Origin of the sequence: Flavobacterium sp. DSR3-2, from assembly GCF_049896525.1 — a bacterium.
GTDB lineage: Bacteria > Bacteroidota > Bacteroidia > Flavobacteriales > Flavobacteriaceae > Flavobacterium.
Genome location: NZ_JAFCUM010000004.1, coordinates 57672 through 115342, shown reverse-complemented (window position 1 = coordinate 115342; position 57671 = coordinate 57672). Strand labels below are relative to the sequence as shown.

Here is a 57671-nt window from a genome sequence, read left to right as displayed (position 1 = left end):
AACCTCCTCAAAATTTTTATTCCATTTTACAAAATTTCCAGATTCGTCGTAGAGATAAAAAATTCCTGGAAGATTATTGATGATCGATTCTGATAGTTTTTTCTCTCTTAGAATTATCGATTCGGCAGTTTTGCGTTCCGTAATATCAGTTATGGTGCCAATGTAGCCTACTATTTCGTTTTTTACATTATGTTCAGGTACAGCCTGTCCCATTACCCAGGCAACAGAGCCGTCCTGACGCACAAATCGATATTCTGATAGTGAATTTTGTTGGTTTGTTGTGGCATTTTCCCATCCTTTTAATATTGAATTTTTATCTTCTTCATGAACTGCTTTAAGCCAACCGTTTCCTAAAGCTTCCTGTAAAGACAAACCTGAAATTTGACACCAATGTGGATTTACGTAAGTGGTCAGCCCGTTTACATCGGTTCTAAAAATTCCGACCGCGGATACTTCCGTAAGCATGTGGTAGCGTTGTTCGCTTTCAACTACTGCTTCTTCAGCCTTTTTTCGTAACGCTTCTCTTTCAAAAATTTCTAATGCAAAAGCTACATCCTCAGTTGCTTCTTCTAATAGTGCAATTTCTTCCGCATCGAAAAAGTTTTTTTCATTGGAATAAAAAGAAAATACGCCAATTACCTTTCCGAATTTTTTTATTGGCACTGCAATCGATGACATATAACCGCGTTCCATTGCTTCTTTTCGCCAAGGCTGCATCATTGCATCGTTTTCAACATCATTGCAAACAACCCATCGTCCTTCTCGCATTGCCGTACCACCCGGACCTCTTCCCTCAGGAATGTCCTCAGCGTAAATGGTTTTTATTATGGATAAATAGTCATTGCTTTCACCTCCAATCATTTCAGGAATTAGTTTTTTAGTCCCTTCATTAATAATTCCAATCCATGCCATCCTAAACTTCCCAAAATCTACAGCTATGTTACACGCTTCTCGAAAAAGGGTTTCTTCATCAGTTGTACGAACAATCATTTGGTTAATCTGACTGATGAATAAATAAAGTCGGTTTGCTTTGATGAGTTTTTGATCTGCTGTAATACGTTCGGTAATATCGGTAACAATTCCGTGACAAATCACAGTTCCTTCCGCTTCAATTACCGGTAACGAATTCACGGCATGCCATACTAACCCTTTTTTTGGATGAAAATAACGGTATTCGCATTTGAGAGGAACTAATTTCGATTTTGTTACGGTAATACTTTCCATCACGAAATCCAAATCAGATGGATGAATCAGTTCAAAAATTTTATCTGCATCGTTCTCAATTTCTTTAAAAGTAAAGCCAAAAATTTCCTCAACAGCATTGCTGGCATACGGATAACTTAAGATTCCATCTTTATTTTGACGCATCGAATAGATTAATCCTGGCGAAGCGTCGGCAATTAAAGCAAACTTATTCCTTTCATTTAGTAAAGTTTCATTTGCTTTTTTGCTCTCCGTTATATCTTTTACAAACCCTAGAAAACGATTCTCTGAGATTTTTACTGCCTCAACAGACAGGTTTATAATACTGCCGTTTTTATGAATAGCTTTAAGTTCTCCTTTTAAATTACCGTTTTTTACAAGAATTTTAAATTGTTTTTCGGTATGCTTTAGTGTTTCAGGTAATAATAAATCCCCATATTTTGTGGCTAAAAGCTCTTCTTTTGAGAAACCGGTTATCAAAGTTGCAGCTGGATTCACCTCTAAATAATATCCGCCTTCACCTACAAGAAAAACACCGTCCGGGGCGTTTTCTATATAATTTTTAAATTTAGCGTTACTTTCCTCTTCTATTAATTTAGCATTAAGTACAAGTTCAACCTGTTCTTTAACTTTTAAAGTTTCTTCAATTTGCTTGTTAAAAGTAACATCCTGAATAGTACCCCTAAATGCTATAACTTTGCCATTGGAATCTGACATTGGAAAAACAATAATTTTGAACCACTTTATTCTATTATCTGAAAATAGTGCTGATTGCTCAAACTCAAAAGATTCATTATCAATTATTGCCTTGTCAATTTTATTATGAAATGATATAATGTCCGCTTTTGTGAAACAACTCAGATAATCCTCATGTAAATTTTGTTTAAGGTTTTTTTCAATTTCATAAATACCATCCAAATCCTTAGACCTAATCCTTTTTTTATAGGTAAAATTGAATTCCCAACTTCCTATCTCATCATTTTTTTTCGCGTCGCATAATAATTCACCGTCCGCTTTTAAATTTTCGTGAGTTTCTCTAAAAGAAATAATTTCTCTTCCAGTTGCATAAATATTTTCAGAATAAATTATGTTTGCGGTCCATTGAATACTGACAAAATCCCCATTTTTTTTCAGAAATCTATTTTCATAATTGATGGAAGGTTTTCCTATTGAAAGACTTTTAATTTCTTTTAATGATTTTTCAAGATCATCAGGGTGTAATAAATCAATTAAAGAATTGTTTAATAATTCTTCTTTGGAATATCCTAAAATTTTCAAAAAAGCGGGGTTAATCTCTTTGAAAAAAGCATCGGTTCCAACAATGTAAACTAAATCATTGGATTCTTCTGTCAAAAATTTGAAACTAGATAATGAAGCTTCTTTTTCTACTAATCGCTTTATTTGTAATTCTTGATCTTTTGTTTTTTGGAGTAGATCTTCATAAGATAGTTTGGCTTTCTTCATACTCTTTAGGTTCAGATAAGTAATAAAGGTAGTAAATTATAAGAATATACAAAAAATCTTAAACATTTTAAAGCGCATTGAAAAATTTGACAATACAATTTTCGAGTCTGTCATATAAAGATTCAACAATAAAATCAGTGTCTCCTTGATGCCGTAAACAACAAAAACCGAAACTTTTATTTCGGTTTTTGTTGTTTATTACAAGTTTTAAATTTATCGCTTTTTTTTAAAGTTTTTCTTCACGATTCCAAAAACGATGCTCGCCCATAGCTGCTATAAAAGATTTTGTAAAGTCGCCATCTTCTTTATTTGCATTTAAAACAATTCCTTCTGCATTTTCATCGCCATTCAATACCGATTTGACATTTGTTTCAGTAAAAATCGCAGAATCGTTTGCTCCAATAACTTTACAATGTTTAAAAGCTTCATTGATAAATTCAATTACTTCTGGTCTTGAACTTAAGAACCCCATGTTTTTTCCACCGGGAATATACACCGCATCAAATAAAACTGAGGCAGCAATCAGGAAACTTTGATCTACTTTAACTTCACTTCCGTCGTTAGTTTTTATAACTCCTAAATGTGGTGCTATAATTTTTATAGTCGCTCCTTCTTTGTTTAATGCTGCTTTCATTGCATTAATAGCGGCTGTGTCAACTCCTTCCGAACATAAAAAAGCGACCTGTCGTGTTGCTATCGTTTTAGACAAAGTCTTGTTTTTAAGCATACTCAAAGCATCCGAAGACGTAACGCTTTGGTCTACTTTTTTAGATTCATATTTTTGTTTATCCGCATCAGCACCAACGCCATGATTCATAGGTTTTTCTGGACTTATAGGAACTTTAAGCCCTAAACCTTCGGCTACTTTCGTTGCCAAAATTGTGTCTATTTGTGACAACAATCCTAGCATACGGATTTGTATTGCTTCGGTTTCCAGTTTACCCAATTCAAAACGCAAAGCATTTATAATGTGATTTTTTTCTGTTTGCGTCTGACTGTTAAAAAATAAGGTTGCTTGCCCAAAATGATCCGAAAAACTTTCACTGCGATCCCGTACTTTATGAGCATCTATCCTCTCATTGAAACTGCTAAAACCACCTTCATCAATTTTTGCCTGAAAAGGGCAACCTCCACCAAGTGAATTGGGGTGATAACTAACCCGACCCACATTAATTTCCTGACGCATGTGGCCGTCACGTTGATTATTGTGCATCGGCGCAATAGTTCTATTGATAGGAATTTCATGAAAATTAGGGCTTCCTAAACGGGATAATTGGGTATCCGTGTAAGAAAACAAACGCCCTTGCAACAATGGATCATTTGTAAAATCGATTCCGGGAACGATGTGAGCCGGGTGAAAAGCTACTTGCTCCGTTTCAGCGAAAAAATTGTCAGGATTACGATTCAGCACCATTTTTCCAATTAAGGTAACCGGAACCAATTCTTCAGGAACAAGCTTGGTTGAATCTAATAAATCAAAATCAAATTTATGCTCATCAGCTTCCGGAATCAGCTGTACTCCTAATTCCCATTCCGGATAATTCTCACTTTCGATGGCTTCCCACAAATCCTGACGATGAAAATCAGAATTTTTTCCGGATATTTTTTGAGCTTCATCCCACACGACTGCATGTGTTCCTAATTTGGGTTTCCAATGGAATTTTACAAAATGCGATTCGTTTTTGTCATTTATAAAACGAAAAGTATGCACACCAAAACCTTCCATCATACGCAAACTTCTCGGAATCGCCCTGTCTGACATTACCCACATAATAGTATGCATCGTTTCTGGCATCAGGGAAATAAAATCCCAAAAAGTATCATGAGCAGAGGCCGCTTGCGGCATTTCGTTATTCGGTTCTGGTTTTACGGCATGAATTAAATCCGGAAATTTTATGGCATCCTGAATGAAAAACACAGGCACATTATTTCCAACAAGATCATAATTGCCTTGCTCTGTGTAAAATTTAACTGCAAATCCTCGAATATCTCGTGCTAAATCCGTGGAACCTCTTGAGCCCGCAACGGTAGAAAACCGGGTAAAAACTGGAGTTTTAAGGCCAGGATCCTGAAGAAATCCTGCTTTAGTATATTTCTCCATTGACTCATAGACCTGAAAATAACCATGCGCAGCTGAACCTCTGGCATGAACAATTCTTTCCGGTATTCTTTCATGGTCAAAATGAGTTGTTTTTTCTCTTAAGATAAAATCTTCCAATAACGATGGTCCACGCTCCCCTGCTTTAAGGGAATTGGTATCATCATTAATTTTAAGTCCTTGATCTGTGGTCATCATCTGATCAGTAGCATCGGATTTATTGACTTCTAAATCCTGTTGTTTCCTATTTTCAGAATCCTGCGCATTTTTTTTTACGTTTTCCATTTCAATAGTTTTTTAAGGTTTTTTAATTCTTATAAATTTACACTTTTAAACAATGATTCTTTTACACAATTCCAAGTTAAATTTGTGTTTTTATTAAATTAACAAATTACTAATCAATCATTTACACCTAATTTACAAATTATTCTAAAAACTAACAGTTACAATTCCATGTATATTCTAAAATAAATTTTAATCCAAAGATCACAACCATCTTTAATTTTAAAAGAAATGTAATTCGTGAAAAATTAATTTCCCTGCCTCTTCTTGTTTTCATCGATGAACAAAAAATAATTGTGGTATATATTTTGAATATGAACTAGGAGAAAACAATTTAATTTTTTGAAACCAACTGCCATTACTAATCTATATTACTGATTTACACTAATTAATTATCTATATTTAAAAGTGCTTAAAAAAAATTAACAAAACATTAATTGACATTTGTATATACAACTATAAAATGTGTTACATTTGTACCAACAAATTACATATATACAAATATGAAAATTGAAGAAATTTTAAAATCGACTGTTCAAATGAATAATTCAAAAAAAATTATTCTGAATGTTTTGTATACACAAAATGTAGTAACAGAAAATTTTAACGAAATATTAAAACCTCATGAAATCTCAGGAGAGCAATATAATGTACTCCGAATATTAAGAGGTCAAAAAGGAAATCCGGCGAACATGTGCGTTATTCAAGAACGAATGCTAGCCAAAACAAGTAACACTACTCGATTAGTAGATAAATTACTGTTAAAAGAATTAGTCACCAGAAAAGTATGTCCTGAAAATAGAAGGAAAATAGAAGTGCAAATTACTGAAAAAGGATTACATGTTCTAAAGGAATTAGATCCGAAAGTGATTGCCCACGAAGAATTTTTTTCAAAGAATTTAAGTTCTGAAGAAATTGTTCAATTAAATCAATTATTAGAAAAATATAGAAACCAATAAATAGTCAATATAATATGAATACTTTTTTAGAAAATCAAAATTGGAGATACGCAACGAAAAAATTCGATGCAACAAAAAAAATAACAAATGAAGATTTAAGCACGTTGAAAGAAGCGATTCGCTTAAGCGCTTCATCTTACGGATTACAACCTTACAAAATCATTATTGTTGAAAATCCTGAATTAAGAGCACAACTTCAAGCTGCTGCTTATGGTCAAGCCCAAGTAGTAGATGCTTCCCACTTAATTGTTTTTGCTAATGAAATCAATTTTGGTGAAGAAGGAATTGTAAACTTCTCCAAAAACATGAGTGAAACAAGAGGAATTCCCTTAGAAAGTATTCAAGGATACGTGGAATATATGAAATCTAACATTATAACTCTTTCTGAAGAAACAAGAAACATCTGGTCAGCAAAACAAACTTATTTAGCCCTAGGAAACTTATTAAACGTGGCCGCTGAACTTAAAATAGATACTACGCCAATGGAAGGTTTTGCTCCTGCTCAAGTTAATGAAATATTAGGACTTGACAAATTAGGATTGAACGCTTCCTTACTGGTAACTCTGGGCTACAGACATGATGAGGATGCAACCCAACATTACAAAAAAGTTAGAAAATCAAACGAAGAATTATTTATCACACTATAATTAGTAATCCAATTTAACACTCAAACAAATGAAAAATTTAAAATCTATCGCATTAGCATTAGTAGTAGTTCTATCTGCCATGTCAGTAACCGCTCAAACTAAAAAAATTAACACTTCAGCAAGTACTATAAACTGGGTTGGAAAAAAAGTAACGGGAGCGCATGAAGGAACTATAAACCTGAAAGATGGTGCTTTAGTTTTCAAAGGAAAAAAATTAGTGGGTGGTACATTCAATGTAGACATGAACTCTATCGTAGTTACTGATTTGAAAGCAGGTCAAGGTAAAGAAAAATTAGAAGGTCACTTGAAAGCTGATGATTTTTTTGGAACAGATAAATTTGCCACTGCAACTTTAGTTTTCAAAAAAATAGTTGCTAAAGCAAAAAACTTATATACTGTAACTAGTGATTTAACAATCAAAGGAATTACTAAACCAGTTATTTTCGATCTTGCAACAACTGCAAATACAGCTACTACCAATGTAAAAATTGACAGAACAAAATACGATATTAAATATGGTTCTGGAAGTTTCTTCGACAGCTTAGGAGACAAAGCTATCAATGACGATTTCAATTTAGCAGTAGCTTTGAAATTCTAATTTGATTCTAAAATAAAAATATCAGCTCCAACAAGAAATTGTTGGGGTTTTGTTTTTAAAGGTTTTCAGCTAAAAATATTTATTTAACAAAAAATCTTCCATTTTTAAATTTTTTAACGAATTATATTTTTGAATAATCAAATTTCATTTCTATATTTGCTGTAACAAAATAAAACATGAAAACAATTTTTAACAACGCTTGGTGGTGGAACAATTTACGTCAGTCGTCGTGAACTAAGCTTCTATAGTATTATTAAAACTACATATAAAAAAGGCTTGTCATCACGACAGGCCTTTTTTTTGTGCCCATTTTACCTTTACACACAACATAAAAAACATAGAAATTGAAATCATTTACCTTTAATACCAATTACAAACAAATTTTGGCTGATACAATAACTCCTGTGAGTGTGTATTTCAAAATTAGGGATAAATTTCCAAATAGTCTTCTGCTGGAAAGCAGCGATTATCATGGCAATGACAACAGTTTCTCCTACATCTGCTGCAATCCGATTGCTTCCATCAAAATAGAAAATGAAATCATTTATAAGACTTTCCCCGACGGAAGTGTTGAGAAAATAAATATTGACGCCAGTACCGATATTCCTGACGTGATTCAAGAATTTTCAAGTCAGTTCAAATCGGAGAAAAACAATTTTAAATTCATCAACAATGGACTTTTTGGATATATTTCGTACGATGCTGTTCGGTATTTTGAAAAAGTGAATATTGCCAAAAAAGAAAACAGTAACACCATTCCGGATGTGTACTATGCTGTTTACCAAAATATAATTGCCATTAATCATTTCAAAAATGAAGCCTATATTTTCTGTCACAGTTTAGACGGAAGAAACAACATTTCAGAAATCGAACAATTATTACAATCTCGAAACATTGCTTCTTATAAATTTTCTAAAGAAGGAGAAGGATTTTCCAATCTAACTGACGAAGAATTCAAGCATAATGTGGTTTTGGCCAAAAAACATTGTTTTAGAGGTGATGTATTTCAATTGGTTTTATCCAGAAGATTTACACAAGGTTTCAAAGGCGATGAATTCAATGTTTACAGAGCGTTGAGAAGCATTAATCCTTCGCCATATTTATTCTTTTTTGATTACGGTGATTTTAAAATATTTGGTTCTTCACCCGAAGCCCAAATTATTGTAAAAGACCGTAAAGCTGAAATTCATCCTATTGCAGGAACTTTCAAACGTACGGGTGATGATGAAAAAGATGCTATTCTTGCCAAACAATTATCCGAGGACAAAAAAGAAAATAGTGAACATGTGATGTTAGTGGATTTAGCCAGAAATGATTTGAGTAGAAACGGCCACAATGTAAATGTAGAAAAATACAGAGAAGTACAGTTCTTTTCACACGTAATACACTTGGTTTCAAAAGTAACTGGACATTTACATGAAAAAGCTTCTACGATGCAGGTTGTAGCCGATACTTTTCCCGCAGGAACATTAAGCGGTGCGCCAAAACACAGAGCGATGCAACTGATTGAGGAGTATGAAAAAACAAATAGAAACTTTTACGGCGGTGCCATTGGTTTTATGGATTTTGAAGGTGATTTTAATCACGCGATTATGATTCGGACGTTCCTGAGCAAAAATCACCAGTTACATTCTCAAGCTGGAGCAGGAATTGTCGCTAATTCCGATGAAGAAAGTGAAATGCAGGAAGTATACAATAAATTGAGAGCGTTGAATGCGGCTTTGGATTTAGCGGAAACAATATAAATCCCCTCCCCGACCCTCCCCAAAGGGAAGGGAGCCAAATCTAAAAAATAAGCAACTTATGAAGTTGTAACTAAAAATAACAAATAAAAAACCTATTTACCCCAATAGGTGCTCCCCTCCTTCGGAGGGGTTGGGGGAGGAACATGAAAAAAATACTAGTCATAGACAATTACGATAGCTTCACTTATAATTTAGTGCATTATCTGGAAGATTTAGATTGTGAAGTAACCGTTTACAGAAACGATGAATTTGATATTGACGAAATTGCAGTTTTCGATAAAATTCTTCTTTCTCCGGGACCAGGAATTCCGGATGAAGCAGGATTATTGAAAGACGTAATTCGGAAATACGGACCAACCAAAAGTATTTTTGGTGTTTGTTTGGGTCAACAAGCAATTGGTGAAGTTTACGGCGGAACGCTTTCCAACTTAGATAAAGTTTACCATGGTGTAGCAACAATGGTAAAAACTGTGGTTGATAACGAGCTTTTATTCGAAGGATTAGGAAATGAATTTGAAGTAGGACGCTATCATTCTTGGGTAGTTAACACCAATTTACCTGATATATTGGAAGCAACTTCATTCGACGAAAATGGTCAAGTGATGTCGTTGCGTCACAAAATATACGATGTGCGCGGTGTACAATTTCATCCGGAAAGTGTGTTAACCCCAAATGGGAAAAAGATATTAGAGAATTGGGTGAAGCATTAGTCATAATGTCAAATGTCATAATGTCGATAGACTTTAAGACCTCGGACTTTCAACTTTAAGACATATTTAAAAAATGAAAAATATATTAAACAGATTAATTAATCACGAAATACTTTCAAAAGAGGAAGCAAAAAATGTATTGATTAATATCTCCAACGGAAATTATAACACCAGTCAGATTGCTTCTTTTCTTACCGTATACATGATGCGAAGCGTTAGTATAGAAGAGCTTGAGGGATTTCGTGAAGCGCTGCTGGAATTGTGTATTCGTGTCGATTTATCCGCTTACAATACCATCGATTTGTGTGGAACTGGCGGTGATGGAAAAGATACCTTTAATATTTCAACTTTGGCTTCATTTGTAGCTGCTGGAGCGGGAATTAAAGTAGCCAAACACGGAAATTACGGAGTTTCCTCCATTTCAGGCTCCAGTAATGTGATGGAGAAACTTGGAATCAAATTCAGTAATGACACTGATTTTCTGGAAAAATGTATCGATAAAGCAGGGATTTGTATTTTACACGCTCCATTATTTCACCCAGCTATGAAAAATGTGGGACCAATACGTAAAGAATTGGCAGTAAAAACATTCTTCAATATGTTGGGACCAATGGTAAATCCATCGTTTCCGAAAAACCAATTGGTCGGTGTTTTCAATTTAGAACTGGCCAGAATGTATGCGTATTTGTACCAAAATACAGATACTAATTTCACCATCTTACATTCGCTTGACGGCTATGACGAAGTTTCGTTGACAGGACCTACAAAAACAATCACCAGTTCCATGGAGGGAATGCTAAACCCAGAAGATTTTGGTGTTCGTCTTTTGCTGCAAAGCGAAATAGAAGGCGGAACAACCATCGAGGAATCAGCTCAAATGTTTACTAATATCATTTCTGGAAAAGGAAATGAAGCGCAAAATAATGTGGTTTGTGCCAATGCGGCCATGGCCATTGCAACGGTTACAAAATGTTCTCCCTTAGAAGGATTTCAAATAGCAAAGGAAAGTTTATTATCCGGAAAAGGACTTGTAGCTTTGAAAAAATTGAAAGATTTAAGTAAATAAAATAGTTTAAAATTCAAGATTTAAAGTTGTTGGAATTTCTAATGGCTTTAGAAAACGTTAAATTAAAAAAAATGAACATCCTAGATAAAATCATAGTTGACAAAAAAAGAGAAGTCATTCTCAAGAAATCCATTATTCCCGTTTCGCAATTGGAAGCTTCTGTTTTCTTTGAAAAAAAGACTATTTCTTTGAGCGATAATTTAAAAAACAGCACATCAGGAATTATTGCTGAACACAAACGTCGTTCGCCATCCAAAGCAGAAATAAATTATAATTTTACAGTGGAAGAAGTGACAAAAGGCTATGAAAATGCTGGTGCTTGTGGAATTTCGGTATTGACGGATGGTAAGTATTTCGGTGGTTCGTTGGACGATTTACTTTTGGCAAGAGCCACAGTGAAAATTCCATTATTACGAAAAGAATTCATTGTTGATGAATACCAAATTTTGGAAGCTAAAGCACATGGAGCTGATTTAATTTTACTAATTGCTGCGGTTTTAACAAGGGACGAAATTAAATCTTTATCTGAATTTGCTAAAAGTTTGGGATTGGAAGTTTTACTGGAAATTCACAATCAGGAAGAACTGGAAAAATCGATTATGCCCACATTGGATATGATTGGTGTAAACAACAGAAATCTAAAAACATTCGAAGTGAGTTTGGATTTCAGCAAGCAATTAGCAGATAAAATTCCAAATGACTTTGTAAAAGTTTCTGAAAGTGGGATTTCATCTATTGAAGCGATAAATGAATTAAAACCTTTTGGTTACAAAGGATTTTTAATTGGAGAAAACTTTATGAAAACGGATAATGCCGGTAAAGCAGCAACGGAATTTATTCAACAATTAGCCCCCTAACCCCCGAAGGGGGAACTAGCAACTAATAAATATATTTAGTTATTATGCAATCATCTTCAGTAAACATTTCCACAAAAACTAATCCAGTTTCGGCTCCCTTCCTTTCGGGGAGGGCTGGGGTGGGGATTAAAATCTGCGGCATGAAATATCCCGATAATATAATCGAAATAGGGTCGCTCCTACCCGATTATATGGGATTTATATTCTGGGAGAAATCAGCTCGATATTTTGATGGTGTAATTCCAAATTTACCAAAATCGATTAAAAAAGTAGGTGTTTTTGTCAATGCTACACAAGACGAAATTCTTGAAAAAATTGCAAAATATGATTTGCAAGCCGTTCAACTTCATGGCGACGAATCGGTTGAATTTTGCCAAGAATTAAAAGAGAATGTAAAAAAAATTCAAATTGAAATTATAAAAGTTTTTTCGGTAGACGATTCTTTTGATTTTGAGGTATTGAAACCATTTGAAACCATTTGTGATTATTTTCTTTTTGATACTAAAGGAAAATTACCCGGCGGAAACGGAACCACATTCGACTGGAAAGTATTAGAAAAGTATCCTTCAAGCAAACCGTTCTTCCTAAGTGGCGGAATCGGAATTAATGAAATGGAAGCGGTGAAAGAAATAGCAAAAACCAATTTACCCCTTTACGCGATTGATGTAAACAGTAAATTTGAAATAGAACCCGGATTAAAAAACATACAATTATGTAGAGAAATTGCAATGCAACGTCTCTAACCAAAAAAATAAAAAAATAAAATTATGTCATACAACGTCAACGAAAAAGGCTATTACGGAGAATTTGGAGGTGCGTTCATTCCTGAAATGTTATATCCCAATGTCGAAGAATTACGTCAAAATTATTTAAAAATCACAGCTGAACCAGAATTTCAAGCTGAATTTGACGCTTTGCTAAAAGATTATGCAGGTCGTCCTACGCCTCTTTATTTTGCAAAACGGCTTTCTGAACAATACAACACCAAAATCTATCTGAAAAGAGAAGATTTGTGTCATACTGGTGCGCATAAAATTAACAATACTATCGGACAAATTCTTTTGGCAAAACGTTTAGGCAAAACCAGAATCATTGCCGAAACAGGTGCTGGTCAACATGGCGTAGCTACAGCAACTGTCTGTGCGCTTATGGGATTAGAATGCATCGTTTATATGGGAGAAATCGATATTAAACGTCAGGCGCCAAATGTGGCTCGTATGAAAATGTTAGGTGCTGAAGTTCGTCCCGCGCTTTCAGGTTCAAAAACCTTAAAAGATGCCACAAACGAAGCTATTAGGGACTGGATTAACAATCCCGTTGACACCTATTACATTATCGGCTCTGTCGTGGGACCGCACCCCTATCCGGATATGGTGGCACGTTTTCAAAGTGTTATTTCGAAGGAAATTAAGGAACAATTACTGGAAAAAGAAGGACGTGAAAACCCGGATTATGTAATTGCTTGTGTAGGTGGCGGAAGCAACGCAGCCGGAACTTATTACCATTTTTTAGAAAATGAAGACGTGAATATCATTGCCGTCGAAGCCGCAGGCTTAGGTGTCGATTCTGGCGAAAGTGCCGCAACTTCAGCCTTAGGAAAAGTAGGGGTTATTCACGGAAGTAAAACACTGTTGATGCAAACTACTGATGGCCAAATCACCGAACCGTATTCCATTTCGGCAGGACTTGATTATCCTGGTGTTGGGCCAATGCACGCTAATTTATTCGTTACCGGAAGAGCACAATTCATCTCGATTACGGATGAACAAGCCATGCAATGGGGATTAAAATTATCTAAAATGGAAGGGCTTATTCCCGCCATCGAAAGTGCGCATGCTTTTGCCGTTCTCGACGAAATGAAATTCAAGCCAGAAGATATCGTAGTCATCAATCTTTCCGGTCGTGGCGACAAAGATTTGAATACCTACATCGATTATTTTAAATTATAAGTTATGTTTACCCCGTATTTATTTCAGAGTTTATCCCGTATTAATTTCGGGGTTTATCCCGTATTTATTTCGGGACGTTACCGCGCTTTCACTAGCGTTTCAGCGAGGTCAGGCTTTACGTTGCAATCTTTTTTATCTCGTTAAAAAACGAGATAAAAAAGGATTTCCACTTTAATCCTTAACGCAAACCCTGCAATAAAAAATAACGTTCAATTCACATTTTTCAAAATAGAAACTATGGAAAAATTATTCGCTTACGGCAGTTTACAAAATGAGGACATACAAAAAGATCTTTTTGGACGTATTCTTGAGGGAACTCCTGAAACATTGATTGGTTACATCGTGAAAGAAATCCAAATTGAAGAAGAATTTGGAATAGTCCATTATCCCATTATTACGGAAACCCAAAAATCGGAGGATACCATCAACGGAATGGTCTACAATGTTTCGCCACAAGAACTTCGCCAAACAGATTTATATGAAGGATTGCATTACAGACGCGTTGAAGTACAGTTGCAATCCAACCAAAAAGCGTGGGCATACAGTGCCGCTATCTAAACTTTCAAATTAAAACTAGAAGGCAAAAAAAATTGAAAATAGAATAAAAAACACAACAATGAACAGAATAAATCAGAAATTACAAGAAACTAAAAAGATACTTTCCATCTACTTTTCGGCTGGATATCCTAACTTAAATGATACGGTACAAATCATTCAGGATTTAGAAAAAAGCGGTATCGATATGATTGAAATCGGGTTGCCGTTCAGCGATCCATTGGCCGATGGACCAACGATTCAGGCCAGTTCAACACAAGCATTGCATAACGGAATGACAACACAAGTTTTGTTTGACCAGTTAAAAGATATTCGCAAAACAGTTTCAATTCCTTTAATAATTATGGGTTATTTCAACCCAATGTTACAATACGGAATAGAGAATTTTTGTCAGAAATGTGCAGAGATTGGTATAGACGGATTAATTATTCCTGATCTTCCCGTTGATGTCTATGCCGATGAATACAAAACCACTTTCGAGAAATACGGATTAAAAAATATATTCTTGATTACGCCACAAACATCCGTTGAACGCATCCATTTTATTGACAGCGTATCCGATGGATTTATCTATATGGTAAGTTCCGCGAGTGTTACGGGATCACAAACTGGTTTTGGAAGCGCTCAAGAAGAATATTTCAAACGCATTGCTGACATGAATCTAAAAAATCCACAAGTAATAGGTTTTGGAATCAACAATAAGGAAACATTCAACCAAGCTACACAATTTGCCAAAGGAGCAATTATTGGTAGTGCTTTTATCCAGCATTTAACCGAAAACGGAACTGGAAAAATCAAAGAATTTGTGAAAGCGATTCGATAATAAAAATATCATTTTCTATAAATCAAACGGCGTTTAAAGTTAATTTAGATGCCGTTTTTTTGTGGTTTAAACAATTGTACATCTTGTTATTTATAAGATTACTTTTATATATTAGCGAAATCAATGAGAATGAGGTTTATCAAACCTATCGACCCAAATTTGGGGTGATAGGTAGCAAAACGTCAGACCAATACACTTGTTAGGCGTCATATTTCAATAATACGCATCCAAATAATTGACTATGAAACAATCATTGCTTAAAACGTTAACCATCACTATAAGTCTTGCAATTTATATTTATTCGTTCACTTTTGACGCGTTTTCATATAATTATCAGGGCATGAATAATATGTCATCTTTGGAAGCTTTTTTAATGGGAAGTATCGCGGTACTTGGTGGTGGAACTTATGAATGGCTTATTTGGTTAGCAAACCCACTATGTTTTATCGCAATTTTATGTTTAATGTTTGACAAAAAAATTGCACTTCACTTTGCGTCAGTTTCAATAATACTTTCCCTGTCGTTTTTGTCTTCAAACACAATTTTAGCAGCAGAAAGTGGAACAAGAGGTGCAATCCTTTCCATTAAGTCGGGATACTATATTTGGTTATCGAGCATTGTGATTTTGACTATAGGCTTATATTTCTACTTCAAAAATCATCAAGAAATAAAATATGAAGATTAATATAACGCCTAACACTTGCTTACAAGAGATTTGGGTAATTGGCTTAATTGGAAAATGGTTTTGTGTATGGAATTTTTGTGACAACCGAAAGATAAATCTTTATTTAAACCAAAACCTCTTGTTTCAAGAGACGTTAGCGTAAACCCAGCTCCGCACAGTGTTCTTCTAAAAAAATAAATTTCTCGTTAATGCTGCGCAAATGTCTCTGACTTTGCGCAATTTCCCAAACTTAATAGGAAAACTAAAACGCCATAAAGTCTCTGACTTTCATTAACTTAAATTTAAAAACACAAACAAGTCATTAAAATCGTTATTTTTATATTAAAAATACGTCAAGATGAAAGAAGGTTATGTAGTTCGAGATCAGACTTTACCACATTATATAACGGCAACAGTTGTGGACTGGATAGATATTTTTACTAGGCAAACTTACAGAGACAGTGTAATAGAATCTTTGGATTACTGCATAAAAAACAAAGCAATGATCTTGTATGGCTATGTTATTATGAGCAATCACATTCATTTAATTATTCAATCGGAGGACGGGAAATTATCAGATTTGATAAGAGATTTCAAAAAATTCACTGCGAAAAACATTTTGGATAAAATAGAAGCCGTACCGGAAAGCCGAAAAGAATGGATGCTGGAACGTTTCAAATTGGCAGCAGAAAAGCATACAAGAAACCAAAATTATCAATTTTGGCAATACGGAAATCATGCAGAAGAAATTTATAACGATAAATTCATGTGGTCAAAATTAGATTACATTCATCTGAATCCAGTAAGACCTGGTTTAGTTGAAAAGGCTTCACACTATATTTATTCCAGCGCAAGCAATTACATAAATGATAATGGACTGCTACAAATAGAAAAAGCAGATAATCCTATAATTAACGTTTTAGATTCGAATGCTTTTGTAAAATACATTCAGCAATGAAATAGACACAAGTCTGGAGACTTATTAAGGTTTACAAGATTTAATATTATTTCTAATTAGCTAAAAGTCCCGAACTTTTATGACGCTACCTAATTTAAACAGATATTGAAAATTGCGCAAAGTCAGAGACATTTGCGCAGCATACACAACATATAATTTAGAAAGCAAGATTAAAATAGCATTCAAAAGTCAGAGGCTTTTATGACGCAAATAATTTAAAATAGATACTGAAAATTGCGCAAAGTCAGAGACATTTGCGCAGCATAGACAATATATAATTTAGAAAGCAAGATTAAAAATAGCATTCAAAAGTCAGAGACTTTTATGACAAAAATAATTTAAAACAGATACTAAAAATTGCGCAAAGTCAGAGACATTTGCGCAGCATTCATGACAAACACTTCCACTCCGCAACATATTCTTCTAAAAAATAAATACATTCTATAATGCAGATTTTTCAAAATTTAAAGTTTGTTTTGTACTTTTAGAGCACACGAACTAACCAAAAAAACTCAAAGCAAAATAAATGAAATATCACTTTAGAAAAGCGAAACTGTCTGAAATAACTCCAATATGGGAAATTTTACAACAAGCTATACAACGCAGAAAAGAAGATGGCAGCACGCAATGGCAAGACGGCTATCCAAATCCAAATGTCGTGCAAAAAGATATTGAAAAAGGGGAAGGATTTGTTTTATTAGACGGAGAAACTATCATCGGTTATAGTGCGGTACTAATCAAGGACGAACCTGCCTATGACAAAATTGAAGGAAACTGGCTAACGAACGGTGATTTTATAGTAGTGCATCGCGTCGCCATTTCCGAAAAGTATTTGGGTAAAGGCTTCGCTAAAATCATACTCAAACGCATCGAAGATTTTGCGGTAAGCAACAACATTTACAGCATAAAAGCAGACACCAATTTTGACAACATCGCAATGATGAAAATTTTTGAAGGTTCGGGTTATACGTATTGTGGTGAGGTCTATTTCAGAGGAAGTTCCAGAAAAGCATATGAAAAAGTCTTAATTGAACAGGAGTAATTGTAATTATAAAATTTTAGAATAAAAAAACTGCAAATTCGCTAATAAAAATAGTCAGCTACTGTTTTTATTAGCGAATTTGCAGTTTTTTTTAAAAACAAAATGTCTTAAACTACAGCTTCTTCTTCAGTAATCGCTTCAAATTCCATGTGATCCACTATTTCTACTGCAACTTCCGGTTTAGAACTTTTGAGCGCATTAAATCGTTCTAATTGTTCCAGATCCCCTTCTTCACCGCTGATATAAGGAAAAACATCCATAATTGGAGATTCCGAAATTGCAGGTATGGTGTAGTCTCCCATCGTACCTTTCATTACGCTAATGGTGTTATCATAAGCTTCTTTGACATCATTGGCTTGGACTAATAAATACATATTGGTCTTGCGTTCTTTGCCGCTTTCTTCGTCATAGGCTAATAATGAAACTTTAGATCGAAACCAACGATCTGCATTTTCGAAAGGATGAATTTCAGCATAATTGGCCACTTTTATATTCGTGATTTTAAATTCTTCACTGATATACGCCGACATCTCTTCATTGATTCTGCTTTCTGCCTCTGTGTAAGATAACGCATCTACCAAGTACGGTTCTGTCGTAATCTTTTGTGCCCCAGTTTCATCTGTTTTTCTATATTTTACTTTGCATTCGTACCAAATTGTGCTCATCTCTTTTTTTTTAAGGATGTCAAAGATAGATTTAAAAGGAAAAAAAAATCATAATTCACAAAATAGATATTCACAATCTTAGATACAACTCAATGTCAATACATTTCTCGTTTTAAAATACCATAAACGAAAAACAACTTGCTATTTGATTATTTCACTTCCAGCCTCAAAATCGGTTAGAAGATTTGCCACTGAAAAATTTTCACCTATTGAAAATTCAATACATTATCACTGCGTTGTGTCCAGACATCTCTTCTCATCTCATTAAATACACATAAATAAAAACCTTCTCAAATTATGTTTTGAGACAGATTCTTTTTAATGTTAAAATTAATTCTAACTTTATAAAATTTTGAAGGCTTTTTGTAAGCACTTAAAGTTTTTTATTGAATTGTAATTTAGCATCTAATACAACATTTGGATTTCCTTAATGTCAAATTCTGAAATACTATCATCTTCCAAAAGAACTTCGAGTTTACCAATAGCAGAAACACCTTGAATTATTCCCATAAAATTATTGTCCTTTTGATCCGAAAAAGCCATTGGTAATCCTTTTTTGTACAAATTATTTGTGTATTGATCCCATAAAATAATTGGATGTTGCTGCCATAACGCTATATTTTTTTTTATCGCAGTTCTAATTGAAAGAAGAAGCGCATCTTTTTCGAATTCTTTGCCGCAAATAACAGTCAAAGAGGAGGCTTTTGGCAAATTTTCAAAATTAGTTTGATTCACATTGAGTCCTAAACCAACAATGGAAATGATAGTTCCGTCACTTTTGATACTGTTTTCTATCAAAATGCCACCTATTTTTTTATTATATGACATTATGTCGTTAGGCCATTTAATACTTAGACTGGGAATCATACTGGATTCTAAAACCTTAATTACAGCAAGTGAAACGGCTATATTCAGATCGAAAATCTGACAAATATCGGATAAAAAATCCTTGACCAAAATACTCATTATTAAGTTTTTACTTGGCTCAGAAGCCCAAACAGCACCCATTTGACCTTTGCCTTTCGTTTGAGATTCAGCGGTAACAACCGTGAAGTTTTCAAGCTCTTGTTTGCTCGATAGCCCTTTAAGGAAATCATTAGTTGAATCTATGGCATCGAGTTTGATTACTTTCATATGTGTTTTTTTGTGAAACAGAATTTAATATTGTGTTAAGGTTCAAAAATAATCACAAAAAATGGTAACTTTACAAACTTATATAAAAATAATTCATGGCGAAAAAGACTATAAATAATGACGACCTGTTAGCGAACATCATTAAGGGAATAGAAGAAGTAAAAGGGAATGATATCACTATCCTTGATTTAAGAGAAATAGACACTGCAGTTTGCGACTATTTTATTATTTGCAACGGAAATTCAAATACGCAGGTTAACGCCATAGTAAACTCAATCCAAAAAACAGTTTCTAAAGAATTAAAAGACAAGCCTTGGCATGTTGAAGGAACCGATAATGCAGAATGGGTTTTAATGGATTATGTGAATATTGTAGTGCACGTATTTCAAAAACATATTAGAGAATATTACAACATCGAAAGTTTATGGGGCGATGCTAAAATAACAACCATAGAAAACAAATACTAAAGACATATATCCGTAGTAATGGCTAAAGAAAATAATCCAAATCCGAATAAGTTTAAAGTAAGCCCTTGGCTGATTTACGCTGCAATATTATTAATTTTCTTATTTATAAGTTTTATAACGAATGGTTCAAGTCTAAATGAACCGGGGCAATTGACTTCATCTAAGTTTAACGACTATTTAGAAAAAGGACAAATTGAAAAAGTTATCGTTTACAACAAAACTGAAGCAGAAGTTTTTCTAAACGCCGCAGCTATGAAAGATGCCGCGCACAAGAAAGTTTCTAAAGATGTTTTTGACAGACCTAATAAAGGACCTCATTATACCTTTGACATCGGTAACGATCAAATATTTCAAAACAAACTCGAAAAAGCAGTTGCGGAAGGTAAACTAAAGGATTTTAATTTCTTACCAAAAAACAACTGGTCGGATATTTTAATTAGCTTGTTACCTATTATAATCATTATCGCTGTTTGGATTTTTATCATGAGAAAAATGTCTGGCGGTGGTACTGGCGGTGGTGGACAAATTTTTAATATTGGAAAATCAAAAGCTAAACTTTTTGATGAAAAAACAGATATCAAAACTACTTTTAAAGATGTTGCTGGTTTGGAAGGCGCAAAAGAAGAAATACAAGAAATTGTAGAATTCCTTAAAAACCCTGAAAAATATACTAATCTGGGTGGTAAAATCCCAAAAGGAGCTTTACTGGTCGGACCTCCAGGAACGGGTAAAACATTGTTAGCAAAAGCTGTAGCAGGCGAAGCTCAAGTTCCATTTTTCTCTTTATCAGGATCTGATTTTGTGGAAATGTTTGTTGGTGTTGGAGCTTCACGTGTGCGTGATTTGTTTAAACAAGCCAAAGAAAAATCTCCTGCAATTATTTTTATTGACGAGATTGATGCCGTTGGTAGAGCAAGAGGAAAAAGCAATATGTCAGGCGGAAATGACGAACGTGAAAACACGTTAAATCAATTATTGACAGAAATGGATGGTTTTGGAACTAATTCTAACGTGATCGTTCTGGCTGCAACAAATAGAGCTGATGTATTGGACAAAGCGTTAATGCGTGCAGGTCGTTTTGACAGACAAATTTTTGTAGACTTACCAGATATTCGCGAAAGAGCAGAGATTTTTAAAGTGCATCTTGCTCCTCTGAAAAAAATTGAAGGACTGGATACTGATTTTTTAGCCAAACAAACTCCCGGTTTTTCTGGTGCTGACATTGCAAATGTGTGTAACGAAGCTGCCTTGATAGCTGCCAGAAACAACAAAACTGCCGTAGATAAACAAGATTTTCTTGATGCCGTAGACAGAATTGTTGGTGGTCTTGAAAAGAAAAACAAGATTGTTACACCTGACGAAAAGAAAGCAATTGCAATACATGAAGCAGGTCACGCAACCGTAAGCTGGATGCTGGAGCATGCTGCACCATTAATCAAAGTAACGATTGTTCCTAGAGGTCAAAGCCTAGGTGCTGCTTGGTATTTACCGGAAGAACGTTTAATTGTTCGTCCAGATCAAATGCTAGACGAAATGTGTGCCACAATGGGAGGAAGAGCTGCTGAGAAAGTAACTTTCAACAGAATTTCGACTGGTGCGTTGAGTGATTTAGAAAAAGTGACCAAACAAGCACGTGCAATGGTAACTATTTACGGATTGAATGAAAAAATTGGTAATGTTACCTATTATGATTCGACAGGACAAAGCGAATACAATTTTTCTAAACCATATTCAGAGGAAACAGCCAGAGTTATTGACGAAGAAATTTCGTTACTTATTGAAAGCCAATACCAAAGAGCCATTCAAATATTAGAAGAGAATAAAGACAAACTGAATCAACTGGCAAATATTTTAATTGAAAAAGAAGTGATCTTCAAGGATGATTTAGAAGCTATTTTTGGAAAACGAACTTTTGACAAAAATTTGGAAGAAGTAGTATCTTAGAAAAATACATTATTATTTAATTATTTTTAAAATCTTAATTCAAAAACTACTTTTGAATTAAGATTTTTTTATCTTTGGTGGTCTTCAAATAACAAATTATAGCAGTTTACAGAAATATGAGTCTTTTTAGAAAAATTTTTGGTTCTATTAATCCGCCTTCGGAGGAGGGTAAAGAGAGTGAATTTAGTAAATCTCATGGTGAAAACGCAACTTCAATAGATGAACAATTTATCTTTAATTTTAAAAAAAATGGAGGTAAATTTCTGTATTGTGAAAATACCGATGAAGTAAAAGAACAGTTTGAAAATATATTAGAAGAAAACGACTGGTTTGAGAGTGAAGCTTTATGTTATGACCCTATTCTTTTTACTATGCTCGATGACAATAAACTTGTGTATGACAGACCTTCTAATCCAAAATTTCTTCTTGCTAGTTGTGAAAATTTGATTGCAGATGAAGGTTCTATCTTATTTTCATCTAAACAAATCAAACAACATAAACCAAACGAATTACCAGCGAACATTATTGTTTTATCTAAAACAAGCCAAATCCTAGGCGCCAAAAGTGACGGATTAAGTGCCATAAAAAAGAAATACGAAAGAGATTATCCTACCAACATTACTACAATAAAATATTTCGAGAAAGCCAAAGAAGAAGACTTCACACAATACGGAAGTTCAGCCAAAAATCTTTATTTACTGCTTTTAGAAGATCTTTAAAATGAATGAAACTCTAAAACGAGCTATATCTGGAGCTGTTTATATTATATTATTACTTGCTTCTATTTTATATTCAACGGAAAGCTTTTTTATCCTTTTTGGTATATTTCTTATTATTGCAGTTTATGAATTTTGTAATTTAGTTCAAATACATAAAGTTTTTCCAATTGTTTTTGCGATCACTTTGTACGCTGTAATAACTTTAGTCAGCCATTACAATACAATTACTACGGACACTTTAAATCAAATTCTCGATACTGATTTAGAAATTTTAATTAACATACAACAGCTCGATATTATTTTATTGGTAATCGCTTTAGTAGTCTCCATAAAATGCATCCTTTTTTTATTTTATGATAACATTCAAATAATAAGTACTTCATCAAAATACTTGTATTTGTTAGGCTACATCATTCTACCTTTTGTATTTATCACAAAAATTTCTTTTGGTGTAAATGATTATAATCCTAAAATCATAATTGGGTTATTTATCTTAATCTGGACTAACGATACTTTTGCGTACATTGTAGGTAAATCTGTAGGCCGAACCAAATTATTTGAGAAAATATCGCCTAAAAAAACGATTGAAGGGTTTTTAGGCGGAATACTTTTTGCCGTTTTAGCGGGATATTTAATATCTAAATATTACATTGAAGCCAATCCTGAATTTAGCGAAAAATCAATACTCATCTGGACTTCCATAGCCGTAATTGTTGGAATTGCAGGCACGATAGGCGACTTAATTGAATCCAAATTTAAGCGTATTGCGGGCGTAAAAGATAGCGGAAGTATAATGCCTGGTCATGGAGGCATTTTAGATCGTTTAGATAGTGTTATATTTGTAGCACCAATTATATTTTTATTTTATCAAATTTTAAACTATGTTTCATAAAGAAGGAACCCAATCTATTTTATTAGGCACCATTTTCACAGCTGTTGTCCTTTTATTGTCTGACAATTTAATAGACACCAACTGGCTTAAAATGGCCATTCAAATAGCAGCGTTGCTGCTTTTGATCATCATCTTACAATTTTTCAGAAATCCAAAAAGAACTGTTGTAATCAATGAAAATCACATTCTGGCTCCCGTTGATGGAAAAGTTGTGGTTATTGAAGAAGTCTATGAAAGCGAATATTTTAAGGATAAGCGCTTGCAAATATCTATCTTCATGTCGCCAATCAACGTACATGTGACGCGTTATGGACTGAGTGGAATCGTAAAATTCAGTAAATACCATCCTGGGAAATTCTTGGTGGCTTGGCATCCAAAAGCAAGTGAAGAAAACGAAAGAACAACTATCGTAATCGAAAACAAAACTTTTGGTGAAGTGTTGTACCGTCAAATTGCCGGTGCTTTAGCAAGGAGGATTGTAAATTACGCCGAAGAAGGAATGCAGGTAATTCAAGGAACTGATGCTGGATTTATAAAATTTGGTTCAAGAGTTGATATTTTTTTACCTCTGGGTACACCAATAAATGTTGTATTGAATCAAAAAGCAATTGGAGGGAAAACAATAATTGCGACCAAAGCGGAATGATTGAAAAAGATCTAGATACCCGATTTTTAAAAGCGGTTGAAATAGCCTCTGAGATGACGCAAGCTTCTTTACCTCAAGATGTGCAATTGCGACTTTATGCTTTTTACAAACAATCAACTTTGGGAACTTTAGATCTAAAACAAAATTCTTATTACCATTTAAGAGATGCCTTTAAAACTAATGCGTGGATGCAAATAAGCCATTTAACCGCAGACGAGGCCAAACAACAATACATCGAAATAATTGATTCTTTATTGAAAAAATAATCAAGTCATGAAAAAATTATATTTTTTAAGTCCCTTTTTATTTCTCTTCACGATTTTACAATCCTGCAACGATAAAAAATTAATAGAAGTAGTCGAAGTACCATTACCATCCACAACGGAACAACAACCTATTTTGGGATCACCTGATGATGTAAAAGCTGATGAAGGATCATTTCAACTGGATAAGTTACCGTATGCCTACGATGCATTGGCACCAAGTATATCATCTACCACTTTAGAAATGCATTATTCCAAGCATTATTTGACTTATACAAACAATTTGAACAAAGCCGTATTAGGAACACCATTAGAAAATCTGACAATAGAGGAAGTCTTGGCACAATTAGATCCTAATGATACTGCTCTTCGTAACAATGCTGGCGGTTTTTACAATCATTCCCTGTACTGGAAATGTATGGCTCCAAAAGCTGGAGGTGAACCAACAAATGCATTGGCTGAAGCAATAACCAGAGATTTTGGTTCCTTTGAAAACTTTACTTCATTATTTAAAGACGAGGCAACAAAACAATTTGGTTCCGGTTGGGCTTGGCTTGTAGTAGACAAAACCGGAAAACTTCAGGTAACTAATACATCAAATCAAGACAATCCTATAATGCGAAATGCACTTGTTCCCGGAACACCAATATTAGGTTTAGATGTTTGGGAACACGCTTATTACTTAGATTACCAATACAGAAGGAAAAATTATATCGATGGTTTTTTTAATGTAATCAACTGGAAAAAAGTTCAGGAGAATTACGATGCCACTATAAAGAAATAGCTTTCGGTCAATTCATAAAAAAATGCTGATATAAATTTATATCAGCATTTTTTTTATCCCTTTGTCAGTACAAAAAAAATATTTTTTATAATTGATAAATAAATGATTCCGAAGGTGCAATTGTAATTTGTGCTTTTCCTTCACCATTCACGACCTGTAACGGGACAGAACTTTTATTGAATAACTGGTCTGTTAATGTATAATTTCCGTCTTTTAAATTCCATTTTTTAATGATATCTGAAGAAATTTTTAATTCAAAATTGCTGGCGGTTAGCCAAGAAAAATTGGTGACAACTATTAGTTTTTGAGTATCAGACCAGCGTGTGAATGCATAAATTCCCGAATCATATCCTCGTGTTGTTTGGCGATTCACCGTTTGAATTTCTTGAAATTTCCCCATTAAAGCGGAACTATTCAAAGAAAAATTCAGCAATTTTTTATAAAAATCACGCAACTCTTTTTCATCTTGTGTTAATTTACCGCCATCAAATTTTCCTCCGTTCATCCAGCGTTGGTGATTCGGAACTCCAATATAGTCAAAGATTGACGTTCTGGAATGAGTTCCAAATCCTGCATTTTCATTTCCTGCTTCTCCTACTTCCTGTCCAAAATAAACCATCGTAGGCGAAGTGCTTATGGTTGTAGAAACCACCATCAAAGGCTTTCCTTTTTGTGGGGTTCCCGCAAATTCCGGACTGGCTAAACGTTGTTCATCATGATTGTCCAAAAAATGTAACATGTGATGTTCAATATCTGCCATTCCGTTTTGAATGTCTGATAATCCATCCGGTAGCGCTCTTCCTTGAATGATATCTTTCAATTTATCATAGGTTTCCACTTTGTCATACAAATAATCCATTTTACCCAAATGAATGTAATTTCTGTATTCTTTAGGATTGTAGACTTCGGCTAATAAAAAAGCATCCGGATTATTTACTTTAATGGCTGAATTCATGTAACTCCAAAATTCATACGGTACCATTTCGGCCATGTCAAATCTAAAACCATCCACTCCTTTTGCAGTCCAATATAATGCAATGTCTTTAAATTTGTCCCACGAATTCGGAACATCTTTTCCGTTCCAAAAATCAAAATGTTCTTGATAGGATTTGGTATCAAAACCAGCTGGAAGTTCCGGAAAATCTTTGGAGCCATCCGGACGAATACCATAATTTATTTTTACGGTCTCGTACCAATCGTTACGGTCTGGTTTTGCCATTCTGGAACCATTACCAGTCCATTTTGCTGGACTCTCTTCAAATTTTCCGTCAATCAGCGGATTCTTTTCTCCATTTAATGGTTTGTCTGTATCAGGAATTTCAAATCGTGTATTTGGAATATAATAGAAGTTATTATCCCTTTTGTATTCAACAGTTGTGTCATCATTAGCTCCAAAATCGCTAACCCCAACCGGATTGCTTTTTCCCTCGTACTTTCGGGCAATGTGATTGGGAACAATATCAATAATAACCTTTAATCCTGCTTTGTGTGTTCTCGCAATCAAAGCTTCAAATTCTTGTAACCGATTTGCAGGGTTTATGGCTAAATCTGGATTTACATTGTAATAATCTTTTACGGCATAGGGAGAACCGGCGCGTCCTTTGATCACTTCAGGATCATCATTAGAAATACCAATAGCTGAATAATCCCGTATCAAAGCATGATGCGGAACACCAGTATACCAAATATAAGTAACTCCCAAATCCTTTATTTCTTTTAAGGCAGTATTTGTAAAATCATTAAACTTCCCTACTCCATTTTCCTCAATGGTTCCCCAAGGCTTGTTGTTGGTGTTTTTATTCCCAAATAATCGGGTAAAAACCTGATATACAACTTCTTTTTTATTAGAGACTGACTCTTTCTGTTCTGTATTCATTTTTAAATCTTTCGTTTTACAGGCTGTTGCCAAAAGTACTGCGCTTATTCCCGCAACAATAGTTATTTTTTTCATACTATTAATTATTAGTGCCGATTTCAATTGTTTTTGTAAACAAATGAATATCAATTTTTAAATTTAATATTTTTTAAATAAAAGAAGTCGATATCGTTTGAAATTAAATAATTCTCTACTCGTCAGAATAAACTACAACGAAGGAGTTACGGAATTTGTTGATAACTTTTAGCAGCAAAAAAGATAGCTTCAACTACCGTTTTGACTAATTATAAATAAATCTTAATATGGATAAGGATCGTTTCCTTTTTCATAAATTTGACAAAAATTAAATTCATTGAAGAAATCGCTATTTTTCCTTCGTTATTGTTTGATACTGCTTGTCACTAATTTGACTTTGGCGCAAGCCCCAAAAAAAATTATTGTAGAAAACTCCGATTTTGCCGATGTAAATCAGGTTGAAATACCGGATGCATTGTTGCTTATCGGAAATGTACGTGTCAATCACGATGGCGTAGTAATGACATGTAATAAAGCGTATTATTTCCAAAAGGAAAATTACATCAAGGCTTTTGGAAATGTACAAATGGTGCAAGGTGATACTTTATTCCTCAACAGTAAATATGCGGAATACAACGGAAATGTAAAAAAAGCGTATGCTTCCGGAGATGCCGTAATGAGTTCTCCAGATGCGACTTTGGTAACAGAGATTATTAATTTTGACCGAAACACACAAGAAGTATTTTACGATACGCCAGGAACAATTACCAATAAAGACAATACGTTAAAGAGCAATTCAGGAAGATATTATGTTACGCAAAAAAAATTCCAATTCCTGACTGCGGTTACCATCACAAATCCAACATATGTAATTAAATCAAATCACTTGGATTATTTCAGTAATTCCGGGCATTCGTACCTTTTTGGACCTTCCACAATCACCAGTAAAGCCAACTATATTTACACCGAAAAAGGATTTTATGATACCAAAAAAAACCTAGCACATTTCCTGAATAAATCGTACATTAAATACGATGATCGGATAATAAAAGGCGACAGTTTGTATTATGACCGAAACCGTGAATTTGCGTCGGCAACACGAAATGTAAAAATAACGGATTCCATCAATCGCGGAATTGTAAAAGGTCATTATGCCGAAGTGTATAAAAAACTGGATTCGATGTACGTGACCAAAAGAGCTGTTGCCGTAAATTTTGTCGAAAATGACTCTGTATACATCCACGGAAAAAAATTAATGGTTACCGGAAAAGAAGGAAATCGGATCATCCGAGCTTTTAATAATGTCCGATTTTTCAAAACAGATATGAGTGGTAAATGTGATTCCATTCATTCCAGTTCCAAAACAGCATTGACAAAAATGATTGGAAATCCGATACTTTGGAACGGTGAAAGTCAAATTACAGGTGATGTTATGCATCTCATTGGCAATAACACTACTCAGAAATTAGATTCACTGAAAGTACTCGAAAACACGTTTATAGTCTCGAAAGATACCGTAGGAACCGGTTACAATCAAGTCAAGGGACAAAATCTCTACGGCAAATTTGAGGAAGGAAAACTCCACGATGTAGATATTGTGAAAAATGCCGAAGTCATCTACTATATGCGGAACGAAGCGCAAGAACTCATTGGTATCAATAAAAATAAAAGTAGTAAAATCAATCTTATTTTAGAAAAAAATGAAATTGAAACCATTACCTTTTTTCAGCAGGTGGATGGTGATATTTTCCCGGAAAAAGACTTGCCTGAAAACGCACGAAAATTACGTGGATTAGCCTGGCGTGGCGATGAACGAATAAAATCCAAGGACGATATTTTTCCTCCTGAAGAAAATGAAGACAATGATAAAATTGCCAAAGCAACCAAATCAGCTGAAGCAAAAGAAGACATTCCTATGAAAATTAGGAAAGAAACGCTGAATTACGATAAAAAGAAAGGGAAGGTAAAGTAATCAGTGGTCAGTCACAGTTTTCAGATTACAGTTCTTTCGAATAAACAAATAAACGATTAAACAAATAACCGTGAATACCGATTTCCTAAAATACCAAGCACAAACCTCACCCTATCCACTTGGAATGGAAGTTTCACATGCTGTAGGTTCTTATATATATGATACCGGTTCTAAAAAATACTTGGATTTTGTGGCTGGAGTTTCGGCTTGTGCATTGGGACACCAACATCCAAGAGTCAATCAGGCCATCAAAGATCAGTTAGACAAATATTCTCACGTCATGGTATATGGCGAATATTCTCAAAGCCCGGCTGTAGAATATTGCAAATTGCTAGCCTCACTCCTACCCGCTCCTTTAGACAAAACCTATTTGGTCAATTCAGGAACAGAGGCCATCGAAGGCGCCTTAAAACTCGCCAGAAGAACTACCGGAAGAAGCCAATTAATTTCGTGTCACAACGCCTATCACGGAAATACCATGGGAGCTATGAGCGTTATGGGATTTGAAGAACGCAAACAAATCTTTCGCCCGTTGATTCCTGATGTTGATTTTATTACCTTCAATAATGAAGACGATTTACAAAAAATAACCAATAAAACTGCTGGAATAATTTTAGAAACCATTCAAGGTGGCGCCGGATTTATCCAGCCTCATAATGATTTTCTTAAAAAAGTACGCCGACGTTGCACCGAAGTAGGCGCAATGATGATTCTTGACGAAATCCAACCGGGTTTCGGGAGAACCGGAAAACTTTTCGGATTTCAAAATTACGATGTCGTTCCTGATATCCTAGTAATGGGAAAAGGAATGGGCGGCGGTATGCCTGTAGGCGCTTTTACAGCTTCATCTGCCATGATGGAACTTTTGAGTCATGATCCAAAACTGGGTCATATCACCACTTTTGGAGGTCATCCTGTCATTGCGGCAGCTTGTTTGGCCACTTTGCAGGAAATAACTGAAACCAAACTGATGGCCGAAGCCATGGAGAAAGAAAAGCTATTCCGATCACTTTTGGTACATCCTTTGATAGAAGAAATTAGAGGAAAAGGATTGATGCTTGCCGTAATGACCAAAAGTACCGATATAACTAACGATGTGATCCTAAAATGTCAAGACAAAGGACTCATTTTATTCTGGTTGCTTTTTGAAACATGCGCCATAAGAATAACACCTCCGCTTACCATTTCTGAAGAAGAAATACGAGAAGGTTGCAGCATCATACTGCAAGTAATGGATGAAATGATGATTAAAGAATGATGAGTAACGATTTTTGATTGCAGAAATAGTTATTCAAAATAATTAAAAATATTGGGAGCTATTTCCTGCTATCCGTTATAATCTTTTACTTTTTAAAGAAAAAAGTAAAAGGATTTCCACTCTTATCAGGGCTATGGCATCCGTTTAAACCAAAGCTTTTTTTGTTAATTAAATTGTTGACAACAATTCTAACTTTCCCTCACAGTACAAGCACGATTACCTAAATTTATTTAGGCCAAATTAAAAACACACAGTATGCAATTAAGCAACGAAGAAGAAGACTATAACTTATCCCTGTCGAAATTTGAGTCCATGTTGAAAACCAACAAAGTACTCTTTTTTGATTCCGAAGAATTTGAAGAAATTATTCTTCATTATCTAGATATGGGTAAAGCCGCGTTGGCAAAAAAAGCACTAAAACTAGCATTGGAACAACATCCAAAATCTACAGGACTAAAATTAGTTCAAGTGGAAATGTTAGTTTATGACGACAAACTCGAATTAGCCGAAAAGCTATTGAATGAGCTATATGCCATCGAACCAACTAATGAAGAAATCTACATTCAAAAAGCCAATATCTGCTCCAAAAGAGACCAACACGAAAAGGCAGTTGAATTATTAAAAATAGCGTTGAAATACACTGATGATTATGCTGATGTTTATAATTTAATAGGCATGGAACACCTTTTCATGGACAATCTTGAAATGGCAAAAGAAAGCTTTATAAAGTGTTTAGAAGAGGATTTAGAAGATCAATCCGCACTTTATAACGTGGTGTATTGTTTTGAATTTTTAGATCAAAACCAAGACGCGATTAGCTATTTACAAAATTACATCGACAAAAATCCATACAGTGAAATTGCCTGGCATCAACTGGGTCGTTTGCATTACGGCGTAAAAGAATATGAAAGTGCCATTCGCGCCTTTGATTATGCCACTTTAATCGATGATGAATTCCTTGGTGCTTTTATGGAAAAAGCAAAAGCCTACGAACGATTAAAAAAATATGCCGAAGCCATTGAAAGTTACAGCAGAACCATTGAATTAGATGATGCGACTTCGTATGCACTATTGCGAATGGGAAAATGTCATGAAAAATTAGGCAACAAAGCTTTAGCCTTAAAGTATTTCAATCAAACCGTGCATGAAGATCCGCTTTTGGACAAAGGCTGGATTGCCATCACCGACTTTTATGTTCGTTTAAAAAACTACCAAAAAGCGTTGTTTTTTGTAAATAAAGCATTAGCAATAGACAACCAAAATCGCTTATATTGGAAACGTTATGCTAGTATCAACAAGCAAATGAACTTCTATGAGGAAGCTGAATTTGGATATAGAAAAGCAGTTGAATTTGGTGAAACCGGATTGGAAACTTGGTTATTTTGGGTTGATATTCTGCAATTTTTAGGAGAATTCGAAAGTGCGATTCAAACGTTATTACAAGCCTCAGAGTATTTTTCCGAAGAAAATGAAGTAGAATACCGCTTGGCAGGATTGTATTTTATACTGACGGATACTACGAAAGCAAAATTCCATTTGAGCAATGCCTTACGATTGAATTTTGATAATTACATTCTATTGGAAGACTTATTCCCTGTTGTTTGGACAAAAAAAACAGTGCAAAATTATATTGCAAAACATAAAAAACAATAATGATTGACACAGTTATAAAACGCTTTGGATTATTAGGACGCAACATCAGTTATTCATTTTCCAAAAAATATTTCACCGACAAATTTAACAACGAAAACTTTGTAGGTTGCACTTATGAAAATTTTGATATTCCGGAAATAATTGCTTTTCCCCAGATATTTAAAAATACTTCGGATTTGAAAGGATTAAATGTAACTATTCCTTACAAAGAAACAGTAATTCCGTTTTTGGATAAATTGTCGAAAAAAGCAGAATTAATTGGTGCGGTAAATACCATTAAAATCACCAAAAAAGGGAAGTTGAAAGGCTATAATACGGACTATTATGGTTTCAAAAAATCATTAGAACCTTTACTGCAACCGCACCATAAAAAAGCGTTGATTTTAGGCACAGGCGGCGCTTCAAAAGGAGTCGCTTTTGCTTTGGATGAATTAGATATCACCTACACTTTTGTTTCGCGAGAAGCAAAAAAAAATGGAATTGATTATGACCGAATCAATGCCACAACATTTGATAATTACCAAATTATAATAAACGCTACACCAGTAGGAACAAGCCCTAACGTAGATGCGTTCCCGTTACTTCCGTATGAATTTTTCACGGAAAAGCACATTGCTTATGATTTGATTTACAATCCTGCTGAAACGCAATTCCTTAAAAAAGCCAAACATCAAGGCGCACAAATCAAAAATGGATTGGATATGCTCATTTTTCAAGCAGAGAAAGCCTGGAAGATTTGGAATAAATAGGAAAATTACAGTCCTCTATCTTTCCTATATTTGCGTAAGTATAAAACACCACTTTTTTTAAGTGGTGTTTTGCATTAATAAAAATTAAATTCCTAGAAAAACTCACAATTAAACCAATAAAAACCTAGCCCTGATAGTAGCGGCATCCTTTTTTGAGAGCCTTTTTGGCGAACAAAAAAGATACAGCGGACAGCAGGAAATTGCTCCAAGAAGAAAACTTTTGTATCCTAAAATTACAATAAATAAGGGGTTTTATTTTGTACTTTCATACTGCTTTAGTATCTTTCGTGTTAAATCTAATTACGAACCTTACACATTGAAAAAATGTTAGAAGAAAAGAACGACAACCTGCTTGCAGCAGATGGAAATATTGAAAACAACTCCGTTGACGGTACCACTACTACTGCGAAAGTTTTGGAACCAGGTGAACCAAGCGATTTTCCCGCGGAAGATAATGTGGTAACGCCTTCTTCGGAAGAAACGGTTTCCGAGACGAACAATCAAACGGCTATTGATGCGATTGCTGAAACCAACGCTGAAGAAAGTGAGGATGAAACGTTGAAAGAACGCCATGATATTCCAATGCGGGATTATGATGCATTGTCTCTGGAAGATCTTGTGGAGGAACTGAAAGCTTTAGTTTCAAATGAAAAAATAATGTCGTTCAAGGATCATATTGAGGAAATCAAAAAAGCATTTTTGGCAAAATATCACCACCTTCTTGAGGAGAAAAAAGAAGAGTTTCTAACAGAAAATCAAGACCCTAACGAAGAATTTCAATATCATTCTCCACTGAAAACCAATTTTGATAAATATTATTCTCACTTTAGAGATACTAAAAATACACATTTCAAAAGTTTACAAACGAATTTAAAAACAAATTTAGAAAACCGTTTGGCGATTGTTGAAGAGTTAAAGGAACTTATTAATCCGCAGGCAAACATCAAAGACACTTTAAAACATTTTAATGATTTAAGGGAACGATGGAAAAATGCAGGATCAATTCCTAAAGATAAATACAACCACGTTTGGAACAACTTCCATTTTCATGTTGAAAATTTTTACGACTATTTGCACTTAGACAGAGAAGCGAGAGATTTAGATTTCAAGCACAATTTAGAGCAAAAACAAAAAATTGTAGCACGTGTTGAAGAATTGGTGAAGGAAGCTGACATCAATAAGGCGTTTCGCGAATTGCAAGATTTACATAGAATTTGGAAAGAAGATATTGGTCCCGTTTCCAGAGAACATCGTGATGATATTTGGAATAAATTCAGCGATTTGACTAAGCAAATGCATGACAAAAGGGAAGTTTTGTTTGAAAATCAGAGAGGAACAGAACTTGAGAATTTAGAGAAGAAAAAAGAAATTATTGCTAAGATTGAAGTTTTGGCTAAGGAGAAAGTCAATGCTCACGCACAATGGATGGCTCAAATAGAAAAAGTAGAAGCGTTACGAACTGCTTTCTTCTCTGCCGGAAAAGTACCTTCGGAAGTGAATGAAGAAACTTGGGCTAGTTTTAAAACTGCGGTGAGAAATTTTAATTCTTTTAAAAACTCTTTTTATAAAGACATTAAAAAAGATCAAAACGACAATTTAAGCATGAAAACAGCTCTGGTTGCCAAGGCTAAAGAGTTACAGGAAAGCACTGATTTTGCGGCAGCAACACCTGTAATGAAACAAATTCAAGAGGAATGGAAACAGATTGGTCATGTACCGAGAAAACATTCTGATAAAATCTGGCAGGAATTTAAAAATGCCTGCAACCATTATTTTGACAAATTAAAAGAGCAAAAAAATGAGGAAAACGGTGAAGAAGTAGAAGCGTTTGACAATAAAAAAGCGTACTTAGAAACGTTGAGAGAATTCCAATTAACTGGCGATCACAAAACGGATTTAGATGCGATAAAGTTACATATCGAAACCTGGAAAGGTTTTGGAAAAGTGCCTTTCCCAAGAAGACATATCGAAGGAAAATTCAATAAAATTCTGGATGCTCTTTTTGAAAAATTGAGTTTGAGTAAAAAAGATACAGACATGATCCGTTTTGCTAACAGAATGGATCAATTATCAGAAAGTCACGATTCGCGAAAACTGGACAGCGAAAAGATTTTTATCATGCGTAAAATTGATGAAGTACAAAATGAAATTTTCCAATTGGAAAACAACATTCAGTTTTTTACCAATACCAGAAATGCAAAAAAAGAAAATTCAATCGTGTTAGAAGTTCGTAAAAACATTGCTATCCATAAAGAAACTCTTGATGTTTGGAAAGAAAAACTAAAACAATTGAGAAATTTGAAAATAGAATAATTTTTAATAGTAATAGAAATCACAAACCTCGATCTTCAATAGTTCGAGGTTTTTTTTGCAAAATGCTATTGATATGATAATTATCATTTTAATATACCAGCAGTCGTTTTACTTTTGAACAACAATAAATGATTTTGCTATGAAAAATTCTTTAATTCAAAAATACAATGTTCCCGGTCCCAGATATACCAGTTATCCAACAGTTCCCTATTGGGATGAAACTGATTTTTCGGATGAAATTTGGTCCGAAACGTTAAAGAAATCATTTATAAAAAGTAATTCTTCCGAAGGCATTAGTTTGTATATCCATTTGCCTTTTTGCGAAAGCTTATGCACTTTTTGTGGATGTAACAAGCGGATTACTAAAAATCATAGCGTTGAGAATCCATACATAGAAGCAGTTTTAAAAGAATGGACATTATATTGTAAAATTCTTGGAGAAAAACCAACAATCAAAGAGATTCATTTAGGTGGTGGAACTCCCACATTTTTTTCCACTAAAAATTTAGAGGACTTAATAAATGGTATTTTTGTTCATGCCAATAAAGCCAAAGATCATGAGTTTAGTTTTGAAGGTCATCCAAATAACACATCGCACGAACATTTGCAGAAGCTTTACGATTTAGGTTTTAGAAGAGTGAGTTTTGGTGTTCAGGATTATTCCGAGAAAGTACAAAAAGCAATCCACCGTTTGCAGCCTTTTCATAACGTCGCAAAAGTTACGTTTTGGGCTAGAGAAATTGGGTATACTTCCATTGGCCATGATATTATTTTTGGCTTGCCATTTCAGGAAATTGAAGATGTTATTGATACCATTGAAAAAACAAAATCATTACAACCCGACCGATTGGCATTTTATAGTTATGCGCACGTTCCTTGGATTAAAGGCAATGGACAACGCGGTTTTATTGATGAGGACATTCCAAAAGATGATAAAAAAAGAATGCTCTATGAAACCGGTAAAAAATTATTATATGAAAACGGATATCATGAAATAGGAATGGATCATTTTGCGTTGAAAACAGATAGTTTATATGAGGCTTTTCAAAATGGGAAATTGCATCGTAATTTCATGGGCTATAGTTCTTCAAAAACACAATTGATGATTGGTTTGGGAGTTTCTTCAATCAGTGACAGTTGGTACAGTTTTGCACAGAATGTAAAAAATTTGGAAGATTATTATCAAATATTAGAATGGAATAAATTACCGGTTTTCAGAGGACATCTATTAACCGATGAAGACCTTATCATCCGAAAACATATTCTGAATTTAATGTGCCAATTTGAAACTTCGTGGGAAAATAAGGAGCGATATTTCAATGAAATTCCAGACGTTATACTTCAGTTAAAAGAAATGGAAAATGATGGATTACTAATCATTAAAGACAATTCCATTGAAGTTACAGAAAAAGGGAAACCTTACGTTCGAAATATTTGCATGGCATTCGATTTACGTTTAAAAAGAAAAGCACCGGAAACCGCATTGTTTTCAATGACAATTTAACGTTTTGCCAATTTTACAACATAAAAAAGCACGCTGATTGGCGTGCTTTTTTATACTTAATTAGTAGAAAATTAGTGACAGTTTGGATCAGCTTGAATAAATAAACTCATATTAGATGGTGAAATATAAGGAATTCCCAATCCCAATCCTCTCAAGATAAATAAGCAACCAATGCACACCGCGACATAAGGAATCACCTTCTGAATTTTATTTCGAATAGGAATTGTGAGATATGAATTGATATATACAACGCTACTCATCATAGGAACGGTTCCTAATCCGAATAAAATCATATACAAAACACCAAGACTTTCACTTTGCATAGCAATGGCGCCAAACAAGGCGACATAAACCATTCCGCAAGGCAAAAAACCATTAAGTAAACCAATAGTAAAAAGGGATTTATAACTCTTGTTTCTAAACTGAATTCCTAAAACCGTTTTGATTTTAGAAATTAGTTTAAAAACAGGTTTTGAAAAATTATATTTAGCAAAAAATTTCTCCGGAGTCAAAACTACGATAATCATTGCCACACCAATGAATATAGATAAGTTTTGTTGTAAGCCGGCCATGAAAAAACCTTTTCCAAGCAGCCCGAAGACAAAGCCTATTGTCGCGTAAGCTGTTAATCTTCCTAAATGATACGTGATAATTTGAGTTGCTTTTTTGGTCTGATTTGTTCTGTCTACGGGCAACATCATAGCAATGGGACCACACATTCCAATACAGTGAAAACTACTTATTAAACCGAAAATAAAGGCAGTGTAAAGCATTTTTTTAGTTTAATGTCATAAAACCAAAAGTCTTAAAGCCAATTGATGAGCTTTCTGACTATTGACTTTGAGACTAATTGATATAAATTGTTTCTTTTGACAAATACGATTTTCCATTATATTGCCATTCCATATTAATGTCCCATCGACCGCCTGCCAAACTTTTTTTAGGTATGAGCAAAGTAGCAGCATCAGATAGTGAAATTGGAATTTCAAAATCTAATTTTTTGTTAGACGGTCTGTAAAGGGACACTTTACCTTTGATGTTTTTTAAATCAAAAACTTTTGGGAATGATATTTCAATTCCGTTTGAAACATTAACTATTGTCGGTTTTTGAGCCAAATCTGCGACGTTTTGCACTCGAGCCATTTCATCACCAAAATGCGCATCATGCTTGTAATATTCTTCTACGACTAACTCATTATCATATTTTGAATCGGATTGCACTGTAAAAACAAAATACAAAATGAAGGTTATAAACAAACCAAAAGCGATTACAATTCCTGTTCCCCAGTTAATTTTCATGATATTATATTTATAGTTTGAACCCTAATGGGATCCTTTTAATCAAAACTTCGCGGACTCAAAAAGTTAGTAGTTGTTGTTTCAATTTTTTCATTCCCGTTATAAACCTCAATTTTCAGTTTTGTTTTGTCACTATCCAATAAAATTTGGTTAATTTCAATAAAAAGTGTACCGCCATTCATTCCTTGTTTTGGTATTTTCATGTCTTGTTTCCCGACCATTTTTAAAGTTCCTTTGACATTTACCAATTTAAAATGAATATCATTAAAATCATTGTTGGTTTTATTGATGATTTTAAAAGTATAAATGTTACTTATATTTTCTCCTTTGTGTTCGAATAACTGACCTGGAAGTCTCAAAATAATGGCCTCTACATCCGAACGTAAAAATAATAATCCAATCAAAATACCTGTCAAAATGAATAAAACGGCTGAATATCCTTTCATTCTAGGTGTAAATTTAAACTTGATATTTTTCTCAATTTCATCTTCAGAAGCATAGCGAATCAGTCCTTTTGGCAATCCAATTCCATCCATAATGGCATCACATTCATCGATGCAGGCCGTACAATTAACACATTCCATTTGTGTTCCGTTACGAATGTCAATTCCGGTTGGACAAACATTTACGCATTGTTTGCAATCAATACAGTCGCCTTTCCCAGAAGCAACTCTATCTTCCTGTTTATTAAATTTGGCCCTACCCACTTCTTTTTCGCCACGAACAAAATCATAGGCTACATTTATCGATTTATCATCTAATAAAACACCTTGTAATCTGCCGTAGGGACAAGCAATGATACAAACTTGTTCTCTAAACCAAGCAAAAATAAAATAAAAAACCCCGGTAAAAATCAATAAGGAAACTAGAGTACTAATATGATTTTCAGGCCCTTCTTCTATCATCAGAAGTAACTTGTCACTACTGATAAGATACGCTAGAAATACATTGGCAATAAAAAAAGAGATGATTAGGAAAATAGTCCATTTAATTGCTTTCTTTCTAATTTTATCCCCATTCCATTCTTGTTTTTCTAAGCGGATTTGAGCACCGCGATCGCCTTCAATCCAATATTCAATCCTGCGGAAAACCATTTCTAAAAAGATGGTTTGTGGGCAAATCCAACCACAAAATATTCGACCAAAGATCACTGTAAAAAGTATTACGAAAACAACTCCAACAATAATAATAAGAACAAAAAGATAAATATCCTGCGGCCAAAAAGGAAATCCAAAAATATTAAATCGTCGCTCCAATATGTTAAACATCATGAACTGATTGCCATTTATCTTTATAAATGGATTGGCAACAAGTACAATAAGTAAAAAATAACTCACCCATTTCCTGTAATCATAAAACTTTCCTGAAGGTTTTTTGGGGAAAATAAATTTTCTGTTTCCTTCTTCATCAATTGTCCCAATGGTATCTCTGAAAGCTTCGTCTGGTAATTTTGACATTTTTTTTTATTTAAAACACAAGTTCAAAATAATCACTAAAATTCTTAAGCTAAATAAAAACGTGTGTTTGTAATTGTTATTTAACCGCAACAGCAACATTTTCTTCTACCCAAACTTCCCCTTCCGCAGCTTTTGCATCTGGCGGATTACTTCCTTTTAAAGAAAGAATGTAGCTGGCTACTTTCTGCATTTCTTTCGGTTTCAATGTTCCTTTCCAAGAAATCATTCCTTTCCCGTCACGCCCACCATTCACCAAAGTATGAAATACATTTTTTATTCCGCCACCCAAAATCCATTTGTCATCGGTTAGGTTTGGTCCAATTTGTCCTCCGGCATCTGCTCTGTGACAAGCTGCACAATTGGTTGTGTAAATTTCTTTACCAGCTGCTAAATCGGCAGGATCTGTTAACAAAGTCACCGTTTTTTCATCCATCATGTCCGGTGCAGTTTTCATGTATTCAGCAATATCAATTTTGGCCTGAGCAACTTCTTTTTTAAGTTCCATCTCCTGATTGTCAGCTCCTAAAACTTCAAATCGAACCATATAAACAATACCAAAAACAATTGACGCATAAAACAAATAGACCCACCATGGTGGCAAATTATTGTCCAGCTCTTTGATTCCGTCATAATCATGATCCAATAACAGCTGGCCTTCGCTTTCTAAAGGTTCAGTTTTAGTTAATCTTTTCATTATTTTTTGATACCACTCGCTATCCTTAAAACTCAAATCATTCACTTCATTTAGCTTACTTTTTTGCTCCTCAGTTAACAACTGATACATTATATTATCTACTGCACTCATCGTAATTTCTATCGCTATCAAAAGGAAAAGAAATACAAATAAAAATACAGAAACCATAGGGAATTTTATAAAAGCGAGACTGTCGCCTGAGTCTATGAAATATTCCATTGCCATAAACACGGCAAAGAAAATAACGGGAACCCTAACATATGCTGGAATTAATTTTTTCATTTTCTAAATTTTAAAAAATTATACTATTTAATTATCTCTCAATGGAATTTGACTTAACTCATTGATTTTTTCTTTCTTATAGGAGAATACCCATAAACCAAGTCCTATGAAAAAGACAAAGAAAATTAATAAAGATAAGATGGGATATATTGTCACACCATCAATTGTTTCTAAATTGTGTTTTACTTGTTCAAACATAACTTTTAATTTTTAGCAGTATTTTTAACTTTTATATCTGTACCAAGTCTTTGCATATAAGCAATCATGGCTACAATTTCTCTTTCGTTCATTGGAACAAATTTTTCTCCTCTGGCTTCCGCTTTTTTCTTGCTTTCATCGTAGCTTTTCACAAAATCAGGATCATTTTTCAAGCTTTCTTCAATTGCAATTGCTTGTTTTCTTAAATCATCTAAACCACTTGCAACTTGAGCTTTAGTATATGGAACACCAAGTGTAACCATTGCCTGCATTTTCTTTTGAGTCAAAGAAATATCCATTGGTTTATTATCAAACAACCATTTATAACCTGGCATAATTGATCCTGCAGATATACTTTGTGGACTCCAGAAGTGGTTAAAATGCCAATTGTCATTGTATTTTGCACCAACTCTCAATAAATCCGGACCAGTACGTTTTGATCCCCAAAGGAAAGGATGATCATATACAAACTCACCCGCTTTCGATTGTGGTCCATATCGTTCTACCTCACTACGGAACGGACGAACAGACTGCGAGTGACACCCTACACAACCTTCACGAATGTATAAATCACGACCTTCTAATTCTAATGGAGAGTACGGTTTTACGCTTGCAATTGTTGGAATATTAGATTTAACCATTATCGTTGGCACAATTTGAATAACGCCTCCAATTAAAATTGCTACAGTTGCTAATATTGTCAATTGAATAGGTTTTCTTTCTAACCAAGGGTGAAATTTTTCTCCTTTTACTCTTCCAGAACTAATTCTTACTAAAGCGGGAGCTTCGGCTAATTCATCTTCAATAGTAGAACCTGCTCTTAAAGTTTGAACAATGTTATAAACTAAAGTTAGCATTCCAATCAAATAAAGAGTTCCACCAATAGCTCTCATCCAGTACATTGGCATAATTTGAGTTACTGTTTCAAGGAAGTTACCATATGTTAAAGTTCCGTCTGGATTAAATTGTTTCCACATAGAAGCTTGTAAAAAACCAGCTACATACATTGGAATTGTATATAATATAACTCCTAAAGTACCAATCCAAAAGTGAAAATTAGCCAATTTTAGTGAGTATAAATTACTTTTGGTCATTCTTGGAATCAGCCAATAAATCATACCGAAAGCCATGAATCCATTCCAAGCTAATGCGCCTACGTGAACGTGAGCAATAATCCAGTCCGTGTAATGTGCAATAGCATTTACATTTTTCAGCGACAACATTGGTCCTTCAAAAGTGGCCATTCCGTAACCCGTAATCGCTACTACAAAGAATTTCAAAACAGGATCTACACGTACTTTATCCCAAACCCCTCTTAAAGTTAAAAGTCCGTTTATCATACCACCCCAAGATGGCGCAAGCAACATTATAGAAAAAGCAACACCTAAATTCTGTGCCCAGTTAGGCAATGCTGAATATAATAAATGGTGTGGTCCTGCCCAGATATAGATAAAAATTAACGACCAAAAGTGAACAATTGATAATCTATAAGAATATACCGGACGATTAGCTGCCTTTGGAACAAAATAATACATTAATCCTAAGAACGGGGTCGTCAAGAAAAATGCCACTGCATTATGACCGTACCACCATTGAACCAAGGCATCTTGAACTCCTGCATAAACAGAATAACTTTTGAATGCTGAAACTGGTAATTCTAAATTGTTAAAAATATGTAAAACTGCTACAGTAACAAATGTTGCCAAATAAAACCAAATCGCAACATATAAATGTCGCTCTCTTCGTTTTATCATGGTTCCAATCATATTGATACCCATTACAACCCAAATTAAAGTAATTGCAATGTCTATTGGCCATTCTAATTCGGCATATTCTTTTGAAGAACTATACCCTAAAGGCAAAGTAATGGCTGCAGCAACTATAATTAATTGCCAACCCCAAAAATGAACATTACTTAAAAAATCACTAAACATTCTCGCTTTCAGTAATCTTTGCAAGGAATAATACATTCCCGCAAAAAAAGCATTACCCACAAAAGCAAAAATAACGGCATTAGTGTGCAAAGGTCTCAATCTACCGTAACTTAACCATGAAATTCCATCGGTCATATTTGGGAAAAGAAACATAAAAGCTAATGTGAGTCCAACTAACATTCCTACCACACCGAAAAGAATAGTGGCGTAAATGAATTTCTTTACAATATTGTTATCGTAATAAAACTGCTGCATTTCCATAAATAAAAAAATTAAATGATTGAAAAATTTAAAAAATTAGTGTTGAATATCATAAAGTCTCCTGACTTTCGATCTTTGGCTTTTCAACTTTTGGCTGTACTAACTCATCGTCAAATAGCATTCTGACCGATGGCGTATAATCGTCATCGTACTGCCCAGTCTTTACTGCTGTTATAAAAGCAATAAAAAACCCAATGGCGACAATGATACTGATGGAGATTAATAAATAAATGACACTCATACCTTAATTTGTGTTTACAAAGTTACTCTGACGTTTTCGAGTAAAATATGACATTTATCATACTTATAACTTTTGTTAAATATATGTGAAAAAAATCAGAAAATTTTTATTTTTTTTACTTTTTATTTGCATAGTAACTACTCATCACCGTTACAAAACTCACTATTGTTATCGTGCTCAATGGCATTATAATAGCCGCTACCAACGGCAACAGATTTCCGGTAATGGCAAATGATAATCCCACTACATTATATAATAAGGATAATGCGAAACTCATTTTGATTGTAATAATGGAATTTTTAGATAATTTCAAGAAATAATTCAGTTTTTGAAATTCGCCAGCATCCAAAATAGCGTCACAAGCTGGCGAAAAAACATTCACATTTTCAGAAATCGAAATTCCAACATTGCTTTGCGCCAAAGCTCCGGCATCATTTAATCCATCACCAACCATCATTACATTTTTGCCATTTTCCTGCAAATTTTTAATGAATTCGAGCTTTTGTTCCGGTTTCTGATTGAAAATCAATTCTGTGCCTTTCGGCAAAAGTTGTTCAAGAGTAGCACGTTCGCCTTCATTGTCACCCGACAAAACCATGATTTGATAATTAGTACTTATGTTCTTAAAAAGCGCCTCCAATCCTTCTCTGTATTGATTATTAAAAACAAATTTTCCATAATAAACTTCATTTATCTTGATGTGAACCGATGTCCTCTCGCCAACCCTCTCCAAAGGCGAGAGCGACGAAAGCGATAATGGCGGAGTACAAAATTCTTCGGAACCAATTTGAATTTTGTGACCAAAAATCTGAGCTAAAATTCCTTTTCCGGTAATTTCTTCAAAAGCATCCACTTTCAACTTTTTGGCGTCATTTACTGCTTTACTTGGTAAAATTGGAATAGGCAAATAATCATACAACATGCGACTCAATGGATGATTTGAAGCTCGTAAAACATTTTTTATTAGCAACAAATTTTCATCGGAAAGAACAGATCCTTCATAGGATATATTCGATTTTTTATTGGTGGTAATCGTTCCCGTTTTATCAAAAACAATAGTATCTACCTTCGCCAATTGTTCGATAACCAAAGCATTTTTAAGATAGAATTTCTGCTTTCCTAAAATTCGCAACACGTTCCCAAAGGTAAATGGAGCCGTCAATGCCAGAGCACAAGGACAAGCAACAATTAGCACTGCGGTAAACACATTGAAAGCGATATTGGCATCTATAAAAATCCAGTAGCCAAACCCCGCAAAAGCAATCAGTAATAAAATAGGTGTAAAATAACGACTGATGCTATCAGTAATCGTTTTGTGTTTTTGCTCTACGTTTTTTTGAAATACATCATTACTCCATAACTGCGTTAAGTAACTTTGGGAAACAGAATGTAAGACTTCCATTTCGATTACTTTCCCTATTTGTTTTCCGCCTGCAAATACTTTATCCCCAGATTGTTTTGTAATAGGAATTGCTTCTCCAGTAACAAAACTATAATCGATTTCTGCTTTTTCCGAAATTAAAATCCCATCAACCGGAATAAGCTCTTGATTTCTAATGAGAAGTCTGTCGCCTTTTTCAACTTCATAGATCGCTACGCTTTCTTCGGAGGCATCCGTATTAATTTTGGTAATTGCTATTGGAAAATAAGATTTAAAATCCCTTTCAAAACTCAAAAAACTATAGGTTTTGATTTGGAACATTTTCCCTAAAAGCATAAAGAAAATCAATCCCGTTAAGCTGTCAAAAAAACCAGATCCGTAATCCATCAAGATATCAAAAGTACTTCGCACAAACATCACAATAATTCCTAAAGCAATAGGAATATCGATGTTGAGCATTTTGGTTTTGATACTTTTATAGGCCGAAACATAATAACCACTAGCCGAATAAAAGAAACTCGGTAAAGCTAAAACAAAAATCAACCAACGGAAAAATCCACGGTATTGATCCAGCCAATATTCTTTCACCTCAAAATATTCCGGAAACGAAAGCAACATGATATTTCCGAAACAAAAGAAAGCAACGCCAAGTTTATACGTTAAACTTCTGTCTACATTATTACTCCCCGTTTCATAGTTTTCTAGACTAATGTAGGGTTCGTAACCAATAGAACTCAATAAATAAACAATCGTTTTAATAGAAACTACTTCCGGATTAAAAGTGATTCGGACTCTCTTTTCAGGGAAGTTCACCTGCGAAGTACTTATTCCTTTTTGAAGACGCTGTAGATTTTCCAAAATCCAAATACACGAGCTACAATGTATATGAGGAATGTTAAGTGAAATAATTGCGGTTGAATTTTCTTGAAATTCCAAAAGTTTGGATACAATACTTTCATTGTCTAAAAAATCATATTTACCATTAATGTCTTGCGGGGTTGCTCCAGGGGATTTTTCAAAATCATAATAACAAGTCAAATCATTGAGACTAAAAATTTCGTACACCGTTTTACAACCGTTGCAACAAAAATTTCTCGCGTCAAAAATAATTTCTTCTTCTTTTATAATATCCAAACCACAATGGAAACAGTTTTGTGTGTCCATAACTTTGCTCATTTTACCTGGAACAAAGGTGATCAATTGAGAACGTTAAAAATATGATATTTGTCATATTAAAGAGTTACTTTTGCATTACAAATAAATCCCAAACAATATGAGCAAATGCGAACAATGTATTGTCAGAGAATTTAGCTCTTTAAAAGCACTTACTAAAGATGAACTAATAAACCTTTCTGACTGTAAAACATCCCATATTATTAAAAAGGGGGAGGTTATATTTGAAGAAGGTGAGAATGTAAATGGTATTTATTGTATAAAAGATGGTATTTGCAAACTGACTAAACTTAGCGCAAATGGTAAAGATCACATTGTAAAATTGGTTACCAAAGGAGAATTACTGGGCCAACGCTCGATGATTAGTGATGAACCGGTAAATTTAAGCGCCATCGCTCTTGAAGATATGCAGGTTTGTTTTATTCCAAAATCAGAAGTGATGGGATATTTTGACAAGAACAATCAGTTTTCTATGAATGTTATGAAAACTATTTGTGGGGATTTAAAAGAAGCTGATGACCATATGGTTAATTTAGCACAGAAAACTGTCAAAGAAAGATTAGCAGAAACACTTCTTTATTTGCACGACACCTTTGGAGAAAATGAGGATAATTCCTTAAAAGTACAACTCTCAAGAGATGAATTAGCCAGTATGATTGGCACTGCCACTGAAAGCTGTATCCGTTTGCTATCTGATTTTAAAAAATTGGGATTAATTGAATTAACAGGAAAAAAAATAGTTTTAAAAAATATCCAGAACCTGAAAAAATTAGCGGATTAATTCAATTTACATTAGTCCTTCTTATTCATTATAAAATAATACACCGGAATTCCCAGCGCCACAATACACAATCCCAACCCTGTATTAAAGGTATCATAAATAAGTAACGTGAGACAAATAGCTGCTGTAACTACAATATAAATGGCCGGTACAACCGGATATCCAAACGCTTTATACGGCCTCTCGGCATTGGGTTCTTTTTTTCTCAGGATAAAAACTCCCAGAATCGTCAGGATGTAAAACAACAATGATGCAAAAGTAGCATAAGTTAACAAATCTCCAAATTTTCCCGAAATACAAAGCACACAAGCCCAAATACATTGTACCCATAATGCTTTGGCCGGAACCTGATTTTTATTTAATTCAGTCGCTTGTTTAAAAAACAATCCGTCTTTTGCCATTGCAAAAAATAATCTTCCTCCCGAAAGAATCAAACCGCTGTTGCAACCAAAAGTGGAAACCATAATTAATGCAGCCATCACAAAAACGCCTACATTCCCCATAATTACACTTGCCGCGGCCGCTCCTACTCTGTCATTGTTGGCAAACATGATTCCGCTACTCAAACTATCAGCAGCATTTGGAGTTCCCGACATTGGCAACAAAGCCAAATAAGCGAGATTTGCCAAAACATAAATAACGGTAACGATTAGAGTTCCAAGAAACAAACTTCGGGGAATATTCTTTTTAGGTTCTTTAATTTCACCTGCAATGAAAGTCACATTATTCCATGCATCACTAGAAAATAACGAGTTAATAATAGTTGCACCGGCGGCGCCCAAAATAGCCATTCCTACTAATTTTGTCACCGTAATTGTTCCGTCAGGATTGACCACTGTTTTACTGGCTTCCCACATGTTTGCAAAATTATTCGATAAAACATCCGTTTGTAAACCAACATACAATCCTAAAATAATCAGCGCAAAAAGGGCAATTAGTTTGGCCGAAGTAAAAATCAACTGAACTGTTTTTCCACTTTCGACACCTTTAGTATTAATGTAAGTAAGCAGAATTATACTAAAAATAGCCAACATTTTTTGGTACGAAAAAACAAATCCAGTACCAACCGTAAAAAGAGTTTGATCTAAAACAGGAAAGAAGATGGCGGCATAATTAGCGAAAGTAACGGCAATGGCAGCAATAACTCCGGTTTGAATCACCGTAAAAACAGTCCAACCGTAAAGGAAAGAAACTAATCTTCCGTAAGCGCGTTGTATATAAACGAATTGACCTCCCGCGTTGGGCATCATTCCTGCTAATTCTCCATAACTCAATGCCGCGGCAACAGTGATTAATCCCGTTACCAACCAGATTACCAATAGCCAGGCAGCAGATCCAATATCTCTCGCCATGGCTGATGTTACAATGAAAATTCCAGATCCTATCATGGAACCGGCAACTAAACTCGTGGCATCTATTAATCCTAAAGAACGTTTTAACTCGGTTTTATTTTCTGACATTGGTAATTTAATTATTTAAAAAAGAACCCAAATCCCGAAGTATCGGGACTAAATATTACTACAACTTCTTCGCTTCTTCCCAAAAAATATCCATCTCAGCAAGTGTCATGTCCATTAATGGTTTTCCTAATTCACCCGCTTTACTTTCTAAATATTGAAAGCGTTTGATGAATTTTTTATTAGTACGTTCCAAAGCATCTTCAGGATTTACATTCAGAAATCGAGCATAGTTGATCATCGAAAATAAAACATCTCCAAATTCGGCTTCAATTTTATCCTGATCACCCGCTTTTACCTCAACTTGTAATTCTTCCAGTTCTTCTTGAACCTTATCCCAAACCTGATGCGATTCCTCCCAGTCAAATCCAACTCCTTTTACTTTATCCTGAATTCTGCTTGCTTTTACTAATGCAGGTAAACTTTTAGGGACACCTTCGAGAACGGACTTTTTGCCTTCTTTAAGTTTGAGTATTTCCCAGTTTTGTTTCACTTCTTCCTCATCTTTCACCACCACATCGCTATAAATATGCGGATGACGATGAATTAGCTTTTCACAAATTTCGTTGCACACATCTGCTATGTCAAAATCGTTCGTCTCGCTTCCTATTTTGGCATAAAAAACAATATGCAATAATAAATCCCCTAATTCTTTTTTGACTTCGATTAAATCGTTATCTAAAATGGCATCTCCTAATTCGTAGGTTTCTTCAATGGTAAGATGACGCAGCGTTTGCATGGTTTGCTTTTTGTCCCAAGGACATTTTTCGCGCAAATCATCCATAATGTCTAATAATCTTTCGAACGCTTGCAATTGGTTTTGTCTTGAATTCATCAGAAATTGTTTTTGGTAAAAATAAAAAAATCCTGTTCAGAAAAATAGCTGAACAGGATTAAATATTATTGTAGTGAAAAATTATTCTTTTTTAGATTTTACTTTTTTAGCAGAAGCTTTTACTTCAGCTTCAGGAGTTTCTTCTGCAACGGCAGCAACCTCTTCTGTCACTGCAGCAGCCGGAGCTTCATCAGTAACTAATCCTTTTACTTGAAGCATATTATACCAGTTTAACACTTTTTTGATATCAGAAGGATACACTCTTTCTTCATCATAATCTGGTAAAATTTCCTTAAAATAAGCGATTAATGCAGCATTGTCTTCTTTATGAGATATTGCGACACCTTTATTTTCTTTGTCAGCAATTTTTTGCATGATTTCAGCTAATGGTTTTTCGCCTTCATAAGTATAAATTGAAATTTCAGACAATAAACTCACATTACTTTTCAAGTTTACTGTGATTTTTTTTCCGTCTGCCAGTGATTCCGCTACAAAGCCAGTTCTTGTTTGCACTTTTAATACATATAAACCCGGTTTCCCAGAAATGGCTAATATTTTTTCTAAATTCATGTTTTGTGTAATTATTATTAAGAATTTGACTTATTTAATTTTTATTTAAAACCAAAAACCATACCAAGCAAAGCTATAAATTTGCTCTACCTTCCCTTTTTGGCAAAAAATTTCATTCGATAATCTTGAAATGTTTTTCCTTCTAAGATGTTTTTAAGTTTCTTTTGAATCAATCGTTTTTTTAATGAGGATATTTTATCGGTGAATAAAATTCCTTCAATATGATCGTATTCATGTTGAATCACTCTCGCAATTAATCCTTCAAAAACTTCCGTTTTCATTACAAAATCCTCTTCGCAATATTCAATTGTTATCGTTGGATTTCTGTACACATCCTCTCTAACATCTGGAATACTTAAACAGCCTTCATTAAAACTCCACTCTTCACCTTCTTCTTTTATCATTTTTGCATTGATAAACGTTTTTTTGAATCCTTTTAATTCTTTTTGTTCCGCATCTTCTAATTCTTCGTCATCGCTAAAAGGAGTCGTGTCAATCACAAATAATCGAAGTGCTAATCCTACTTGTGGCGCAGCAAGTCCAACACCATAGGCATTATACATTGTCTCGTACATGTTAACAATCGTTTCTTTCAAATTTGGATCTTCCGGTGAAAGAACTTCTCCTGTTTTTCTTAAAACTGGATCGCCATATCCTATAATTGGTAAAATCATTCGTGTTGTATTAAGTATTGTCTACTGAAATTGGAGTATGTTTCCTTTTCATTCAGTTTGCAAAAATAGTAAAAAAATAGACAATGAATAATCTGCCGTTAAATATTAGCTAATATTTACAATTTAAAACAAATCAGCTGCTTTTATTGTTTGTAATATTCATACAAATTTTACCTTTGCGCCAATACAATGATATGATTTACAAAATCCGAAAATTTACCGACAGCACTCATTTTACCAATGCTATAAAAGTTACTATAGCGGCAGTCATTCCCGTTGTGATATTTTCGTTTTTGGGTAAATTTGAAATGGGTTTCGCAATGGCTCTCGGTGCTTTTTTTACGTTTCCCAGCGATATTCCAAGCAGTCTTAAACATAAAATTTACGGTATTCTTGTAACGGCGTTTCTGGTTGCAGGCACCAATTTGATTGTTAATATTGTGTACCCCTTTTCTTGGATTTTCTATCCTTTTTTAGCGGTATTAATTTTCCTAATATCGATGCTTTCAGTTTATGGTCAAAGAGCTACTATGGTTTCTTTCTCTGGCCTCATTGCCGTTTCATTAGCATTTGCAACCCTCAATTCCGGCTGGGCAATGGTGCTACATTCCGGATTAATACTTGCCGGCGGCTTATTCTATCTGTTGATTTCGCTTATTTTTCATGTCATCAGACCGCACCGTTATATCGAATTACAAATTGCAGAATGCATTAAACTTACTGCAAAATATTTGAAACTACGAGGCGATTTATGGACTTTGAATGCTAATAAAAAATCCATCATTGAAAAACAATTGCACTTACAGGTTGAACTCAATACCATTCACCAAAACTTAAGAGAAGTGTTGATTAGCAGCCACACGACTTCAGGTTCTTCTCATCAAAATCGCAAAATGCTGCTGGTTTTTATTTCTTTGGTAGAAATTCTTGAACTGGCATTATCCACAGCATTCGATCATGATAAATTGCATCAAAAATTCGATGATCACCCTACCGTTTTACTTACCTATCAACGTTTAGCTTACAATTTGGCAGCTAGTCTGAAGCAATTATCCAAAAGTGTCAAAAAACATACTAAATACATTTCGAAACACACTTTATCGAGTGATTTAAATTCCTTACAACTTGCCATTGCCGAGTATGAAAATGATTTGGAGAAAAATACTGCGTCCGAAGGGGTTTTTATGTTAACAACGATGCTCCAATATGCTGAAAAACAGGTCGAAAAAATAAAAATCGTCGAACGTGCTTTTACCCTTGATTTTAATTCTCAGGATTTGAAAGGAATCGACAAGGATTTAGAAAAATTCCTGACGCCTCAATATTATCCGTTAAGCACGCTGACCCAAAACCTGAGTTTCTCCTCTACTATTTTCAGACATTCACTACGATTAACCATAATATTAATGCTTGGATTTATTATTGGAAAATTTCTTCCGTTCCACAATGTATATTGGATTTTACTGACCATAATTGTAATCATGAGACCTGGTTATGGCTTGACGAAAGAACGTTCTTTTCACCGAATAATTGGTACGGTGATAGGCGGATTAATTGCTTTTGGAATTCTTTTCATCGTAAAAGATAACATTGTTATCAGCATTCTTTCGATTCTTTGTATACTGTTGGGATTTTCTTTTACCCAAATAAATTATAAAGTAAGTGCCATTTTTGTCACCATGTATGTCGTTTTTATTTATGGATTAATGACGCCTAACATTGGTGATTTAGTTCAATATCGAATACTTGATACAGTTGTTGGCGCCGCTTTAGCTTTTTTGGCAAATCATTTTTTATGGCCTTCCTGGGAGTTTTTAAATATTCCAGTCTACTTAGAAAAATCGATTAAGGCAAACCAAGATTATTTAAAAGAGATTTCTATCTTTTACAATAAAAAGGGAAACATTTCTACTTCATATCGTTTGGCTCGGAAAAATGCTTTTATTGAAATTGGAAATCTTATGGCTTCGTTTCAAAGAATGGTTCAAGAACCTAAATCGAAGCAAAAACAATTGCCACAAGTGTATAAACTGGCCGTTTTAAACCATTCGTTACTGTCCTCGTTAGCTTCTTTGGGCACTTACATCCAATCTCACAAAACTACAACGGCTTCAGAAGCGTTTAATGTCGTGGTAGATACTGCCATTAAAAACTTGCATAATGCGATTGCAGTCCTCAAAGAAAACAATTTAGAACTCAAAGTAAACCTTCCGCAAGAAGATTTAGCGATGCGATTTACTGAGTTGAAGAACATCCGGGAAAAAGAATTAAAAGAAGGAATTTCTATCGATGAAGATGCGTTTAAACTGAAAATGCAGGAAGCGCAATTAGTAATTGAACAATTAATTTGGTTGACTAATTTATCCGAAAATATATTAAAAACGATAAAAATACTGAAAGATTCGTAAAGAAAAAGGCGCTAAAATTAGATACAATCTAAAATTCAGCGCCTTTTATTTATTTTTATTAAATTTTAATTGTTCAGTTTTAAAACAGTAGCAGTTTCTTGTCTGACTTTCGATAATAAATCAGGATTATCGTTTAATTTCTGGCCAAAAGAAGGAATTATCGTTTTTAATTTTTCCTGCCATTCCGGCGTTTCAAATTGATCCTTAAAACACCTTCCGATCAAATCAACCATAATAGAAACAGCTGTTGAAGCACCCGGAGAGGCACCTAACAAAACAGATAACGTACCATCGGCAGTAGTGATTACTTCGGTACCAAATTCCAGAATTCCACCACCTTTTTCATCTTTTTTTATCACTTGAACACGTTGCCCGGCTCGTTCTAAAACCCAGTCTTTGGATTTCGCACCTGGCACATATTCTTTTAATGCATTAATTCTGTCTTTAGGAGACTGACGCACTTGCTGAATTAAATATCTAGTAAGTGGTATATTCTTAATACCTGCGGCAACCATAGGAATAATATTATCCGTTTTTATGGATAAAGGCAAATCAGAATAAGAGCCGTTTTTTAAAAATCGAGTCGAAAAACCAGCAAAAGGTCCAAACAGTAATGCTTTCTCGCCATTTATCATTCGGGAATCAATATGCGGAACTGACATTGGCGGCGCATCAACACTAGCTTTACCATATACTTTTGCCTGATGTTTTGCAATCACTTCCGCATTAGTACATTTCAACCATTGTCCACTGACTGGGAAACCGCCATATCCTTTTCCTTCTAGAACATTTGCTTTCTCTAACAGCGGCAATGAACCGCCACCAGCACCAATAAAAACAAACTTAGTGTACGCTTTTTTTGTTTGGCCTGTAGCCAAGTCAGTAATTTTTATTCTCCAGGACTTATCTTCTCTTTGTTTTAATTTTTGAACTTCATGGTTAAAATGAATCGTAACACCTTCTAATTTTGTCAAATAACCAAAAATACTGCGGGTTAACTCTCCAAAATTCACATCGGTACCAATTGCCATTGACGTAGCGGCAACTTTGTCTGACTCCTTTCTGCCTTCCATAACCAGAGGCATCCATTTTTTCAACTCATCAAAATCATTGCTAAAAATCATATCCTTAAATAAAGGATTCAAATGCAAAGCCTCAAATCTTGTTTTTAGGTATGCTACATTTTTTTCACCCCAAACAAAACTCAGGTGTGGAATGCTTTTTATGAAATTCTCAGGAGACGAAACTTTATTTTCTTGAACGAGATACGCCCAAAACTGTCGGGAAATCTCAAAAGATTCTGCGATACTGATTGCTTTTTTTGGATTGATGCTACCATCTTCATCTTCAGGAGTATAATTGAGCTCGCAAAAAGCAGAATGTCCAGTTCCTGCATTATTCCAAGCGTCAGAACTTTCGGCAGCAGCAATATCTAATCGCTCATAAATTTCAATTTTTATGTCAGGCTGCAACTCTTTTAGGATTAAACCAAGAGTGGCGCTCATAATTCCAGCTCCTATAAGAACTACTTCACTATTTGTACGTATGGTTTTATCAGGCATAACTACATTTTAAAGTGCAAAGATAAATTATATAAGTGCAAAAAAAAGCATAAATTTTGCCTCAGAAGTTACCTTTATTACTCTCTTTTAGTAAAAATACTACTTTTTTACATTGGTTTTAAAATCTTTTTCGTGTCAAATAGTCCTGAAGCATTATCGTTGCCGAAATTTCGTCAATCAGTGCTTTGTTAAGGCGTTGTTTCTTGCTCATTCCGCTATCAATCATCGATTGGAACGCCATTTTTGAAGTAAAGCGTTCATCAACCCGAATAACTTTCATCTCCGGAAAATGATTTGTAAAATGCGTTACAAAACCTTTTATAATAGCAGCGCTTTCTGAGGGCTCCCCATTCATTTGTTTGGGCTCACCAATAAGGACAGCTTCAACTTTCTCTTTGGAAAAATAGTCCTTCAAGAAAGCAATTGCAGTTGCTGATGGAATGGTTGTCAATCCTGAAGCTATAATTTGCATTTCATCGGTAACCGCTATTCCGGTTCGTTTTTGTCCGTAATCTATGGCGAGAATTCTTGGCATTTCAATTTTTTTCAAAGGTAACTATTTTAATATCTTAATTCTTAGCAGTAACAGAAATGTAACTTCGCTATCATTTTTTTTAAAAATTTATTTGTTCCCCATTAAAATATAAAGAACAATTATCATTTTAAATTAAATATTAAAACAAGAAGTTAAATCTGTAACATTTTCTAATCATTTTGCTTTTTTGCTTTTGGCTAAAAATCCTATCTTTGTCAAAAATTATTAAAAAAATGAATCCATTACAACCGATTATAGAACAAGCTTGGGAAAACCGCGCTTTGTTACAAGAAACAACAACTACTGACGCGATCAGAGAAGTTATCGAATTATTAGACACCGGAAAACTACGCGTAGCTGAACCAAAAGGCGACACTTGGCAAGTAAACGAATGGGTTAAGAAAGCCGTGGTTATGTACTTCCCAATTCAAAAAATGGAAACATGGGAATCAGGAATTTTTGAATACCATGACAAAATGTTATTAAAAAGAGGCTATGCTGAAAAAGGAATTCGTGTGGTTCCCAATGCAGTAGCACGTTACGGCGCTTACATTTCAAGTGGGGTTATTTTGATGCCTAGTTATGTAAATATTGGTGCGTATGTTGACGAAGGAACAATGGTAGACACTTGGGCAACCGTGGGTAGTTGTGCTCAAATTGGTAAAAACGTACACTTAAGTGGTGGTGTTGGTATTGGTGGTGTTCTTGAACCTTTGCAAGCGGCTCCGGTAATCATTGAAGATGGTGCATTTATTGGTTCACGTTGTATCGTAGTTGAAGGAGTTCATGTTGGGAAAGAAGCCGTTCTTGGTGCCAATGTTTGTTTGACTGCATCTACAAAAATTATTGATGTTACAGGTGAAACTCCTATTGAAATGAAAGGTTTTGTTCCTGCTCGTTCGGTAGTAATTCCAGGAAGTTATACAAAAACGTTTCCAGCAGGAGATTTTCAGGTGCCTTGTGCTTTAATCATTGGAACACGCAAGCCTTCAACAGATTTGAAAACTTCATTGAATAACGCTTTACGTGAATATGACGTAGCGGTATAACAATTAATAACACATTAAAAAATGAATATTGGCTTTGAAGCGAAAAGAGTTTTTCATAACAGAACAGGACTTGGCAACTATAGTCGGGATTTAATACGCTTACTCAGCCAATATTCTCCTGAAAATAATTATTTCTTATACAATCCTAAGTCTTCAGCTTCAAAACTATTTGAAGTTAATGACAATAACGTTTTTGAAAAAAAACCATCATCTTCTTTTTACACTACATTTTATAATTTATGGAGACAAAAAGGAGTTACAGAAGATTTAGTAAAAGATAAAATCAATATTTTTCATGGTTTATCAGGAGAAATACCCCTAGGATTGCGTGCAAATAAAATAAAAAGTGTGGTTACCATTCACGATTTAATTTTTGTGAGGTACCCTCATCTTTATTCTTTCTTTGAAAGAAAAATTCATTTTTATAAATTCAAAAAAGCGGCTCAACAATCAGATATGGTTATAGCAATTAGTGAACAAACCAAAAATGACATCGTTGAATTTTTAAAAATTGATACTTCAAAAATAAAAGTTATTTACCAAGGTTGTCACGCTGTTTTCAAAAAGGACTTTTCTGACAACGAATACAAAGAAGTTATTACTAAATTTAATTTACCCAAAGAATTCATACTTAACGTAGGAACAATTGAGACTAGAAAAAACATTCTCTTAGCTGTAAAAGCAATAAAAAACTTAGATACTTATTTAGTTATAGTTGGTAAAGAAACCGCTTACACAAACGAAATTACAAACTATATCTCAGAGCATCATTTAGAAAATAAAGTCTTATTTCTAAAAGAATTAAGCCTTCAGGAATTGGCCATACTATACAAATTAGCTAAAGTTTTTGTTTATCCATCCTTATATGAAGGATTTGGAATTCCTATTATTGAAGCATTATATTCTAAAACTCCTGTAATAACAACACTTGGCGGTGTTTTTCTGGAAGCTGGAGGACCCGATTCTATTTATGTGAATCCAACGAGCATTAATGAAATGGAAAACGCCATTTTGAAATTACTGCAAAACGATGATTTACGCGAAGAAATCACCCAAAAAGGCTGGAAATATGTTCAAAAATTTAACGATGAAGTTGTAGTAAAGCAGTTAATTACTTCTTACAATAATCTTGTAAAATTATAATTTTTTCTTACTTAATTTATGTAGTTGTATAAGGTTTGCATATTTAATATAGGAAAAATATGCCTGAGTTAAAGAAATCGTTAACCCATCGATTCCATTAAAAATACCTTTTTTGAAAAAATAACATCTAATAAAAGATGTCAAACCATTTACTAATGGCTTAATCGAACTTACCTTTTTACCCTGATCAAATAATTGCTGTGCATTCCAATCTGCATATTGATTTTTTTTGGCAATAATTTGAAAAAAAGAATGACTGCCATAATGAAGAATATGGGTTTTTAGTTTTTTAGCGTTTGTAGAAATAATTTTTTGATGCACTTTATCACTAGATGGATGTGCTGATTTTTTATTAAAGAAACGTATTTTATGATCAGGATACCATCCTGCAAAATCAATTATTTTATCCTGAAGAAAATTTTTAACTCTAAAACTAAATGCATCATACTCTGTATTCAGATATCTTTTTTCTATAATAAAACCAACTGAATCTTGATCTAAAAATTCATCAGCATCAAGGTTTAATATCCAGTCATTTTTACAATATGGCAGACCAAATGACCGTTGAGGACCATCTCCCAAAAAATTTTTCTGAATTACTAAAGCACCCTTATTTTTTGCTATTTGAACAGTTGCATCTGTACTGAATGAATCCACAATTATAACCTCGTCACAAACTTTAAAAAGCGCATCGATACACGCTCCAATTATTTTCTCTTCATTAAATGTTATAATCAAACCACTAATTCCCATAATAAACCTATTAAAATTATACGTTACAAATGTATAACATTATGAAGTATACGTTAAGATCAAAAAAAAATAAATTGAAAATAGTAATCAAAAAATGAATAAATTTACAAAAAATAAAAAATCTCGTTTTGCTAACAAAAAAACACAATTTTTTAATTAAACTATTTAAAAAATAAATAAAAATCCATTGTTAAAATAGACTGCCCCCAAAAAGTTAGACACTATTTGGGGGTATTTTTATGGAAAGAAAAGTCAAGTATGACTATGCGTTTAAGCTTGAATGCGTAAAATTAGTATTAGAAAAACATTATTCTTGTAATTATGTTTCTAGTCAAAAAGGTCTAAACGAATCTAACATTCGTAAATGGGTTGGATTTTACAGGCAGTACGGTACCATTGGTTTGCTTCCAAGAAAGAACCAAAGTTACTCGGTAAGTTTTAAATTGAAAGTACTAAAAGCAATTAATAAGGATTTATTATCCCTGAGAGATTCATGCTTAAAATTTAACA

General features: G+C 34.2%; 52 protein-coding genes (2 of these 52 cut by a window edge). 32 read left to right on the top strand and 20 right to left on the bottom strand.

What is annotated here, in order from left to right:
- A protein-coding gene (locus ACP7AV_RS07470) for a PAS domain S-box protein (protein WP_426091406.1) crosses the window boundary here: on the bottom strand, positions 1-2667 show its start. The gene continues 2970 nt to the left of window position 1, outside the view; only the first 2667 of its 5637 coding nucleotides appear in the window; it begins with the start codon at positions 2665-2667; its stop codon lies beyond the left edge, outside the window.
- A gap of 226 nt (positions 2668-2893) precedes the next feature.
- Positions 2894-5050 carry a catalase gene (locus ACP7AV_RS07465; RefSeq protein ID WP_426091405.1) on the bottom strand — a complete coding sequence of 719 codons (2157 nt, stop codon included), beginning with the start codon at positions 5048-5050 and terminating at the stop codon, positions 2894-2896.
- Between the two features lie 500 nt (positions 5051-5550).
- Between ACP7AV_RS07465 and ACP7AV_RS07460 the strand changes: the two genes are divergently transcribed.
- The 14 genes from ACP7AV_RS07460 (at position 5551) to ACP7AV_RS07395 (ending at position 17620) form a co-directional block, all read left to right on the top strand.
- Complete coding sequence (locus ACP7AV_RS07460; protein ID WP_426063925.1) at positions 5551-6006, top strand: MarR family winged helix-turn-helix transcriptional regulator; 456 nt, start codon at positions 5551-5553, stop codon at positions 6004-6006.
- Between the two features lie 14 nt (positions 6007-6020).
- Positions 6021-6653, top strand: coding sequence for an NAD(P)H-dependent oxidoreductase (locus tag ACP7AV_RS07455; protein WP_426063924.1), 633 nt, complete (start codon positions 6021-6023; stop codon positions 6651-6653).
- A gap of 28 nt (positions 6654-6681) precedes the next feature.
- Positions 6682-7251: a YceI family protein gene (locus ACP7AV_RS07450; protein WP_426091404.1), complete on the top strand. Its 570-nt coding sequence runs from the start codon at positions 6682-6684 to the stop codon at positions 7249-7251.
- A 344-nt stretch (positions 7252-7595) separates the two neighbouring features.
- Positions 7596-8996 (top strand): anthranilate synthase component I family protein, encoded by a 1401-nt coding sequence (locus tag ACP7AV_RS07445; RefSeq protein WP_426091403.1) that lies wholly within the window; start codon positions 7596-7598, stop codon positions 8994-8996.
- A gap of 143 nt (positions 8997-9139) precedes the next feature.
- A complete protein-coding gene (locus ACP7AV_RS07440) occupies positions 9140-9706 on the top strand; it encodes an anthranilate synthase component II (RefSeq protein ID WP_426091402.1) in 567 nt (188 codons plus the stop codon).
- A 73-nt stretch (positions 9707-9779) separates the two neighbouring features.
- The gene (gene trpD, locus ACP7AV_RS07435; protein WP_426091401.1) at positions 9780-10772 is read left to right on the top strand and encodes an anthranilate phosphoribosyltransferase; all 993 of its coding nucleotides are present in this window, start codon (positions 9780-9782) and stop codon (positions 10770-10772) included.
- A 71-nt stretch (positions 10773-10843) separates the two neighbouring features.
- On the top strand, positions 10844-11629 hold the full coding sequence (trpC, locus tag ACP7AV_RS07430; protein ID WP_426091400.1) for an indole-3-glycerol phosphate synthase TrpC: 786 nt from the start codon (positions 10844-10846) through the stop codon (positions 11627-11629).
- A gap of 140 nt (positions 11630-11769) precedes the next feature.
- Complete coding sequence (locus tag ACP7AV_RS07425) at positions 11770-12372, top strand: phosphoribosylanthranilate isomerase (RefSeq protein WP_426091499.1); 603 nt, start codon at positions 11770-11772, stop codon at positions 12370-12372.
- 24 nt (positions 12373-12396) lie between these two features.
- Entirely contained in the window at positions 12397-13578 is a 1182-nt protein-coding gene (gene trpB, locus ACP7AV_RS07420; RefSeq protein WP_426091399.1) for a tryptophan synthase subunit beta, read from the top strand.
- A gap of 237 nt (positions 13579-13815) precedes the next feature.
- Positions 13816-14136, top strand: a complete 321-nt coding sequence (locus ACP7AV_RS07415) for a gamma-glutamylcyclotransferase family protein (RefSeq protein WP_426063915.1) — start codon at positions 13816-13818, stop codon at positions 14134-14136.
- Positions 14137-14194: 58 nt separating this feature from the next.
- Positions 14195-14956, top strand: a complete 762-nt coding sequence (trpA, locus tag ACP7AV_RS07410) for a tryptophan synthase subunit alpha (RefSeq protein ID WP_426091398.1) — start codon at positions 14195-14197, stop codon at positions 14954-14956.
- Positions 14957-15197: 241 nt separating this feature from the next.
- On the top strand, positions 15198-15641 hold the full coding sequence (locus ACP7AV_RS07405) for a hypothetical protein (protein ID WP_426091397.1): 444 nt from the start codon (positions 15198-15200) through the stop codon (positions 15639-15641).
- 337 nt (positions 15642-15978) lie between these two features.
- Positions 15979-16578 carry an REP-associated tyrosine transposase gene (locus ACP7AV_RS07400; protein ID WP_426091396.1) on the top strand — a complete coding sequence of 200 codons (600 nt, stop codon included), beginning with the start codon at positions 15979-15981 and terminating at the stop codon, positions 16576-16578.
- 526 nt (positions 16579-17104) lie between these two features.
- On the top strand, positions 17105-17620 hold the full coding sequence (locus ACP7AV_RS07395; protein WP_426091395.1) for a GNAT family N-acetyltransferase: 516 nt from the start codon (positions 17105-17107) through the stop codon (positions 17618-17620).
- 107 nt (positions 17621-17727) lie between these two features.
- On the opposite strand, the gene ACP7AV_RS07390 is transcribed toward ACP7AV_RS07395, so the two are convergent.
- Together ACP7AV_RS07390 and ACP7AV_RS07385 are read right to left on the bottom strand one after the other, a co-directional pair.
- Positions 17728-18285 carry a DUF4494 domain-containing protein gene (locus tag ACP7AV_RS07390; RefSeq protein ID WP_426091394.1) on the bottom strand — a complete coding sequence of 186 codons (558 nt, stop codon included), beginning with the start codon at positions 18283-18285 and terminating at the stop codon, positions 17728-17730.
- 405 nt (positions 18286-18690) lie between these two features.
- On the bottom strand, positions 18691-19419 hold the full coding sequence (locus ACP7AV_RS07385; RefSeq protein WP_426091393.1) for a biotin--[acetyl-CoA-carboxylase] ligase: 729 nt from the start codon (positions 19417-19419) through the stop codon (positions 18691-18693).
- 95 nt (positions 19420-19514) lie between these two features.
- On the opposite strand from ACP7AV_RS07385, the gene rsfS reads away from it, so the two are divergent.
- The 7 genes from rsfS to ACP7AV_RS07350 all read left to right on the top strand — a co-directional run bounded on the left by rsfS (position 19515) and on the right by ACP7AV_RS07350 (position 25134).
- Entirely contained in the window at positions 19515-19886 is a 372-nt protein-coding gene (rsfS, locus tag ACP7AV_RS07380; RefSeq protein ID WP_091209004.1) for a ribosome silencing factor, read from the top strand.
- A gap of 18 nt (positions 19887-19904) precedes the next feature.
- On the top strand, positions 19905-21830 hold the full coding sequence (gene ftsH / locus ACP7AV_RS07375) for an ATP-dependent zinc metalloprotease FtsH (RefSeq protein ID WP_426091392.1): 1926 nt from the start codon (positions 19905-19907) through the stop codon (positions 21828-21830).
- A gap of 116 nt (positions 21831-21946) precedes the next feature.
- Positions 21947-22549 (top strand): lactate utilization protein B/C, encoded by a 603-nt coding sequence (locus tag ACP7AV_RS07370; RefSeq protein WP_426091391.1) that lies wholly within the window; start codon positions 21947-21949, stop codon positions 22547-22549.
- A gap of 1 nt (position 22550) precedes the next feature.
- On the top strand, positions 22551-23441 hold the full coding sequence (locus ACP7AV_RS07365; protein WP_426091390.1) for a phosphatidate cytidylyltransferase: 891 nt from the start codon (positions 22551-22553) through the stop codon (positions 23439-23441).
- Positions 23431-24087, top strand: coding sequence for a phosphatidylserine decarboxylase family protein (locus ACP7AV_RS07360; RefSeq protein ID WP_426063904.1), 657 nt, complete (start codon positions 23431-23433; stop codon positions 24085-24087). Before ACP7AV_RS07365 ends, ACP7AV_RS07360 begins: the two co-directional genes overlap by 11 nt.
- Entirely contained in the window at positions 24084-24353 is a 270-nt protein-coding gene (locus ACP7AV_RS07355) for an acyl-CoA-binding protein (protein WP_426063903.1), read from the top strand. The genes ACP7AV_RS07360 and ACP7AV_RS07355 overlap by 4 nt, the downstream gene beginning before the upstream one ends.
- Before the next feature lie 7 nt (positions 24354-24360).
- Positions 24361-25134 (top strand): superoxide dismutase, encoded by a 774-nt coding sequence (locus ACP7AV_RS07350; protein WP_426063902.1) that lies wholly within the window; start codon positions 24361-24363, stop codon positions 25132-25134.
- An 85-nt stretch (positions 25135-25219) separates the two neighbouring features.
- On the opposite strand, the gene ACP7AV_RS07345 is transcribed toward ACP7AV_RS07350, so the two are convergent.
- Positions 25220-27085, bottom strand: coding sequence for an alpha-amylase family protein (locus tag ACP7AV_RS07345; protein WP_426091389.1), 1866 nt, complete (start codon positions 27083-27085; stop codon positions 25220-25222).
- 277 nt (positions 27086-27362) lie between these two features.
- On the opposite strand from ACP7AV_RS07345, the gene ACP7AV_RS07340 reads away from it, so the two are divergent.
- The 6 genes from ACP7AV_RS07340 (at position 27363) to hemN (ending at position 36474) form a co-directional block, all read left to right on the top strand.
- Positions 27363-28997, top strand: coding sequence for an OstA-like protein (locus ACP7AV_RS07340; protein WP_426091388.1), 1635 nt, complete (start codon positions 27363-27365; stop codon positions 28995-28997).
- 70 nt (positions 28998-29067) lie between these two features.
- Positions 29068-30255, top strand: a complete 1188-nt coding sequence (locus ACP7AV_RS07335) for an aspartate aminotransferase family protein (protein ID WP_426091387.1) — start codon at positions 29068-29070, stop codon at positions 30253-30255.
- Between the two features lie 255 nt (positions 30256-30510).
- Positions 30511-31908: a tetratricopeptide repeat protein gene (locus ACP7AV_RS07330; RefSeq protein ID WP_426091386.1), complete on the top strand. Its 1398-nt coding sequence runs from the start codon at positions 30511-30513 to the stop codon at positions 31906-31908.
- The gene (locus ACP7AV_RS07325; protein WP_426091385.1) at positions 31908-32657 is read left to right on the top strand and encodes a shikimate dehydrogenase family protein; all 750 of its coding nucleotides are present in this window, start codon (positions 31908-31910) and stop codon (positions 32655-32657) included. Before ACP7AV_RS07330 ends, ACP7AV_RS07325 begins: the two co-directional genes overlap by 1 nt.
- Positions 32658-32981: 324 nt before the next feature.
- Positions 32982-34970 (top strand): DUF349 domain-containing protein, encoded by a 1989-nt coding sequence (locus ACP7AV_RS07320; protein WP_426091384.1) that lies wholly within the window; start codon positions 32982-32984, stop codon positions 34968-34970.
- Between the two features lie 139 nt (positions 34971-35109).
- Positions 35110-36474, top strand: a complete 1365-nt coding sequence (gene hemN, locus ACP7AV_RS07315; protein ID WP_426091383.1) for an oxygen-independent coproporphyrinogen III oxidase — start codon at positions 35110-35112, stop codon at positions 36472-36474.
- Between the two features lie 71 nt (positions 36475-36545).
- Here hemN and ACP7AV_RS07310 read toward each other — a convergent pair whose 3' ends face one another.
- The 8 genes from ACP7AV_RS07310 to ACP7AV_RS07275 all read right to left on the bottom strand — a co-directional run bounded on the left by ACP7AV_RS07310 (position 36546) and on the right by ACP7AV_RS07275 (position 45385).
- Positions 36546-37247: a sulfite exporter TauE/SafE family protein gene (locus ACP7AV_RS07310; RefSeq protein ID WP_426091382.1), complete on the bottom strand. Its 702-nt coding sequence runs from the start codon at positions 37245-37247 to the stop codon at positions 36546-36548.
- Between the two features lie 73 nt (positions 37248-37320).
- Positions 37321-37773: a FixH family protein gene (locus ACP7AV_RS07305; RefSeq protein WP_426091381.1), complete on the bottom strand. Its 453-nt coding sequence runs from the start codon at positions 37771-37773 to the stop codon at positions 37321-37323.
- Between the two features lie 38 nt (positions 37774-37811).
- The gene (ccoG, locus tag ACP7AV_RS07300; protein ID WP_426091380.1) at positions 37812-39230 is read right to left on the bottom strand and encodes a cytochrome c oxidase accessory protein CcoG; all 1419 of its coding nucleotides are present in this window, start codon (positions 39228-39230) and stop codon (positions 37812-37814) included.
- Positions 39231-39306: 76 nt separating this feature from the next.
- Entirely contained in the window at positions 39307-40206 is a 900-nt protein-coding gene (locus ACP7AV_RS07295; protein WP_426091379.1) for a cbb3-type cytochrome c oxidase N-terminal domain-containing protein, read from the bottom strand.
- A 27-nt stretch (positions 40207-40233) separates the two neighbouring features.
- Positions 40234-40404, bottom strand: a complete 171-nt coding sequence (locus tag ACP7AV_RS07290; RefSeq protein ID WP_426091378.1) for a CcoQ/FixQ family Cbb3-type cytochrome c oxidase assembly chaperone — start codon at positions 40402-40404, stop codon at positions 40234-40236.
- Between the two features lie 5 nt (positions 40405-40409).
- On the bottom strand, positions 40410-42599 hold the full coding sequence (ccoN, locus tag ACP7AV_RS07285; RefSeq protein ID WP_426091377.1) for a cytochrome-c oxidase, cbb3-type subunit I: 2190 nt from the start codon (positions 42597-42599) through the stop codon (positions 40410-40412).
- A gap of 49 nt (positions 42600-42648) precedes the next feature.
- Positions 42649-42840: a cbb3-type cytochrome oxidase assembly protein CcoS gene (gene ccoS / locus ACP7AV_RS07280; protein ID WP_426063891.1), complete on the bottom strand. Its 192-nt coding sequence runs from the start codon at positions 42838-42840 to the stop codon at positions 42649-42651.
- 115 nt (positions 42841-42955) lie between these two features.
- On the bottom strand, positions 42956-45385 hold the full coding sequence (locus ACP7AV_RS07275) for a heavy metal translocating P-type ATPase (protein ID WP_426091376.1): 2430 nt from the start codon (positions 45383-45385) through the stop codon (positions 42956-42958).
- 109 nt (positions 45386-45494) lie between these two features.
- On the opposite strand from ACP7AV_RS07275, the gene ACP7AV_RS07270 reads away from it, so the two are divergent.
- Positions 45495-46175, top strand: coding sequence for a Crp/Fnr family transcriptional regulator (locus ACP7AV_RS07270; protein WP_426091375.1), 681 nt, complete (start codon positions 45495-45497; stop codon positions 46173-46175).
- Positions 46176-46186: 11 nt separating this feature from the next.
- Here the strand turns inward: ACP7AV_RS07270 and ACP7AV_RS07265 are convergent, their stop codons facing one another.
- The 4 genes from ACP7AV_RS07265 to def all read right to left on the bottom strand — a co-directional run bounded on the left by ACP7AV_RS07265 (position 46187) and on the right by def (position 49711).
- Positions 46187-47635 (bottom strand): APC family permease, encoded by a 1449-nt coding sequence (locus tag ACP7AV_RS07265; protein WP_426091374.1) that lies wholly within the window; start codon positions 47633-47635, stop codon positions 46187-46189.
- 58 nt (positions 47636-47693) lie between these two features.
- Positions 47694-48467, bottom strand: a complete 774-nt coding sequence (gene mazG / locus ACP7AV_RS07260) for a nucleoside triphosphate pyrophosphohydrolase (RefSeq protein ID WP_426091373.1) — start codon at positions 48465-48467, stop codon at positions 47694-47696.
- 81 nt (positions 48468-48548) lie between these two features.
- Positions 48549-49037 carry a DUF5606 domain-containing protein gene (locus ACP7AV_RS07255; RefSeq protein WP_426091372.1) on the bottom strand — a complete coding sequence of 163 codons (489 nt, stop codon included), beginning with the start codon at positions 49035-49037 and terminating at the stop codon, positions 48549-48551.
- Between the two features lie 86 nt (positions 49038-49123).
- Positions 49124-49711, bottom strand: coding sequence for a peptide deformylase (gene def / locus ACP7AV_RS07250; protein WP_426063885.1), 588 nt, complete (start codon positions 49709-49711; stop codon positions 49124-49126).
- Positions 49712-49905: 194 nt separating this feature from the next.
- On the opposite strand from def, the gene ACP7AV_RS07245 reads away from it, so the two are divergent.
- On the top strand, positions 49906-52119 hold the full coding sequence (locus ACP7AV_RS07245) for an FUSC family membrane protein (RefSeq protein ID WP_426091371.1): 2214 nt from the start codon (positions 49906-49908) through the stop codon (positions 52117-52119).
- Between the two features lie 65 nt (positions 52120-52184).
- On the opposite strand, the gene ACP7AV_RS07240 is transcribed toward ACP7AV_RS07245, so the two are convergent.
- Together ACP7AV_RS07240 and ruvX are read right to left on the bottom strand one after the other, a co-directional pair.
- Positions 52185-53681, bottom strand: a complete 1497-nt coding sequence (locus tag ACP7AV_RS07240) for a malate:quinone oxidoreductase (protein WP_426091370.1) — start codon at positions 53679-53681, stop codon at positions 52185-52187.
- 118 nt (positions 53682-53799) lie between these two features.
- A complete protein-coding gene (gene ruvX / locus ACP7AV_RS07235; RefSeq protein WP_426064034.1) occupies positions 53800-54216 on the bottom strand; it encodes a Holliday junction resolvase RuvX in 417 nt (138 codons plus the stop codon).
- Between the two features lie 233 nt (positions 54217-54449).
- Between ruvX and ACP7AV_RS07230 the strand changes: the two genes are divergently transcribed.
- Positions 54450-55265: a 2,3,4,5-tetrahydropyridine-2,6-dicarboxylate N-succinyltransferase gene (locus ACP7AV_RS07230; protein WP_426063882.1), complete on the top strand. Its 816-nt coding sequence runs from the start codon at positions 54450-54452 to the stop codon at positions 55263-55265.
- 21 nt (positions 55266-55286) lie between these two features.
- On the top strand, positions 55287-56408 hold the full coding sequence (locus ACP7AV_RS07225; RefSeq protein WP_426091369.1) for a glycosyltransferase family 4 protein: 1122 nt from the start codon (positions 55287-55289) through the stop codon (positions 56406-56408).
- Here the strand turns inward: ACP7AV_RS07225 and ACP7AV_RS07220 are convergent.
- Positions 56403-57161, bottom strand: a complete 759-nt coding sequence (locus tag ACP7AV_RS07220) for a glycosyltransferase family 2 protein (RefSeq protein ID WP_426091368.1) — start codon at positions 57159-57161, stop codon at positions 56403-56405. The genes ACP7AV_RS07225 and ACP7AV_RS07220 overlap by 6 nt on opposite strands.
- Positions 57162-57400: 239 nt before the next feature.
- Between ACP7AV_RS07220 and ACP7AV_RS07215 the strand changes: the two genes are divergently transcribed.
- Positions 57401-57671, top strand: the 5' portion of a protein-coding gene (locus ACP7AV_RS07215) for a transposase (RefSeq protein WP_426091367.1). The gene runs 110 nt beyond the window's last position; only the first 271 of its 381 coding nucleotides appear in the window; it begins with the start codon at positions 57401-57403; its stop codon lies off the right edge, out of view.

Bases quoted from the DNA above. Each gene is read 5' to 3' on its own strand.
- ACP7AV_RS07265 (WP_426091374.1), bottom strand. From the start codon at position 47,635: ATGTCAGAAAATAAAACCGAGTTAAAACGTTCTTTAGGATTAATAGAT.
- trpD (WP_426091401.1), top strand. From the start codon at position 9,780: ATGAAAAATATATTAAACAGATTAATTAATCACGAAATACTTTCAAAA.
- ACP7AV_RS07325 (WP_426091385.1), top strand. From the start codon at position 31,908: ATGATTGACACAGTTATAAAACGCTTTGGATTATTAGGACGCAACATC.
- trpA (WP_426091398.1), top strand. From the start codon at position 14,195: ATGAACAGAATAAATCAGAAATTACAAGAAACTAAAAAGATACTTTCC.
- ACP7AV_RS07230 (WP_426063882.1), top strand. From the start codon at position 54,450: ATGAATCCATTACAACCGATTATAGAACAAGCTTGGGAAAACCGCGCT.
- ruvX (WP_426064034.1), bottom strand. From the start codon at position 54,216: ATGCCAAGAATTCTCGCCATAGATTACGGACAAAAACGAACCGGAATA.
- ACP7AV_RS07415 (WP_426063915.1), top strand. From the start codon at position 13,816: ATGGAAAAATTATTCGCTTACGGCAGTTTACAAAATGAGGACATACAA.
- ACP7AV_RS07365 (WP_426091390.1), top strand. From the start codon at position 22,551: ATGAATGAAACTCTAAAACGAGCTATATCTGGAGCTGTTTATATTATA.
- ACP7AV_RS07405 (WP_426091397.1), top strand. From the start codon at position 15,198: ATGAAACAATCATTGCTTAAAACGTTAACCATCACTATAAGTCTTGCA.
- ACP7AV_RS07440 (WP_426091402.1), top strand. From the start codon at position 9,140: ATGAAAAAAATACTAGTCATAGACAATTACGATAGCTTCACTTATAAT.
- ACP7AV_RS07450 (WP_426091404.1), top strand. From the start codon at position 6,682: ATGAAAAATTTAAAATCTATCGCATTAGCATTAGTAGTAGTTCTATCT.
- ACP7AV_RS07255 (WP_426091372.1), bottom strand. From the start codon at position 49,037: ATGAATTTAGAAAAAATATTAGCCATTTCTGGGAAACCGGGTTTATAT.
- ACP7AV_RS07295 (WP_426091379.1), bottom strand. From the start codon at position 40,206: ATGAAAAAATTAATTCCAGCATATGTTAGGGTTCCCGTTATTTTCTTT.
- ACP7AV_RS07360 (WP_426063904.1), top strand. From the start codon at position 23,431: ATGTTTCATAAAGAAGGAACCCAATCTATTTTATTAGGCACCATTTTC.
- ACP7AV_RS07390 (WP_426091394.1), bottom strand. From the start codon at position 18,285: ATGAGCACAATTTGGTACGAATGCAAAGTAAAATATAGAAAAACAGAT.
- ACP7AV_RS07320 (WP_426091384.1), top strand. From the start codon at position 32,982: ATGTTAGAAGAAAAGAACGACAACCTGCTTGCAGCAGATGGAAATATT.
- ACP7AV_RS07385 (WP_426091393.1), bottom strand. From the start codon at position 19,419: ATGAAAGTAATCAAACTCGATGCCATAGATTCAACTAATGATTTCCTT.
- mazG (WP_426091373.1), bottom strand. From the start codon at position 48,467: ATGAATTCAAGACAAAACCAATTGCAAGCGTTCGAAAGATTATTAGAC.
- ACP7AV_RS07460 (WP_426063925.1), top strand. From the start codon at position 5,551: ATGAAAATTGAAGAAATTTTAAAATCGACTGTTCAAATGAATAATTCA.
- ACP7AV_RS07275 (WP_426091376.1), bottom strand. From the start codon at position 45,385: ATGGACACACAAAACTGTTTCCATTGTGGTTTGGATATTATAAAAGAA.
- ACP7AV_RS07395 (WP_426091395.1), top strand. From the start codon at position 17,105: ATGAAATATCACTTTAGAAAAGCGAAACTGTCTGAAATAACTCCAATA.
- ACP7AV_RS07305 (WP_426091381.1), bottom strand. From the start codon at position 37,773: ATGAAAATTAACTGGGGAACAGGAATTGTAATCGCTTTTGGTTTGTTT.
- ACP7AV_RS07220 (WP_426091368.1), bottom strand. From the start codon at position 57,161: ATGGGAATTAGTGGTTTGATTATAACATTTAATGAAGAGAAAATAATT.
- ACP7AV_RS07370 (WP_426091391.1), top strand. From the start codon at position 21,947: ATGAGTCTTTTTAGAAAAATTTTTGGTTCTATTAATCCGCCTTCGGAG.
- trpC (WP_426091400.1), top strand. From the start codon at position 10,844: ATGAACATCCTAGATAAAATCATAGTTGACAAAAAAAGAGAAGTCATT.
- ACP7AV_RS07310 (WP_426091382.1), bottom strand. From the start codon at position 37,247: ATGCTTTACACTGCCTTTATTTTCGGTTTAATAAGTAGTTTTCACTGT.
- ccoG (WP_426091380.1), bottom strand. From the start codon at position 39,230: ATGTCAAAATTACCAGACGAAGCTTTCAGAGATACCATTGGGACAATT.
- ACP7AV_RS07290 (WP_426091378.1), bottom strand. From the start codon at position 40,404: ATGTTTGAACAAGTAAAACACAATTTAGAAACAATTGATGGTGTGACA.
- ACP7AV_RS07245 (WP_426091371.1), top strand. From the start codon at position 49,906: ATGATTTACAAAATCCGAAAATTTACCGACAGCACTCATTTTACCAAT.
- hemN (WP_426091383.1), top strand. From the start codon at position 35,110: ATGAAAAATTCTTTAATTCAAAAATACAATGTTCCCGGTCCCAGATAT.
- def (WP_426063885.1), bottom strand. From the start codon at position 49,711: ATGATTTTACCAATTATAGGATATGGCGATCCAGTTTTAAGAAAAACA.
- ACP7AV_RS07355 (WP_426063903.1), top strand. From the start codon at position 24,084: ATGATTGAAAAAGATCTAGATACCCGATTTTTAAAAGCGGTTGAAATA.
- rsfS (WP_091209004.1), top strand. From the start codon at position 19,515: ATGGCGAAAAAGACTATAAATAATGACGACCTGTTAGCGAACATCATT.
- trpB (WP_426091399.1), top strand. From the start codon at position 12,397: ATGTCATACAACGTCAACGAAAAAGGCTATTACGGAGAATTTGGAGGT.
- ACP7AV_RS07345 (WP_426091389.1), bottom strand. From the start codon at position 27,085: ATGAAAAAAATAACTATTGTTGCGGGAATAAGCGCAGTACTTTTGGCA.
- ccoN (WP_426091377.1), bottom strand. From the start codon at position 42,599: ATGGAAATGCAGCAGTTTTATTACGATAACAATATTGTAAAGAAATTC.
- ACP7AV_RS07350 (WP_426063902.1), top strand. From the start codon at position 24,361: ATGAAAAAATTATATTTTTTAAGTCCCTTTTTATTTCTCTTCACGATT.
- ftsH (WP_426091392.1), top strand. From the start codon at position 19,905: ATGGCTAAAGAAAATAATCCAAATCCGAATAAGTTTAAAGTAAGCCCT.
- ACP7AV_RS07270 (WP_426091375.1), top strand. From the start codon at position 45,495: ATGAGCAAATGCGAACAATGTATTGTCAGAGAATTTAGCTCTTTAAAA.
- ACP7AV_RS07330 (WP_426091386.1), top strand. From the start codon at position 30,511: ATGCAATTAAGCAACGAAGAAGAAGACTATAACTTATCCCTGTCGAAA.
- ACP7AV_RS07240 (WP_426091370.1), bottom strand. From the start codon at position 53,681: ATGCCTGATAAAACCATACGTACAAATAGTGAAGTAGTTCTTATAGGA.
- ACP7AV_RS07455 (WP_426063924.1), top strand. From the start codon at position 6,021: ATGAATACTTTTTTAGAAAATCAAAATTGGAGATACGCAACGAAAAAA.
- ACP7AV_RS07225 (WP_426091369.1), top strand. From the start codon at position 55,287: ATGAATATTGGCTTTGAAGCGAAAAGAGTTTTTCATAACAGAACAGGA.
- ccoS (WP_426063891.1), bottom strand. From the start codon at position 42,840: ATGAGTGTCATTTATTTATTAATCTCCATCAGTATCATTGTCGCCATT.
- ACP7AV_RS07400 (WP_426091396.1), top strand. From the start codon at position 15,979: ATGAAAGAAGGTTATGTAGTTCGAGATCAGACTTTACCACATTATATA.
- ACP7AV_RS07465 (WP_426091405.1), bottom strand. From the start codon at position 5,050: ATGGAAAACGTAAAAAAAAATGCGCAGGATTCTGAAAATAGGAAACAA.
- ACP7AV_RS07425 (WP_426091499.1), top strand. From the start codon at position 11,770: ATGAAATATCCCGATAATATAATCGAAATAGGGTCGCTCCTACCCGAT.